At 65.8% G+C, this 55746-nt stretch carries 55 protein-coding genes and 2 tRNA genes (2 of these 57 running past the window's edge); 24 read left to right on the top strand and 33 right to left on the bottom strand.

All coding sequences use genetic code 11. From position 1 onward, the window contains the following. Nucleotides 1–786: the beginning of a fatty acid oxidation complex subunit alpha FadB gene (gene fadB, locus AC3WUF_RS14350; RefSeq protein ID WP_492426715.1), read on the bottom strand. It extends 1365 nt beyond the left edge of the window; 786 of the gene's 2151 nt are visible here — the first part of the coding sequence; its start codon is at nt 784–786; its stop codon lies beyond the left edge, outside the window. 559 nt (nt 787–1345) lie between these two features. Here fadB and AC3WUF_RS14355 point away from each other — a divergent pair. Together AC3WUF_RS14355 and AC3WUF_RS14360 are read left to right on the top strand one after the other, a co-directional pair. Further along, nucleotides 1346–2068, top strand: a complete 723-nt coding sequence (locus tag AC3WUF_RS14355; protein WP_492426717.1) for a hypothetical protein — start codon at nt 1346–1348, stop codon at nt 2066–2068. Nucleotides 2069–2192: 124 nt separating this feature from the next. Continuing rightward, nucleotides 2193–3122, top strand: coding sequence for a metalloregulator ArsR/SmtB family transcription factor (locus AC3WUF_RS14360; RefSeq protein WP_492426719.1), 930 nt, complete (start codon nt 2193–2195; stop codon nt 3120–3122). 97 nt (nt 3123–3219) lie between these two features. On the opposite strand, the gene dnaQ is transcribed toward AC3WUF_RS14360, so the two are convergent. Genes dnaQ through AC3WUF_RS14375 form a run of 3 tightly spaced genes read right to left on the bottom strand, consistent with a single transcriptional unit; the run spans nt 3220 to nt 5201 of the window. Beyond that, on the bottom strand, nt 3220–3930 hold the full coding sequence (gene dnaQ / locus AC3WUF_RS14365; RefSeq protein WP_492426721.1) for a DNA polymerase III subunit epsilon: 711 nt from the start codon (nt 3928–3930) through the stop codon (nt 3220–3222). A gap of 3 nt (nt 3931–3933) precedes the next feature. Beyond that, nucleotides 3934–4380: a ribonuclease HI gene (rnhA, locus tag AC3WUF_RS14370; RefSeq protein ID WP_492426723.1), complete on the bottom strand. Its 447-nt coding sequence runs from the start codon at nt 4378–4380 to the stop codon at nt 3934–3936. A gap of 53 nt (nt 4381–4433) precedes the next feature. Further along, on the bottom strand, nt 4434–5201 hold the full coding sequence (locus AC3WUF_RS14375; RefSeq protein WP_492426725.1) for a class I SAM-dependent methyltransferase: 768 nt from the start codon (nt 5199–5201) through the stop codon (nt 4434–4436). On the opposite strand from AC3WUF_RS14375, the gene gloB reads away from it, so the two are divergent. Both gloB and AC3WUF_RS14385 read left to right on the top strand, forming a co-directional pair. Continuing rightward, complete coding sequence (gene gloB, locus AC3WUF_RS14380) at nt 5184–6035, top strand: hydroxyacylglutathione hydrolase (protein WP_492426727.1); 852 nt, start codon at nt 5184–5186, stop codon at nt 6033–6035. The two genes, AC3WUF_RS14375 and gloB, sit on opposite strands and share 18 nt — an antisense overlap. Nucleotides 6036–6130: 95 nt before the next feature. After that, entirely contained in the window at nt 6131–7144 is a 1014-nt protein-coding gene (locus tag AC3WUF_RS14385) for a transglycosylase SLT domain-containing protein (protein WP_492426729.1), read from the top strand. Nucleotides 7145–7231: 87 nt separating this feature from the next. Here AC3WUF_RS14385 and lon read toward each other — a convergent pair whose 3' ends face one another. Next, nucleotides 7232–9634 carry an endopeptidase La gene (lon, locus tag AC3WUF_RS14390; RefSeq protein WP_492426731.1) on the bottom strand — a complete coding sequence of 801 codons (2403 nt, stop codon included), beginning with the start codon at nt 9632–9634 and terminating at the stop codon, nt 7232–7234. Between the two features lie 148 nt (nt 9635–9782). Beyond that, a complete protein-coding gene (locus AC3WUF_RS14395) occupies nt 9783–11870 on the bottom strand; it encodes a M3 family metallopeptidase (RefSeq protein ID WP_492426733.1) in 2088 nt (695 codons plus the stop codon). A gap of 205 nt (nt 11871–12075) precedes the next feature. On the opposite strand from AC3WUF_RS14395, the gene AC3WUF_RS14400 reads away from it, so the two are divergent. Further along, a complete protein-coding gene (locus AC3WUF_RS14400) occupies nt 12076–13116 on the top strand; it encodes a hypothetical protein (RefSeq protein WP_492426735.1) in 1041 nt (346 codons plus the stop codon). On the opposite strand, the gene AC3WUF_RS14405 is transcribed toward AC3WUF_RS14400, so the two are convergent. Then, nucleotides 13113–13634, bottom strand: coding sequence for a TlpA family protein disulfide reductase (locus tag AC3WUF_RS14405; protein WP_492426737.1), 522 nt, complete (start codon nt 13632–13634; stop codon nt 13113–13115). The two genes, AC3WUF_RS14400 and AC3WUF_RS14405, sit on opposite strands and share 4 nt — an antisense overlap. An 8-nt stretch (nt 13635–13642) precedes the next feature. Here AC3WUF_RS14405 and AC3WUF_RS14410 point away from each other — a divergent pair, with 8 nt between their 5' ends. Together AC3WUF_RS14410 and AC3WUF_RS14415 are read left to right on the top strand one after the other, a co-directional pair. Then, on the top strand, nt 13643–14053 hold the full coding sequence (locus tag AC3WUF_RS14410; RefSeq protein WP_492426739.1) for an RNA-binding S4 domain-containing protein: 411 nt from the start codon (nt 13643–13645) through the stop codon (nt 14051–14053). 94 nt (nt 14054–14147) lie between these two features. Further along, nucleotides 14148–14897 (top strand): phosphoadenylyl-sulfate reductase, encoded by a 750-nt coding sequence (locus AC3WUF_RS14415; RefSeq protein WP_492426741.1) that lies wholly within the window; start codon nt 14148–14150, stop codon nt 14895–14897. A 159-nt stretch (nt 14898–15056) separates the two neighbouring features. Here AC3WUF_RS14415 and AC3WUF_RS14420 read toward each other — a convergent pair whose 3' ends face one another. Beyond that, nucleotides 15057–15710: an MBL fold metallo-hydrolase gene (locus AC3WUF_RS14420; RefSeq protein WP_492426743.1), complete on the bottom strand. Its 654-nt coding sequence runs from the start codon at nt 15708–15710 to the stop codon at nt 15057–15059. Between the two features lie 8 nt (nt 15711–15718). Next, nucleotides 15719–16876: a transaldolase gene (gene tal / locus AC3WUF_RS14425; protein ID WP_492426745.1), complete on the bottom strand. Its 1158-nt coding sequence runs from the start codon at nt 16874–16876 to the stop codon at nt 15719–15721. Between the two features lie 136 nt (nt 16877–17012). Here tal and AC3WUF_RS14430 point away from each other — a divergent pair, with 136 nt between their 5' ends. Then, complete coding sequence (locus tag AC3WUF_RS14430; RefSeq protein WP_492426747.1) at nt 17013–17294, top strand: hypothetical protein; 282 nt, start codon at nt 17013–17015, stop codon at nt 17292–17294. A gap of 108 nt (nt 17295–17402) precedes the next feature. Continuing rightward, complete coding sequence (locus AC3WUF_RS14435) at nt 17403–18752, top strand: MBL fold metallo-hydrolase (RefSeq protein WP_492426749.1); 1350 nt, start codon at nt 17403–17405, stop codon at nt 18750–18752. Nucleotides 18753–18795: 43 nt separating this feature from the next. Here the strand turns inward: AC3WUF_RS14435 and AC3WUF_RS14440 are convergent, their stop codons facing one another. Genes AC3WUF_RS14440 through purM form a run of 3 tightly spaced genes read right to left on the bottom strand, consistent with a single transcriptional unit; the run spans nt 18796 to nt 21220 of the window. Then, complete coding sequence (locus AC3WUF_RS14440) at nt 18796–19509, bottom strand: DUF3108 domain-containing protein (protein ID WP_492426751.1); 714 nt, start codon at nt 19507–19509, stop codon at nt 18796–18798. Beyond that, complete coding sequence (gene purN, locus AC3WUF_RS14445; RefSeq protein ID WP_492426753.1) at nt 19506–20168, bottom strand: phosphoribosylglycinamide formyltransferase; 663 nt, start codon at nt 20166–20168, stop codon at nt 19506–19508. The genes AC3WUF_RS14440 and purN overlap by 4 nt, the downstream gene beginning before the upstream one ends. Nucleotides 20169–20188: 20 nt before the next feature. Further along, nucleotides 20189–21220, bottom strand: a complete 1032-nt coding sequence (gene purM / locus AC3WUF_RS14450; RefSeq protein WP_492426755.1) for a phosphoribosylformylglycinamidine cyclo-ligase — start codon at nt 21218–21220, stop codon at nt 20189–20191. Nucleotides 21221–21342: 122 nt separating this feature from the next. On the opposite strand from purM, the gene AC3WUF_RS14455 reads away from it, so the two are divergent. Genes AC3WUF_RS14455 through hda form a run of 3 tightly spaced genes read left to right on the top strand, consistent with a single transcriptional unit; the run spans nt 21343 to nt 23806 of the window. After that, nucleotides 21343–21990, top strand: a complete 648-nt coding sequence (locus AC3WUF_RS14455; RefSeq protein ID WP_492426757.1) for a DUF8605 domain-containing protein — start codon at nt 21343–21345, stop codon at nt 21988–21990. After that, the gene (locus tag AC3WUF_RS14460) at nt 21987–23117 is read left to right on the top strand and encodes an AI-2E family transporter (RefSeq protein ID WP_492426759.1); all 1131 of its coding nucleotides are present in this window, start codon (nt 21987–21989) and stop codon (nt 23115–23117) included. Before AC3WUF_RS14455 ends, AC3WUF_RS14460 begins: the two co-directional genes overlap by 4 nt. Beyond that, entirely contained in the window at nt 23114–23806 is a 693-nt protein-coding gene (gene hda, locus AC3WUF_RS14465) for a DnaA regulatory inactivator Hda (RefSeq protein WP_492426761.1), read from the top strand. The genes AC3WUF_RS14460 and hda overlap by 4 nt, the downstream gene beginning before the upstream one ends. Here the strand turns inward: hda and AC3WUF_RS14470 are convergent. From AC3WUF_RS14470 to AC3WUF_RS14490, 5 genes are read right to left on the bottom strand one after another with little or no spacing between them, the layout of a single operon-like run. Next, entirely contained in the window at nt 23730–24098 is a 369-nt protein-coding gene (locus AC3WUF_RS14470) for a DUF2069 domain-containing protein (protein ID WP_492426763.1), read from the bottom strand. The two genes, hda and AC3WUF_RS14470, sit on opposite strands and share 77 nt — an antisense overlap. A gap of 8 nt (nt 24099–24106) precedes the next feature. Next, nucleotides 24107–24703: an NAD(P)H:quinone oxidoreductase gene (wrbA, locus tag AC3WUF_RS14475; protein WP_492426765.1), complete on the bottom strand. Its 597-nt coding sequence runs from the start codon at nt 24701–24703 to the stop codon at nt 24107–24109. Nucleotides 24704–24705: 2 nt separating this feature from the next. Then, a complete protein-coding gene (locus tag AC3WUF_RS14480; RefSeq protein ID WP_492426767.1) occupies nt 24706–25251 on the bottom strand; it encodes a lytic transglycosylase domain-containing protein in 546 nt (181 codons plus the stop codon). Nucleotides 25252–25279: 28 nt separating this feature from the next. Beyond that, a complete protein-coding gene (locus AC3WUF_RS14485; protein WP_492426769.1) occupies nt 25280–26980 on the bottom strand; it encodes a proline--tRNA ligase in 1701 nt (566 codons plus the stop codon). A gap of 55 nt (nt 26981–27035) precedes the next feature. Continuing rightward, nucleotides 27036–28583 carry an EAL domain-containing protein gene (locus AC3WUF_RS14490; protein WP_492426771.1) on the bottom strand — a complete coding sequence of 516 codons (1548 nt, stop codon included), beginning with the start codon at nt 28581–28583 and terminating at the stop codon, nt 27036–27038. A gap of 437 nt (nt 28584–29020) precedes the next feature. On the opposite strand from AC3WUF_RS14490, the gene AC3WUF_RS14495 reads away from it, so the two are divergent. Next, nucleotides 29021–31576 (top strand): CehA/McbA family metallohydrolase, encoded by a 2556-nt coding sequence (locus AC3WUF_RS14495; RefSeq protein ID WP_492426773.1) that lies wholly within the window; start codon nt 29021–29023, stop codon nt 31574–31576. 79 nt (nt 31577–31655) lie between these two features. Here AC3WUF_RS14495 and AC3WUF_RS14500 read toward each other — a convergent pair whose 3' ends face one another. From AC3WUF_RS14500 to hemA, 6 genes are all read right to left on the bottom strand, one after another. Further along, nucleotides 31656–32444 carry a crotonase/enoyl-CoA hydratase family protein gene (locus AC3WUF_RS14500; RefSeq protein ID WP_492426775.1) on the bottom strand — a complete coding sequence of 263 codons (789 nt, stop codon included), beginning with the start codon at nt 32442–32444 and terminating at the stop codon, nt 31656–31658. A gap of 37 nt (nt 32445–32481) precedes the next feature. After that, nucleotides 32482–32820: a M67 family metallopeptidase gene (locus tag AC3WUF_RS14505; protein WP_492426777.1), complete on the bottom strand. Its 339-nt coding sequence runs from the start codon at nt 32818–32820 to the stop codon at nt 32482–32484. Continuing rightward, nucleotides 32813–33541 (bottom strand): HesA/MoeB/ThiF family protein, encoded by a 729-nt coding sequence (locus AC3WUF_RS14510; RefSeq protein ID WP_492426779.1) that lies wholly within the window; start codon nt 33539–33541, stop codon nt 32813–32815. The genes AC3WUF_RS14505 and AC3WUF_RS14510 overlap by 8 nt, the downstream gene beginning before the upstream one ends. Further along, nucleotides 33538–34365 (bottom strand): peptide chain release factor N(5)-glutamine methyltransferase, encoded by an 828-nt coding sequence (gene prmC, locus AC3WUF_RS14515; protein ID WP_492426781.1) that lies wholly within the window; start codon nt 34363–34365, stop codon nt 33538–33540. Before prmC ends, AC3WUF_RS14510 begins: the two co-directional genes overlap by 4 nt. Next, nucleotides 34362–35447, bottom strand: a complete 1086-nt coding sequence (prfA, locus tag AC3WUF_RS14520) for a peptide chain release factor 1 (RefSeq protein ID WP_492426782.1) — start codon at nt 35445–35447, stop codon at nt 34362–34364. The genes prmC and prfA overlap by 4 nt, the downstream gene beginning before the upstream one ends. Before the next feature lie 77 nt (nt 35448–35524). Continuing rightward, nucleotides 35525–36781, bottom strand: a complete 1257-nt coding sequence (gene hemA / locus AC3WUF_RS14525) for a glutamyl-tRNA reductase (RefSeq protein ID WP_492426784.1) — start codon at nt 36779–36781, stop codon at nt 35525–35527. Between the two features lie 168 nt (nt 36782–36949). Here hemA and AC3WUF_RS14530 point away from each other — a divergent pair, with 168 nt between their 5' ends. The 9 genes from AC3WUF_RS14530 to AC3WUF_RS14570 all read left to right on the top strand — a co-directional run bounded on the left by AC3WUF_RS14530 (nt 36950) and on the right by AC3WUF_RS14570 (nt 44363). Further along, entirely contained in the window at nt 36950–38731 is a 1782-nt protein-coding gene (locus AC3WUF_RS14530; RefSeq protein ID WP_492426786.1) for a tetratricopeptide repeat protein, read from the top strand. Beyond that, a complete protein-coding gene (gene lolB, locus AC3WUF_RS14535) occupies nt 38728–39354 on the top strand; it encodes a lipoprotein insertase outer membrane protein LolB (RefSeq protein WP_492426788.1) in 627 nt (208 codons plus the stop codon). The genes AC3WUF_RS14530 and lolB overlap by 4 nt, the downstream gene beginning before the upstream one ends. 53 nt (nt 39355–39407) lie before the next feature. Further along, a complete protein-coding gene (ispE, locus tag AC3WUF_RS14540; RefSeq protein WP_492426790.1) occupies nt 39408–40274 on the top strand; it encodes a 4-(cytidine 5'-diphospho)-2-C-methyl-D-erythritol kinase in 867 nt (288 codons plus the stop codon). A 98-nt stretch (nt 40275–40372) separates the two neighbouring features. Further along, nucleotides 40373–40447: transfer RNA gene (locus AC3WUF_RS14545), tRNA-Gln, on the top strand. 99 nt (nt 40448–40546) lie between these two features. Then, nucleotides 40547–41500, top strand: coding sequence for a ribose-phosphate diphosphokinase (locus tag AC3WUF_RS14550; protein WP_492426792.1), 954 nt, complete (start codon nt 40547–40549; stop codon nt 41498–41500). 172 nt (nt 41501–41672) lie between these two features. Beyond that, the gene (locus AC3WUF_RS14555) at nt 41673–42386 is read left to right on the top strand and encodes a 50S ribosomal protein L25/general stress protein Ctc (RefSeq protein ID WP_492426794.1); all 714 of its coding nucleotides are present in this window, start codon (nt 41673–41675) and stop codon (nt 42384–42386) included. Between the two features lie 87 nt (nt 42387–42473). Continuing rightward, nucleotides 42474–43106 (top strand): aminoacyl-tRNA hydrolase, encoded by a 633-nt coding sequence (gene pth / locus AC3WUF_RS14560; protein ID WP_492426796.1) that lies wholly within the window; start codon nt 42474–42476, stop codon nt 43104–43106. An 18-nt stretch (nt 43107–43124) separates the two neighbouring features. After that, the gene (gene ychF / locus AC3WUF_RS14565) at nt 43125–44219 is read left to right on the top strand and encodes a redox-regulated ATPase YchF (RefSeq protein WP_492426798.1); all 1095 of its coding nucleotides are present in this window, start codon (nt 43125–43127) and stop codon (nt 44217–44219) included. A 67-nt stretch (nt 44220–44286) separates the two neighbouring features. Next, nucleotides 44287–44363 (top strand) — tRNA-Met (locus AC3WUF_RS14570). Between the two features lie 74 nt (nt 44364–44437). Here the strand turns inward: AC3WUF_RS14570 and AC3WUF_RS14575 are convergent. Continuing rightward, nucleotides 44438–45934, bottom strand: a complete 1497-nt coding sequence (locus tag AC3WUF_RS14575; RefSeq protein WP_492426800.1) for a sensor histidine kinase — start codon at nt 45932–45934, stop codon at nt 44438–44440. Nucleotides 45935–45984: 50 nt separating this feature from the next. Continuing rightward, on the bottom strand, nt 45985–46677 hold the full coding sequence (locus AC3WUF_RS14580; RefSeq protein ID WP_492426802.1) for a response regulator: 693 nt from the start codon (nt 46675–46677) through the stop codon (nt 45985–45987). 139 nt (nt 46678–46816) lie between these two features. Between AC3WUF_RS14580 and creD the strand changes: the two genes are divergently transcribed. Continuing rightward, nucleotides 46817–48214: a cell envelope integrity protein CreD gene (gene creD / locus AC3WUF_RS14585; protein WP_492426804.1), complete on the top strand. Its 1398-nt coding sequence runs from the start codon at nt 46817–46819 to the stop codon at nt 48212–48214. A gap of 120 nt (nt 48215–48334) precedes the next feature. After that, entirely contained in the window at nt 48335–48670 is a 336-nt protein-coding gene (locus AC3WUF_RS14590; RefSeq protein ID WP_492426806.1) for a hypothetical protein, read from the top strand. 41 nt (nt 48671–48711) lie between these two features. Here AC3WUF_RS14590 and AC3WUF_RS14595 read toward each other — a convergent pair whose 3' ends face one another. From AC3WUF_RS14595 to AC3WUF_RS14630, 8 genes are all read right to left on the bottom strand, one after another. After that, nucleotides 48712–49224 carry a methylated-DNA--[protein]-cysteine S-methyltransferase gene (locus AC3WUF_RS14595; protein ID WP_492426808.1) on the bottom strand — a complete coding sequence of 171 codons (513 nt, stop codon included), beginning with the start codon at nt 49222–49224 and terminating at the stop codon, nt 48712–48714. A 73-nt stretch (nt 49225–49297) separates the two neighbouring features. Next, entirely contained in the window at nt 49298–49936 is a 639-nt protein-coding gene (locus tag AC3WUF_RS14600) for a CoA transferase subunit B (protein ID WP_492426810.1), read from the bottom strand. Between the two features lie 52 nt (nt 49937–49988). After that, complete coding sequence (locus AC3WUF_RS14605) at nt 49989–50684, bottom strand: CoA transferase subunit A (protein WP_492426812.1); 696 nt, start codon at nt 50682–50684, stop codon at nt 49989–49991. Nucleotides 50685–50787: 103 nt separating this feature from the next. Beyond that, complete coding sequence (locus tag AC3WUF_RS14610; protein ID WP_492426814.1) at nt 50788–52167, bottom strand: di-heme oxidoreductase family protein; 1380 nt, start codon at nt 52165–52167, stop codon at nt 50788–50790. Next, nucleotides 52164–53414, bottom strand: coding sequence for an imelysin family protein (locus AC3WUF_RS14615; RefSeq protein ID WP_492426816.1), 1251 nt, complete (start codon nt 53412–53414; stop codon nt 52164–52166). Before AC3WUF_RS14615 ends, AC3WUF_RS14610 begins: the two co-directional genes overlap by 4 nt. A 3-nt stretch (nt 53415–53417) precedes the next feature. Further along, nucleotides 53418–54518 (bottom strand): metallophosphoesterase, encoded by a 1101-nt coding sequence (locus AC3WUF_RS14620; protein ID WP_492426818.1) that lies wholly within the window; start codon nt 54516–54518, stop codon nt 53418–53420. A 97-nt stretch (nt 54519–54615) separates the two neighbouring features. Then, nucleotides 54616–55506 carry an alpha/beta hydrolase gene (locus tag AC3WUF_RS14625; RefSeq protein WP_492426820.1) on the bottom strand — a complete coding sequence of 297 codons (891 nt, stop codon included), beginning with the start codon at nt 55504–55506 and terminating at the stop codon, nt 54616–54618. A gap of 29 nt (nt 55507–55535) precedes the next feature. After that, on the bottom strand, nt 55536–55746 hold the 3' portion of the coding sequence (locus tag AC3WUF_RS14630; protein ID WP_492426822.1) for a TonB-dependent receptor. The gene runs 2123 nt beyond the window's last position; only the last 211 of its 2334 coding nucleotides appear in the window; its start codon lies beyond the right edge, outside the window; it ends in the stop codon at nt 55536–55538.

Below are 55746 nucleotides of genomic sequence, written 5' to 3' on the forward strand. Positions count from 1 at the left end.
CGCACCCTTCTGGATCGCCTTGACCGCTTCGACCGGCGCCGGATAGTTCTTGCCGGCCTGGCCCTGGACGAACGGAATCGCGGTGCCGAACACCATCATCGATTCGATCGCGTCGAGCTTGAGCGGGCCGGTCTTCTGCGCACGGCGCGCCTTCCAGTCGTACTTGCCTTCGAGCGCCTGCTTGACGAGGTTGATCGCCGCCGCCTTGAGCTGATCCGGCACGACCACGGCGTCAACGGCATGGATCTTCAGCGCCGCGTCGGCCTTGAACTGGCCGCCACCGGCAATCCATTCGATCGCATTGTCGGCGCCGGTCAGGCGCGAGAAGCGCACCGTGCCGCCGAAGCCCGGATACAGGCCGAGCTTCACTTCCGGGAAACCGACCTGTGCCGCTGTCGCGATGACGCGATAGTCGGTCGACATCGCCATTTCGAACCCGCCGCCGAGCGCAATGCCGTTGATGGCGGTCACGGTCGGGAACGGCAGGTCTTCGATGCCGTTGAAAGCCTTGTTGGCTTCGAAGGCCCAGGCCGCGATCTCGGCTTCCGGCGCCTGGAAGTTCTTGCCGAACTCGGTGATGTCGGCGCCGACGATGAAGACGTCCTTGGCGCTGGTGACGATCAGGCCCTTGACGCCGCTGGCCTTGGCCAGCGCTTCGCCGGCTTCCTTGAGTTCCTGCACGGTGCGTGCATCGAACTTGTTGATGGCGTCGTTCTGACGGTCGAAACACAGCTCGGCGATGCCGCCGTCGAGCATGCTCACTCGAATGGACTGCCCTTGATACATGGGAGTGTCACCTTGTGGATGAGAATGTGGCTGGATCAAACCAACCGCTCAGGCGCTGCCGTTTAGGCGTCACGCACCCGACCGCTTGGCCTGCACAGTGCGGAGAAAAAGGGCGGCAATCATAGCCTTGCGTGCTGCAGCGCCGCAAACAGCGCCCTCTGCGCAAGACGGCGCCGTCTCAAGCCGCCGCAGCGCAGGCTTTTGCCTCCTCCCGGAAACACGAGAAGCCGCGCCGGGACCGGCCAATCTGGTCATTTTTTTGACAGCTTTGCCGTCCCCACCTACACTCCCGACTACTTTTTGGGGAAAAAGTCAAGGGATCACGGATGGCTGCCAATCCACTGCAGTCCGCGCAACGTACCCGTCGGGCCGGTTCCGGCCCTTGGTTTCCTGCCGCCTGTCGCTACCTTGCCATTCTTGCTCCCCTGCTCGGCAGCCCCCGAGGCCGACGCTCCGAAATAACCCGAAAGCCGGGCAGCCCGGTGGACGCCCTGGCCTCCGCCGCTACCGAATTCGGGATTTCCCTTTTATTCATTCACGCAAGGAGCTCGTCGCGCACATGAAGAAGTCTGCGAAAAAAGGCAGCACAAAGCCTGCCAAGAAAGCTGCGGGGAAGAAGGTCGCCACGAAGAAGCCGGTCGCCAAGAAGGCGGCTGCCAAGAAGCCCGTTGCCAAGAAAGCGGTCGCAAAGAAGGCTCCCGCCAAGAAGGCTCCGGCCAAGAAAGCTGCCAAGCCCGCTGCGAAGAAGGCGGCGGCGAAGAAGCCGGTCGCCAAGCCCGCGCCGAAGGCCAAAGCGCCTTCGAAGCTGAAAACCAAGGCCAAGGATGCGGTGAAGTCGGCCAAGGCCAGCGTCAAGAAGGCCGCCGATTCGGCGAAGTCCGCCGCCTCCAAGGTCAAGGCAGACGCCCGCTCGGAAGTCAGCAAGGTCACGACCAAGGCGCAAACCACCGCGACCAAGGTCAAGGAAAACGCCAAGCAGGACCTCGACAAGGCCAAGGCTGCGGTCAAGAACGATATCGCGCGCGTCGCCGAGGCGGTTCGCTCGGTGCAGCGCAAGGCCAAGGAACAGGCCCTCAAGATGGAACAGCAGGTTTCGGCCGCCGCGGCCGCTGCTGCAGTCGCCATCACGCCGTCTCCGCTGTCGCGCGCTTTCCTCGCGACCTCGGCTGGCAAGAAGGAAGCTGCCGAACTCGGTCTGGCACCCGGCGAACTGCCGGCGGAAGCCCCGACCGATTTCAACAGTACGTCGAACGGTTCGCCGGACGACTCATCGAACAACTAGAACCAGACCCCTGCGCGGCCTGCCAGGGCGCGCAATATTTAACTCCCTGCCCGCCGAAAGGCGGGCTTTTTGTTTGCCGCGCCGCTGGGCACAATGCGCACAGACCCTTCATCCGCCTATCCGCATGAGCCTGTCGCTCGATCAGAGCACTGAAATCTGCACCGTGCTGGCGGATGCCAGCCGCGTGCGCCTGCTGCTGCTGCTCGAGCATTACGAGCTCAGCGTCGCGGAACTGACCCAGGTCACCTCGCTGACACAGAGCCGGGTTTCGACCCACCTCGCCCGTCTCAAGCGGGCCGGCCTGGTGCACGACAAGCGCAGCGGCAATGCCGCGCTCTATTCAATGACAGGCGTCGACAGCGAAGCCGCGAATCTGTGGGCCGCGCTGCGCCCCAGGCTCGACGATGCGCAGCTGCGCGTCGACCGCGAGAGCGCCGAACAGGTCATCGCCGAACGCAAGAGCGGCCAGACCTGGGCGGAATCCGTCGCCGGACGGATGGATCTGCATTACTCGCCCGGCCGCACCTGGGAAGCCACCGCGCGTTCGCTGATCGGCCTGCTGGAGCTGGGCGACGTCGTCGACGTGGCCTGCGGCGATGGCGTGCTGGCGGAATTGATTGCAGAACGCGCGAAATCGGTGACCGCCGTCGACATCAGCGCAACGGTGATCGCCGCCGCGCGCAAACGCCTTTCGGGCCTGAAGAACGTCAGCTTCTGTGAAGCCGACATGCATGCGCTGCCGTTGCAGAGCGGCGTCTACGATCATGTCTTCCTGATGCACGCGCTGTCGTATACGCGCGAACCGCGCAAGGCGCTGCAGGAAGCGCGGCGCCTGCTCAGGCCGGGCGGCCGCCTGATCGTCGCCGCGCTGGCCGAGCATCCTCACGAGCAGACCATGCGCTCGTTCGATCACCTGAACCTCGGCATCGCGCCCGACGCGCTGCGCAAGCTGCTCGCCGGCTGCAAGCTCAGCGTCGAGTATTGCCGCATCAGCTCGCGCGAAACGCGACCGCCGTATTTCGAGGTGATCACGGCGCTGGCTCAGGCCAGTTGAGCCCGAAGCCAGCAGTAGCCCGGGTGAAACCCGGGACTCCGCCCCCTATTGCGCCGAACCCCGGGTTTCACCCGGGCTACGCGACTCAACGACTACATCAGCCCGGCAGATCTTCCGGCCACAGGCACTTGCCCTTCGCGGCGATCTTCTTCAACCGCGCGCGATGCGCTTCCAGCTCTTCATCGCTGGCGGAGATCACCGGCAAGACGCCCTGGCCCGCGCCAAGCAGATCGACGAAGCGCGAACGGCTCACTGCCGCCTGACCCGGGTCGTCGAGCACCAGACGGCTCTGGCCGCCCGTCATCGCCAGATAGACATCGGCCAGCAGCTGCGCGTCGAGCAGGGCGCCATGCAGTTCGCGATGCGAGGTGTCGATCTCGTAGCGCTTGCACAAGGCGTTCAGATTGACGCGCTGGCCCGGATGCAGGCGGCGTGCGAGCGCGACCGTATCGGTGATCGTGCAGATCGCGCTCAGCTTCTGGTCAAGTCCGCAGCGGGCGAATTCGCGATCGAGGAAGCCGACGTCGAAGCTGGCGTTGTGGATGACCAGTTCGGCGCCGCTCAGGTAGTTCCACAGCTTGGGGGCAAGCTCGCGGAATTTCGGCTTGTCGGCGAGGAAGCTCAGCGTGATGCCATGAACTTCGGCCGCGCCGGGATCGATGTCCTTGTCTTCCGGATGAACGTACTCGTGGAAATTGTTGCCGGTGGGCCGGCGGTTGATCATCTCGACGCAGCCGATCTCGATGACGCGATGGCCCAGATCGACTTCGAGGCCGGTGGTTTCGGTATCCAGCACAATCTGCCGCATCGATTACTTTCCCTTTGCCAGCGCCGCAAGCACGCCTTCGTTGGCCAGCCGATCCGCTTCTTCGTTGCCCGGATCACCGCTATGGCCCTTGACCCATTTCCAGTCGACCTGATGCCGTCCGGCCGCAGCGTCGAGCAGCTGCCACAGATCCTGGTTCTTCACCGGCTGCTTGCTCGCGGTGCGCCAGCCGCGCGCCTTCCAGTTCGGCAGCCAGGTCGTCAGGCCCTGCATCACATACGAGGAGTCCGTATAGAGGGTGACGGCGCAGGTTTCCTTGAGCGCGTTGAGCGCGCTGATCGCCGCAGTCAGCTCCATGCGGTTGTTGGTCGTTTCCAGCTCACCGCCGTGCAGGCGCTTCTGCTGTCCGTTGAACTCCAGCAATACGCCCCAGCCGCCAGGGCCCGGATTGCCCTTGCAGGCACCGTCGGTATAGACAATCACTTGTTTCACAACGGCGCGGATCGACTCAAGGGCTGACGCTGCAGTTTACCGGCATCGCGGATTCAGGGCGTCAGGCCGCTGTCGGCATCGCGCTGTGCCACGGGAACCCCGACACCGACCAGCGGGCGCACTTGCGCACGAGCGACGCGGCCGACGAAGTTCATTGGCAACACGCGTTTGCGCGCACAGACGAGATACGCCTCGGCAAACGGCGCCAGCAAGCTGGCCGGCGACCAGCCGTCGCCGACGCTGTGCGGCGAGAGCCAGGGAAAACCGACGCTGAAACGGCGCACCTCGCCCACCTCGAAATCCAGCAGTTCGAGCCAGTCGCTGACACGCCCGGCGCTGTAGAAGCGTGCGCCGGACGGAAACGCCCGATGGCGCAGGCCGAGCGCAGAGCGCCAGGACCACAAACTCCAGGGGTTGAAGCCGAGCACGAACAGCCGGCCGCGATCGTTGAGCACCCGATCGACTTCGCGCAGCACGTTATGCGGCGAGCGCGAAAACTCCAGCGTGTGCGGCAGCACGATTGCATCGACGCTTTTGGCCGGCAGCGGCAGCTGCGTCGGATCGACAACCCCCGCCGCGGCCGGGTCGCCGAGTGCGCCGAGCACGGCGTGATGCATCGTGCCGGCGCTATCGACCAACGCGGCATCGGCCGCCCAGCTGCCGACCTGCAGCACATGCCGGCCGAAGACGTCCGGCAGCAGACGCGCGAGCTCGCGCGCCTCCAGATCGATCAGCTGGCTGCCGCGGGCCGAGCGCCGCCAGATGCCCAGCGATACGCGGTCCAGCGGACGGGAATTGTTGTGATGACGCAGCGGAGTCATGGCGCTACCCTGCAAGGCGTTTTCCTCATGGTAACGACTATGCGGCTGCAGGCAATCCCGATCTTTACCGACAACTATGTCTGGGTGCTGACCGAGGGTCGCGACGCGGTCGTCGTCGACCCGGGCGATGGCGCACCGGTCGCCCAGTTTCTGCAGGAGAACGCGCTGAATCTGGTCGCGATCCTGGTCACCCACCATCACCCGGATCACATCGCCGGCATTCCGACGCTGCTCGCGAAGTGGCCGGTACCGGTTTATGGCCCTGCCGAAGAAGCCAGCAAAATCAAGATCCTGAGTCAGCAGCTGCGCGACGGGGATATCGTCGAACTGCTCGGCCAGCGCCTGCAGGTCATGGCGGTACCCGGCCATACCCTGGGGCACATCACTTATGTGCAGCTTTCGCCGACGGCCGGCGAGCCGCCGTTCGTCCTGTGCGGTGACACCCTGTTCTCCGCGGGCTGCGGCCGCCTGTTCGAAGGCACCGCGGCGCAGATGCACGCCTCATTGCAGCGGCTCAACGCCCTGCCGGCCGGCAGCCGCATGTACTGCACCCACGAGTACACGCTGTCGAATCTGGCTTTCGCACAGGCGGTGGAGCCGGGCAACAGCGACATCCGCGATCGCATCCGCGATGTCCAGCAGCTGCGGGCCGAAGGCCTCGCCAGCGTGCCGACGGAGCTGGCTCTCGAACGCCGCATCAACCCCTTCCTCAGAAGCGCGGTTCCGGCGGTCCGGGCCGCAGCGGAAAATTGGGCATGCAAGAATTTGTTAGACGAATCAGAGGTCTTCGCCGCCCTACGCAAATGGAAAGATGGCTACCGCACCCCCGTATAGGTGGTAGTCAAACCGACACGATGCTGTAAAGTGCCCGGACAAATAACAGACATGGGGGGACCGTGGGGGTCCTTGGGCGTCGCTTTTTCCTGGTTTTGATTGCCGTTTTCTGGCTGACGCCTGCTGCGTCGAAGACGCCGGAAGACTCGATCTGGCCGCGCGTTGTCGCCGGCATGCAGTTGCGTGCCGAAGCGCAGCCGGACGCCGTCAAATGGGCTCAGCACTTCGCCCGTCACCCTGCCGCATTCAAGGCCATGATGGCGCGCGCACAGCCGCATCTGTGGCACATGGTCGAAGCCGCCGAACGCCGCAAACTGCCGCTGGAGCTGGTTCTGCTGCCCGCCGTCGAGTCCGGGTTCAACACCAGCGCGATTTCCAGCCAGCATGCCTATGGGCTGTGGCAGCTGCTGCCGGCCACCGCCAGCAGCTTCGGCCTGACCAGCAGCGCCAGCTACGACCCGCGCGTCGATCCCATTGCCAGCACCCGCGTCGCCCTCGGCCACCTCAACGACATGTATGAGCGCTTCGATGACTGGTGGCTGGCGATTGCCGCCTTCAACATCGGCCGCGGCCGCCTGGCCGAAGTCATGCAGATGCAGCCCAGCGTCAGAAACTTCTGGCAGCTGAAGAATCTGCCGCCGGAAACCTACGAACACGCGCGCAAGCTGGCCGGCATCTGCCTGCTGATCCAGCAGCCGAAACGTTTTGGCGTGACCCTGCCGCGCATTCCGAATGCCGCGCCGACCGAGCTGATCCGCCTGCGTCGCCCGGTCGACCTCGGCCGGCTCGCCAAGGCGGCCAACATCTCCGAGCAGCTGATCCGCGAGCTGAATCCCGGTCTGCGGCAGATGTCGAACACCGGCGACAAGGCCATGCTCGCGTTGCCGCCGGCCGAAGCCCAGCGCTTGCGCGTGGCGATGGCCAATCAGCGCTATGCGGGCAAGCCGCAACAGCCGGCGCTGGTGCATGTGGTGCAGGCCGGCGAGTCGCTGAGCCATATCGCCAGCCGCTATGGCGTCAGCGTCGCGATGCTCGCCTCGCGCAATGAGCTGCCGGCCGGCGCGCCGCTGCGGGCAGGATCGCGGTTGCAGGTGCCGACCAGCCTCTAGGCGCCCCGCTTTCACGGCTTCCAAACAAAAGCGGCGATGGTTTCCCATCGCCGCTTTTTTCATGCCCGAGTTTCAGGCCCTGTCCGCTCAGTGTGCGCGGGCAGCCTCGGCTGCGGCGGCTTCCGCGGTTGCCGCGGCGCCGTCCGGAACGACCCGGGCTTCCGGCATGCGCTCAAGCGCAATCCGCAGCACGTCGTCGACCCAGCGCACCGGCTCGATATTGAGCTTGGACTTCACGGTTTCCGGAATGTCGGCCAGATCCTTGACGTTCTCGTGCGGGATGACGACGGTCTGGATGCCGCCGCGCTGGGCCGCGAGCATCTTTTCCTTCAAACCGCCGATCGGCAGCACTTCGCCGCGCAGGGTGATTTCGCCGGTCATCGCGACGTCCGCACGGACCGGAATGCCGGTCAGCGCCGATACCAGCGCGGTGCACATCGCGATACCCGCCGACGGGCCGTCCTTCGGCGTCGCACCTTCCGGCACGTGCACGTGCAGGTCGTTCTTGGCGTAGAACTCGGCGTCAATTCCGAGCGCCTTCGAGCGCGAACGCACCACCGTTAACGCGGCCTGGATCGACTCCTGCATGACGTTGCCGAGCGAGCCCGTCTGCGTCAGCTTGCCCTTGCCCGGCGCCAGCGCGGCTTCGATCGTCAGCAGCTCGCCGCCGACTTCGGTCCAGGCCAGACCGGTGACCTGGCCGACCTGGTTGTGCTCCTCGGCACGGCCGTAGCGGAACTGTGGCACGCCGAGGAAATCGCTGAGGTTGGACTCCTCGACCTTGAGCGCCAGCAGCTTCGGATCGATCAGCAGGCGCTTGACCGTCTTGCGACAGATCTTGCTGAGCAGGCGCTCGAGGCTGCGCACGCCGGCTTCGCGGGTGTACAGACGAATGACCGCGCGCAGCGCTTCCTCGGTGACTTCCAGCTCGCCGTCCTTGAGGCCGTTGTTCTTCATCTGCTTGGACAGCAGATACTGGCGCGCGATGTTGACCTTCTCGTCCTCGGTGTAGCCGGCGAGACGGATCACTTCCATGCGGTCGAGCAGCGGGCCCGGAATGTTCAGCGTGTTCGCCGTTGCGATGAACATCACGTCGGACAAGTCGTATTCGACTTCCAGATAGTGATCCTGGAACGTCGAGTTCTGCTCGGGATCGAGCACCTCGAGCAGCGCCGACGACGGATCGCCGCGGAAGTCCATCGCCATCTTGTCGATTTCATCGAGCAGGAACAGCGGGTTCTTGACGCCGACCTTCGACATGTTCTGCACGATCTTGCCCGGCATCGAGCCGATGTACGTGCGGCGATGACCGCGGATTTCCGCCTCGTCGCGCACGCCGCCAAGCGACATGCGGACGAACTTGCGGTTGACCGCCTCGGCAATCGAGCGGCCGAGCGAGGTCTTGCCGACGCCCGGAGGGCCGACCAGGCACAGGATCGGACCCTTGAGCTTCTTCATCCGCGACTGCACGGCGAGATGCTCGACGATGCGCTCCTTGACCTTCTCCAGACCGTAGTGGTCTTCGTCCAGCTTGGCCTGGCAGGCTTCCAGATCGATGTGGGTCTTGGTGCGCTTCTTCCAGGGCACCTGGGTCAGCCAGTCGAGATAGTTGCGCACGACGGTGGCTTCCGCCGACATCGGCGGCATCATCTTGAGCTTGTTGAATTCGGCGACGGCCTTGGCCTTCGCCTCCTTGTGCATGCCGGCCTTTTCGATCTTCTGCGCGATCTCTTCCTGCTCGCTCGGGCCTTCCTCGCCCTCGCCGAGCTCCTTCTGAATGGCCTTCATCTGCTCATTCAGGTAGTACTCGCGCTGGTTCTTCTCCATCTGCGTCTTCACGCGCGAACGGATTTTCTTCTCGATCTGCAGGACGTCGATCTCGCCTTCCAGCTCGCTGAGCACATGCTCGAGGCGCGACTTGGCGTCGGCAATCTCCAGCACTTCCTGCTTGTCCTCGAGCTTGAGGTTCAGGTGCGCGGCAATCGTGTCCGCCAGGCGGCCGGCCGAATCCATGCTCGCCAGTGACGGCAGCAGTTCGGCGGGCACCTTCTTGTTGAGCTTGGCGTAGGCCTCGAACTGGGCCAGGATCGAACGCGACAGCGCGTCGATTTCCTTGTCCTCGGTGAGTTCCTGCTTGGCTTCGGGCAGCGGCTGGCAATCGGCGGTGACATAGTCGCCGTCGAAGTCGAGGTTCGAAACCTGGGCGCGCTCCTGGCCTTCGACGAGCACCTTCACAGTGCCATCCGGCAGCTTGAGCATCTGCAGGATCGTCGCCAGCGTGCCGACGCTGTACATGTCGATCTCGCGCGGGTCGTCGGTATCCGCGGTGCGCTGGGCGAGCAGCAGGATGCGCTTGTCGTCCTGCATCGCGGCCGTCAGGGCCTTGATCGATTTCTCGCGACCCACGAACAGCGGAATCGCCATGTGCGGGAACACCACGACATCCCGTAGCGGCAGAACGGGTGCGGTACGGTCTGTGGATGTGGTCACTGGATCTCCGGATTTCGGGGCATTGCCGGCATTATGCCGGATGGGTGTGGCTGATTTAGTCGGTCAATATGGGCAGTGCCCGCAAAATCAAGGATCAGTGCAGGCAAACGACAGCCGCCCGACCGATTGCAAGATTTGCAGGCTCTGATCACTTTTTGCCCGCCTGACTCAGACCGCGGCGCTGCAGCAGCGGTTCGATCTGCGGATCGCGGCCGCGGAAATCCTTGAACTGCGCCATCGGATCGACACTGTTGCCACGCGACAGCAGGGTCTTGCGGAAATGCTCGCCGTTCTCGCGCTTGAGGCCGCCGTTCTGCTTGAACCACTCGACGCTGTCAGCATCGAGCACTTCGCTCCAGATGTAGGCGTAATAGCCCGCCGAGTAACCGCCGGCGAAAATGTGACTGAAGTAGGTGCTGCGATAGCGCGGCAGCACGCTGTCGAGCTTGACCCCGGCATTCTGCAGGGCACTGTCCTCGAAGCGCATGGCGTCGTCGATGACCGTGCCCGGCGCCAGCTGGTGCCAGGCCTGGTCGAGCAGCGTCGCGCCAAGATACTCGGTCGTCGTGAACCCCTGGTTGAACTGCTGCGCGGCCAGCACCTTGTCGGCCAGCGCCTGCGGCATCGCTTCAGCGCTCTGGTAGTGACGGGCGTAGTGCTTCAATACGGTCGGATCGGTCACCCACATCTCGTGGACCTGCGACGGATACTCGACGAAATCCCGCGGCACCGACGTGCCGGAGAAGTACGGGTACTTCACGTTCGAGAACAGGCCGTGCAGCGCGTGGCCGAACTCGTGGAACATCGTGTTGGCTTCGTCGAACGTCAGCAGCACCGGCTCGCCAGCGGGCGGCTTGGCGACGTTGAGATTGTTGACCAGCACCGCACGCGTTCCGAGCAGGCCGTTCTGCTGCACAAAGCTGTTCATCCAGGCACCCCCGCGCTTGCTTGGGCGTGCGAAGTAGTCTGCAAGAAACAGGCCGAGGACACTGCCATCGGCATCCTTGACCTCGAAAACCCGGACGTCTGGGTGGTACACCGGCAGATCCTTGCGCTCGGTGAACGTCAGCCCGTACAGCTGGCCGGCCATGTAGAAGACACCGTCGCGCATCACGCGCTCCATCTCCAGATAGGGCCGCAGTTCGTTGTCGTCGAAGGCGTAGCGCTGCTTGCGCAATTGTTCCGCGTAGAACGCCCAGTCCCACGGCGCGAGCTTGAAGCCGCCCTTCTGCGCGTCGATCAGCTTCTGCAGGTCCGCCGCCTCGCGCTTGACGTTGGCAACCGCCGCCGGGGTCAGCTTGGCCAGCATCTGGTTGACCGCCTGCTTGGTCAGCGCGGTACTTTCCTCAAGCACATACGAGGCGTGATCGGCATAGCCGAGCAGGCCCGCGCGCGCGGCGCGCAACTCGACGATACGCAGCAAGGTCGCTTTGTTGTCGGCCTCGTTGCCGTTGTTGCCGCGCGTGATCGAGGCCTTGTAGACCCGCTCGCGAACCGCGCGGTCGGTCAGCGAAGTCAGCGACGGCTGTACCGTCGGCAGCTGCAGGCCCAATACCCACTTGCCTTCCAGGCCGCGCGCCTTCGCGGCTTCGGCGGCGGCGGCAACCGCGTCTGCAGCCAGGCCATCCAGCTCGGCGGCATTGTCGAGGACAATCGCCGAATCGTTGCTGTCCTTGAGCAGGTTCTGCTGGAACTTGGTCGTCAGGCCCGACAACTCCGCATTGATGCTGCGCATCTGCGTCTGCTTGTCGGCCGCCAGCTGGGCGCCGGCGCGCACGAAGTCACGCCGCAGCAGTTCCAGCAGGCGCAGGGATTCGGCATCCAGGCCCAGGGCGGCCCGGCCGCCGTACAGCGCCTCGACGCGGGCAAACAGCGCAGGGTTGAGCAGGATCGCATCGTTGTGCGCCGCGAGCTTGGGCGCCATTTCGGCCTGGATCGCCTGAATCTGCGGATTGGTGTTGGACGACGCAAGGTTGTAGAACACCGCCGACACGCGATTCAACAGTGCGCCGCTGCGCTCCATGGCGACCACCGTATTGTCGAAGCTGGGCGCCGCCGGGTTCGTCGCAATCGCGTCGATCTCGGTCAGCTGCTCGCGCATGCCGGCCTCGAAGGCCGGCGCGAAGTGTTCGTCGCGAATCAGGTCGAACGGCGGATACTCGAACTGCAGCGTGCTGGCCGTCATCAGGGGATTGGCCGTGCTCGCCTTCGCGGGCGCGTCGGCAGGCCCACCCATGTTGGCGCAACCACATAGCAGAACTCCGGCGGCAGCTGCCGCGCTCACGCTCGAACGCATCTCAAATCCCCTCTTATGATCTCGAAGCAAATGCTGCCTTGCTGGTCGCTGACTTGACCAGAGTGAATACCCACAGCGACAGTACGTCAACGAACTCCAGCCGCAGCGCACGGCCATGGAGTTTCTGCCTGGGAGAGAGCGTTTGATGCAGGAAGCTTCAAACCGCAGCTGGAGCGCTTGGACGGCGTCGAGCCGTGCTGCGTTGCTGCTCGGCGTTGCGCTCCTGACGGCCTGCGCCTCCCGGGGACCGGGCAAGCCCGAACCGAAGAATCCCTGCGACCAGGAAGCGGTCATCACCGGCGATGCGCCGGAGATCGTCGACGACACGCGAGTGATGCTCGAGGAAACCGGTTGCAAGACCGCGCTATGGCTCGACGGCCTGTTTGCGGACGAGGCGGACATCGAATCCGCGCGCAACACCAACGGCTATCTGTCGACCTCGGCCAGCTATTCCGAATTCGAAGGCTTCGAGACCAAGGTCCGTCTGCGGGTCAGGATCAAGCTGCCTTCGTTGAAGGGCAGGACGTCGGCCTTCCTCGGCCGCGAAGACCAGAGCGATTTCATCAGCGACCGCGTCGAGCGCTTCTCGCTCAGCTCGCAGTTGCCGAAGATCGACGATCGCGAGGAATGGCTGGCGGGCCTGGGCTACGCCCTGCCGGGCTCGAAACGCGTCAGCGTCGATTTCCGGGTCGGCGCCTCCGGGCTCAGCGAACCGCGCGTCTTCCTGCGTTCGCGCGTTCACTACACGCTGTACTCGGACGACGAAAGCGTCGCCTATCTCCGCGTCACCCCGTTCTGGCAGACCCGCGACGGCGTCGGCGTGACGGTCGGCGCAAACTACTCGCAGGTGCTGTCGCCGAAGTTGTTGCTACGGCTGTCTTCGGTGGGCACGACGACCGAGGCGGATACCGGCGTCGACTGGTCGAACTCGGTAACGCTCTACCAGAACCTGACGAAGGGCCGCGGCATGGCCTATCAGCTGTTCATCACCGGCGATACCAATGCGCCGGAGCCGCTCTACGAATACGGCACCGCCGCCACGTTCCGCCAGCCGCTGTTCGGCAACAAGCTCTACGGCGAATTCAGCCTCGGCTACACCTGGCCGCGCATCGATCCGGAGCTGCCGCGCGAGGGCTCGTATGAAGTCGGCATCGGCCTTGAACTGCCGTTCGGCAAGGACGACTAGTCCGCCAGCAGGCGATTGATCGCATCGAGCAGCAATTGCGCGTTTTCGGGCGAATACCCACGGCTCTGGTAGGCGATCCGCCCTTCGCGGTCGATCAGGTACAGCTGTGGGATATCGTCGATCTCGTAGGTCCGGCCGATCAGCTTGCCGGCATCGTGGGTCAGGGTCATCTGCACCTCGGTCAGCTGACGGAGCAACTGCCGGTAGCGCTGGCCGTCCTCACCCCAGTTGACCGCGACAACCTCGATCCGCTCGCGGCCCAGCTTCTGCTGCAGGCCTTCGAGCAGCGGCATCTCCTCCAGGCAGGGCGCACACCAGCTGGCCCAGAACGTGACGATGACGAGCTTGCCGGCAAACGCGGAGACCTTGACCGTCTGCCCGCCTGCCGATTTTCCGAGATAATCCGGCGCCGTCACGCCCGTCGCCAAGGCCGCATTGGCCGGTAACGGCAGCGCGGCGGCGAGCAGCAGCAGACCGGCAAGACGCAGCGTCCCGCTTCCGCAACCGACGAACTTCACAAGGCTTCATGGCCACTGAGCATTCGACCGATCTTACTGCAGCCTCCGAGCCGGTGCGGCTCGACAAATGGCTGTGGGCCGCACGCTTCTTCAAGACGCGCACGCTGGCGAAGGACGCCGTCGATAGCGGCCATGTCCGCTATGAGGACGAGCGGACCAAGGTCAGCAAGACGGTGGCGATCGGCGCCCGCCTGCGCATCCGCCAGGGCTGGGATGACATCGAAGTGGTCGTGCTCGGCGTCAGCGACCAGCGGCGCGGTGCCCCCGAAGCACAGCGGCTGTACGCGGAAACGGCGGAAAGCCAGGCCCGCCGCGAGCGCGAACGCCTGCTGCGTCAGGCGGCCGTCGGCCTCGACAGCCCGCAGCGTCCGAGCAAGCAGCAACGCCGCGAAATCCATCGCTTCAAGCGCGGCAACTGACGCTGCCGGAGCGCGCTATATCCTTATTCCATTTGGGGGTTTTGACCGCCAAATCGTTGTACGACAGGGCCCGCGCTCCTAGACTGCGCACCTAATGAACGCAGCCACCGCCACCGTTATTCGTCCGTCCGCCTTTGTCAGTGCACCGGCGCCAGCCGCAGAAGCCGGCCGCCTTGCGCCGATCAATGCCGAGCAGATCGCCGCACTCAACCGCGAATATGCCCCTCTGCACTTCGAGGAGCGCATCCGCCGCCTGTACCAGGATTTCGAGCCCGGTAAGGTGCTTGTCACCTCTTCGTTCGCGGCCACGTCGGCGTACTTCCTGCACATCGTTTCGCGCATCCGTCCGGACCAGCTCGTGCACTTCATCGACACCGGCTATCACTTTCCGGAGACGGTGGCGTACCGCCAGTACCTGATCGATCTGTTCAAGCTCAAGGTCGCCGACCTGCGCGCCGAGGACTGGAAGCATCAGTTCACGACCGAAGAAAAAACCTGGTCGAAGGACCCGGACTTCTGCTGCTCGGTCAACAAGGTCGAGCCGCTCGAAGCGGTCAAGCCGAACTACCACGTGTGGGTGTCGAGCCTGATGCACTGGCAGACCGAACATCGCTCGGACCTCGAGATCTTCGAGGTGCGTCGCAACATCATCAAGTTCAATCCGATGATCGACGTGACGCGCGACGAGCGCGACGCCTACATCCGCGAACACGACCTGCCGTTTCATCCGCTGGTCGCCAAGGGCTATTCGTCGATCGGCTGCTCGCACTGCACCGTCGCCGGCGAAGGCCGCAGCGGCCGCTGGGTCGGCAAGCCGAAGACCGAGTGCGGCCTGCATCTCTGACGCGACGCTGACCTCGTAGCCCGGGTGCAACCCGGGTTTCACCCGGGCTACAACGACTGCAGATGTCGTAGGCTGGGATGAAGCGTCAGCGGAATCCCAGCAGTCCGATCAGAGGCTGCGCAAAGCTGGGATTCGCTACGCTCATCCCAGCCTACTCTGCTACCGGTCCGCCACGTAAGGATTGCTGCGCCGCTCTTCGCCGAACGTCGACAAGGGGCCGTGACCTGGCACGAAGGTGATGTCGTCGCCGAGCGGAAACAGACGCTCCCGAATCGAGCGGATCAGGTCGGCATGATTGCCGCGCGGAAAGTCGGTGCGACCGATCGACCCGCTGAACAGCACGTCCCCGACCATCGCCAGCGCCGAACCGGCGTGATGGAACACGACGTGCCCCGGCGTGTGGCCCGGGCAGTGGATGACATCCAGCTGCAGGTCGCCGACGCTGACCGTGTCGCCGCCGTTCAACCAGCGGTTGGGCGTGAAGCTGCGCGCCGGCGGAAAGCTGTACTGGCGCGCCGCCTCGGGCAGCATCGCGATCCAGAACTCATCGTCCTTGTGCGGACCTTCGATCGGCAGCTGCAGGCGCTCGGCGAGTTCGGCAACGACGCCGATATGGTCGAGATGCCCGTGCGTGACCAGCAGTTTCTCCAGCGTCACCCCGCGCCGCTGCGCGGCATCGATCAGGCGTTGCGGCTCGCCGCCGGCATCGACCAGGGCACCGCGCATCGTGCTGCTGTCCCAGATAAGCGAGCAGTTCTGCTGGAACGCCGTGACCGGCAATACCTCGACGCCGAGGCGCCCTGCCTGAGTCATCGTCTGACCTACTTGAGCAGGGCGTCGCGCTTGCCGGCAACCGCCTTGAGCAGACTGTCGTGCGCGTCAGCGAACAGCTTCAGGCCCTCGACGACGAGACGATCGGTGATCGCATCCAGCGGCAGCTTGAGCTGATCGACCGCCGCGAAGACCGCCTGCGCGGCATCGAGACCTTCCAGCAACCGCGCCTGCGCCACGCCGTGATCGCGGAAGGCATCGAGCGTCGCCGGTGGCACGGTGTTGACCGTCTGCGGACCGAGCAGCGCCTCGACGTAGATCACATCGCGATACGCCGGATTCTTGGTGCCGGTGCTGGCCCACAGCAGACGCTGCGGCTGCGCGCCCTTGGCAGCGAGCGCCTGCCAGCGCGGCTGCGCGATGAAGCGCTGGTAATCGGCATACGCCAGCTTGGCATTGGCGATCGCCACCTGCCCGAGCAGGCCGCTCAGCGTGACGTGCTGCGCGTCGCTGGCCGCGGCCATGCGCTGGTTGATCTCGGCGTCCATCGCGGTGTCGATGCGGCTGACGAAGAAGCTGGCGACGCTGGAGACGCGGGCCGGATCGCCCCCCTTGGCGACCCACTGTTCGAGACCTTCGAGATACGCCTGCGCCACCGCCGCGTAAGCGCTGCGCGCAAACAGCAGCGTGACGTTGACGTTGATGCCGTCGGCCGTCAGCTGGCGCAAGGCAGCGGCGCCGGCCGGCGTGCCGGGCACCTTGATCATCAGGTTCGGCTTGGCGACCGCCTTCCAGAGGCGGCGCGCGGCGGCGACGGTGGCCGCTTCGTCGAGCGCGAGTTGCGGCGACACTTCCAGGCTGACGTAGCCATCCTGCGCCTTGCTCTCGACGTACTTGCCATGCAGCGCATCGGCGGCGGCGCTGATATCGGCGATCGCCAGCGCCTCGAACAGACGCTCCGGATCGTGCTCGCCGGCACTGACCAGCGGCGCGAGCGCCGCGTCGTAATCGCTCGTCGCGGCAATCGCCTTTTCAAAGATCGCCGGGTTCGAAGTGACGCCGTTGACGCCGTCCTCGCGGATCAGGCGATCGAGGCGGCCGCTGGCCAGCAGTTCACGGCTGATGAAGTCGAACCAGAGGGACTGGCCGAGCTGATGGCATTGCTGAAGTGGGTTCACGGGACTGCCGAGCGTGGAGATCAGAGGCACGTATTGTCCACGCTGGCGCGGAAATTGAAACAGCGGTAAGTGAATTGACTCCGGAGTTTCAGCCGCGGCTCAGCTGCAGCCCCTAAGCTGCGGTGCTATAAAACCTGCTCCAAGTTCCCCCAAGAAGGACACCCCGATGACAAATTCCCGCAGTTCCCTGCTGGCCGCCGTGGCCGCGCTGAGCCTGCTTGGCCTGGCCGCCTGCTCCAAGGTCAACCCGGACAACTACGCCAAGGTCAGCGCCGGCATGACGCGTGATGAAATCCATGCCCTGCTTGGCGCCCCCGATGACGCCTCCGGCGGCAGCTTGGGAGACCTCAGCCTGACGACGGAGACCTGGAAAGGCTCCAAGCACATCATCACCGTCACTTTCGCCGGCGAAAAGGCCACGATCAAGACGATCGAACCGGTCGAATAAGCTTCTGCGGATACGCAAAACAGCCGGCACTGCCGGCTGTTTTGTTATGGGCCTGCCCCGTACCGCGAGCGCAGTGGATAATGGGCACCTGCCCCTGTTCCGACTGCCATGTCCAAAATCGTCGATGCCGTCACTGCCGTCCTGATCTGCGACGGCGAACTGCTGATCACGCGACGTCAGCCCTTCATGCGCTCGTTCCCCGGCTACGACAGCTTTCCGGGCGGCAAGGTCGATGCGGAAGATGCCGAGGGCGTCGAGCTGCCCGCTGCCTGGGCAGCGATCGAGCCGCGCCTCGCGCGTGCGCTGCTGCGCGAGATTCGCGAAGAAGTGACGCTCGATCTGGTCGCCGAGTCGCAGCTCGTGCGTAGCGTGCGGCCGATCGGCATTGCGCTGACGCCGCCGCCGGCGCCGGTGCGCTTCAATACGCGCTTCTTCATCATCGAGCTGAGCGAGCGCCCGCCGGTGACGCCGGACCCCAACGAGGTCGACACGGTAGCCTGGGCCAGCGCCGCCGAATGGGTGGCGCGCTACGAGCGCGGGCTGATGCTGACCGCGCCGCCGACGATCGCCGTGCTGCGCGAACTCGCGCGCAATCCGCAGACGACCGATGTCCCCGAGCTGCACTTCGAAGCGCGCACGCAGTACGAACTGCCGGTCATCGAATCGACTCATGGCGTACGGCAGATCCTGGTGCGTTCGCACACGCTGCCGCCGGCAGAACACACCAATTGCTATCTCCTCGGCGACGCGCAGTCGCATCGCGTGCTCGTCGACCCGTCGCCGGCTTCCGACGAAGAGCTGCAGAAGTTGATCAGTGTCGTCGAGCGCTTCGGCATCCACGAGATCTTCCTGACGCATCACCATCCGGATCATCACGAGCGCTCCAACGCCCTCGCCCGTCATCTCAACGTGACGATGGGCATGTCGGAAGACACGCATCACCGCATCTGCCTGAAGAAGGGCAACGATTATTTCGACGGCATCTCGGTGCATCACTACCGGGAAGGCGATGTCATCTGCCGCTGGCTCGGCCAGCCGCTGAAGGTGCTGGAGATTCCGGGCCACGACCAGGGTCAGCTCGCACTGATGCCGGAAGACCGCAGCTGGTGTCTGGTCGGCGATCTGATCCAGGGCCTCGGCACGGTCGTCATCGCCAAGCCGGAAGGTCACATGGGGCGCTACTTCGCGTCGCTGCAGAAGATCATCGCGCTAGCTCCGCGCGCGATCTATCCGTCGCACGGCATGGGGCTCGGCAGCTGCTATCGCCTCAGCGAAACCTTGCTGCACCGCCAGCAGCGCGAACAGCAGGTGCTCGCGATGCATCAGGCGGGCATGGACATGCCGCAGATGCTGGGCAAAATCTACGCCGACGTCGATCCGCGGCTGTTGCCGCTGGCGCAGATGAATATCGAAAGCCACATGGACAAGCTGCGCGAAGAAGGGCTCATCGCTGCTTGAGTTGCCTTCACCAGCCGCAGCCCGGGTTGCACCCGGGCTCGGTTTATTTCACCAGCAGCATGCGCAGCTCGACCTTGCCGTTCTTGAGCTGCTCGATCTTCACCGGCACGTAGTCCAGCGACGGCGCGAGCCAGTAGTGCGACGGCCGCTTGGCGCTGTCGGTGCGATCGACGCGGATCGTGTCGATCTTGCCGGTCGACGTGTCGATGGCTTCCTTGCCGACGACCGCAAAGCGATACGCCTTGATGCGATCGTCGTCGACCATCGTGAACTCGGCTTCGGCCGGTGCGTTGCCGGCCTGTTGTTGAATGACCCACAGGCGCACGGCCTCGCGGATCAGGAAGCGATCGTAGGCCGGCTGCGGAATTTCGCGATCGGTCACGACACCGCCCTTGAGCGTGCGCACCTGCTTCGCAGCCCAGTCGAAGTCCATTCGGAAGCCTTCCTTGCTGCGCTTCTCGATGCTGTACTCGAACTGCTGCGGCAGCAGCTGGCCGTCGCTGATGCAGAAGCGGCTCTGCTCACGTGGCGAGCCGTAGGTCCAGCGAACCAGGGCGATAGGATCGGTGGTCGACGTGAACAGATAGCAGCCGTCGGGTTCGCGCGCGAGGCTGATCGTACCGACGCCAAGGCCGATGCCGTTCCATTCGATCTCGTACTTGTTGCTGCGCTCGGCGAGCTGCGTCACGCCGTCTGCAGCCTGAGTCGCGGTCGCCGTCAGCAACAACGCCGCCCCAATGATGCCTGCGAGTTTCATAGAAAGGCCGGATCCATGGCAGAGAAGCCCAGCGGAGTCGTCAGCGGCTGTCCGCGAAACAACACTACGCCATCGCGCAGCAGCACATCGCCACGCGCCAGCCACGCCAGCGCCTGGGGAAAGATCTTCAGTTCGACGTCTTGCATGACACGATCCGCGAGGGAGTCCGCCGTATCCTCCGCCCGCACGTTTAACTGGCCCTGAATGATGCCGGGCCCACCGTCGAGTTCGGCGGTGACGAAGTGCACGGTGGCGCCATGCTCGCGATCGCCGGCTTCGAGCGCACGCTGATGCGTGTGCAGGCCCGGATGCCGCGGCAGCAGCGACGGATGGATGTTGATCATGCGACCGAGCCATTGCACGACGAAGCCCGGCGTCAGGATGCGCATGAAGCCGGCCAGCACGACGATGTCCGGCGCATCCTGCTGCAGTTGCGCGGAGAGTGCGGCGTCATACAGCGGCCGCTCGGCGAACTGTTTCGATTCGATGACGGCGATGGGCAAGCGCTGTGCCTGCGCGAACGCGAGACCGCCGGCGTCGGCGCGGCTGCTGAGCACACGCACGATCTTTCCGTCGATGCGGCCATCGGCGCAGGCCGCGGCGATCGCTTCGAGATTGCGACCGCGGCCGGAAATCAGGACCGCGATGCGGGCTGTCATCTGCGCGCGTGCCGGCCGGATCAGGCGTAACGGACGCCGGACTTGCCCTTCACCATCTCGCCGAGCATCCAGGGCTTGCCGCCGGCGCGCTTGAGCGTCGCCATCGCGGCATCGGCCTGCAGACGCGGCACGACGATGACAAAACCGACACCGCAGTTGAACACGCGGCGCATCTCCTCGGTCTCGACATTACCCTGCTTCTGCAGCCAGTCGAAGATTTCCGGCTGCTGCCAGCTCTGGCTGTCGACCACCGCGGAAACGCCCTTCGGGAAGCAGCGCGGCAGGTTGCCCGGCAGACCGCCGCCGGTGATGTGCGCCATGCCGCCGACCGCGACGCCGGACTCGAGCAGCTTGAGCACCGGCTTGACGTAGATCGTCGTCGGCGCCATCAGCGCGTCGGCCAGCGTGCCCTTGCCGAAGGCGGCGTCGAGCTTGCTGCGCTTGGCTGCGAGGATGCGACGCACCAGCGAAAAGCCATTGGCATGCGCGCCGCTGGACGGCAGCGCGATCAGCACATCGCCGGCGCGGATCTTCTTGCCGTCGATCAGCTTGTTGCGCTCGGCCACCGCGACGCAGAAGCCGGCGAGATCGAAGTCGCCCGGCGGATACATGCCCGGCATCTCGGCGGTTTCGCCGCCGACCAGCGCGCAGCCGGCCAGCTTGCAACCCTTGGCGATGCCCTTGATGACCTGCCCGGCCACCTTCTTGTCGAGCTTGCCGGTCGCGTAGTAGTCGAGGAAGAACAGCGGCTCGGCGCCGGACACCAGCACGTCGTTGACGCACATGCCGACCAGGTCCTGCCCCAGGCCTTCGATCTGGCCGGTCTTGATGCCGAGCATGAGCTTGGTGCCGACCCCGTCGGTGCCGCTGACCAGCACCGGGTTCTTGTACTTCTTGGGAATGCCGACCAGCGCGCCGAAGCCGCCGACGCCCGCCAGCACTTCCGGCCGCTGCGTCGATTTGACGATCTTCTTGATGTCGTCGACCAGGGCATCGCCCTCGTCGATATCCACCCCAGCGTCGCGGTAGGTCAGGCCGGCCTTCTTGCTCATGCGTTGTTGCCTTTGGATGTGGAGACGGCGCTTGCAGCCGTTCCGGGTATGCGGGCAGCCTTTTCGCCGTTGCGGGCAGGCCTTGCTGTTATTTTAGCTGCCCGCACCGGATAATTTCGCTCATGCGAACAACTAAAGTTGCCCTTGGCCCCGTCCTGGGTCCGATTCTGGCCCTGCTCCTTGCGCTGTTCGGCAACAGCCCGGCGCTGGCGCAACTCGCGGGAACCGCGCAGGCCTACGAGGCGCGCATCCCGGTCGCCGACGAGTCGGACGCCGCGCGCGGCCCTGCGCTGCGCCAGGCCCTGAGCGAGGTCGTTGCGCGGGTCAGCGGCGGCAGCGCACCGATGCAGGCCTCCAGCCTGCTCGATCAGGCCAGCGCGCTGGTGCAGCGCTTCGGCTACCAGAAGGAAGTCGACAACACGCTGGTGCTGGTTGCCGCGTTCGACGGCACGGCGGTGGAGCGCCGGCTCAAGGCGCTCGGCCTGCCGGTCTGGGGCGTCTATGCGGCGAACGTCGAAGAAGTCCAGATGCAGGTCAGCGGCATCCGCTCGGGCGCCGACTATCTGCAGTTGATGACCACCGTGCAGAGCCTGCCCAATGTTCGCGGCGTCGACGCGATCCGCGCCAGCGGCGATCTGGTCGAACTGCGTGTCCGCTCCGAAGGCGGCGCCGGCCGGCTCAGCGGCGCGCTGATGAGCAATGGCCGCCTAGTCCGCGACAACGCCGCGGGCGCCGAACTCGCGTACCGCCTGGTCGGCGGCGCCCAGTGAGCTCGCAAGTGCGCCAGCAGTGGGCCTGGTACGTCGCCGGCATCGGCTTGCTGGCGCTGCTGTGGCTGTTCGCGCCGATCCTGACGCCGTTCGTCATCGGCGCCGGCCTCGCCTATCTCGGCGATCCGCTGGTCGATCGCCTGCAGCGCATGGGTCTGTCGCGCAGCGTCGGCGTCGTCGTCGTCTTCGTCGTCCTGACGCTGATTGGCCTGATTGGCACCGTGCTCGTCGTACCGCTGCTCTACCAGCAGACGGTCGCGCTGATCGGCAAGATTCCCGACCTGCTCAACTGGGTGCAGAACAGCGCGCTGCCGCGGCTGGGCATCGCGCTGCCGGCCGACGTGCATCTCGATCCGCAGGGCCTCAAGCAGATCGTCAGCGAGAACTGGCAAACCTCCGGCGATCTGATTCGCGCGCTGTGGCGCAATCTGTCGAAGTCCGGCGCGCTGTTCGCGACCGTGGTGGCGAATCTGCTGCTGATTCCGGTCGTCAGTTTCTATCTGCTGCGCGACTGGGACAACCTGGTCGCCTGGATCGCGAAGATGATCCCGCCGCGCCATCTGCCGCTGGTGCAGACGCTGGCACACGAAACAGACCTGGTGATGGGCTCCTTCATCCGCGGCCAGCTGTCGGTGATGCTCGCACTGACCGCGCTGTACAGCATCGGCCTGGCGATTGCCGGTCTCAAGCTGGCGCTGGTCATCGGCTTCGTCGCCGGCATGCTGAGCTTCGTGCCGTATCTCGGTTTCGCGGTCGGTTTCATCGCGGCGGCACTGGCGATGTTCGCGCAGGAGCAGGCATTGCTGCCGCTGGTCTGGGTCGCGCTGGTATTCGGCATCGGCCAGGTGCTCGAGAGCATGTGGCTGACGCCGACGCTGGTCGGCGACAAGATCGGCCTGCATCCGGTCGCGGTGATTTTTGCGCTGATGGCCGGCGGTCAGCTGTTCGGCTTCGTCGGTATCCTGATTGCGCTGCCCGGCTCAGCGGCGATTGCGGTGCTGCTGCGGCATTTCAAGAATGAATGGCTGAAGAGCCCGCTGTACACCGCAGGCGCCCCGCTACCGGCGGCAGCACCCGAAGCGGTGCCTGCACCACCGCCAACCGACCCGGGCCCGCCGGCGGCATGAAGGGAGCGCAGTTGCCGCTCGCCGTGCAGTTGCGCGACACGGCGAGCTTCGCGAGCTATTTCGCCGGCAGCAATGCCGAGGCCGTCGCCGCGCTGCGCCAACTGAATCAACCGCTGCTGTTGTGCGGCCCGTTCGGCAGCGGCCGCACGCATCTGCTGCAGGCGGCCTGCCGTGAATTCGGTGGTGCCTATCTGCCGCTGGCGGACCTGCGTGAGCACGGTCCGCAGCTGCTCGAGGGCTACAGCGAAATGGATGCGCTGTGGATCGACGATGTCGACAGCGTCTGCGCCGAAGCAGACTGGTGCGTCGCGCTGCTGCGCCTGCTCGATCAGCTGCGCGGACAGAATCGACGCATCGCGCTCACCGCCTGCACGACCCCCGAGCATCTGCAGGTCGCGCGCCCGGATCTGCGTACGCGCCTGAGCCAGTGCCTGGTACTCGGCCTGAAATCTCTGGACGACGAGCAGCGCGCGGAGTTCCTGCGCCTGCGCGCCAGTCAGCGTGGCCTGACGATCCCCGACGATGTCGTGCGCTGGTTGCTCAACACCCAGGCGCGCGACACAGGCAGCCTGCTGGAGATTCTCGACACGCTCGATCGCGCTTCACTGACCGCTAAGCGGCGTCTGACCCTGCCGCTGGCGCAGGCCGCTCTCGATTCAGCAGGCGAACGTACAAAGCCAGCGCCGTGAACTCCAGCGCCGCAAGCGCTGCCACCGAGAACGCCGTCGCGCTTGTTGCCGGCGCATACCAGCCTTCGGCCAGCCACAGCGCGCAGTAGATCGACAGCAGCATGCAGGTCCACTGATAGGTGTAGCGCCGACGGCGCAGCAGGCCCGGCAGCGAGGGCAGCAGCAACAGCGCCGCGGCGCCGCTCAGCACGCTGCCCTTCATCGCCAGCGCGCCCAGCGCGGCGATCATCAGCAGATGCGCAGCCACCGCGACCGGCCAGGCGTAATCGCTGAGCAGTCGTTGCCTGTTCATCGAAGTATTCATGCGCGCAGCTTGAGGGCGATCTCGGCGACCCGCTGGCCGAGCGCTTCGCACAAGCTTGCTTCCTCGCGACTCAGTACCGTCGCCTGCGCACCGGTGCCGGCGAGATGGCTCGCGCCGTAGGGCGTGCCGCCGCTGCGCGTCGACGACAGTTCCGGCAGCGTGTAAGGCAGGCCGACCATCAGCATGCCGTGATGCATCAGCGGCAGCATCATCGACAGCAGCGTCGACTCCTGACCGCCATGCATCGAGCTGGTCGACGTAAACACACCCGCCGGCTTGTCCTTCAGCGCGCCCGACATCCACAGCGCCGACGTGCCGTCGAGAAAATATTTCATCGGTGCGGCCATGTTGCCGAAGCGGGTCGGACTGCCCATGACGAGGCCCGCGCATTCGCGCAGATCGTCGGCCGTCGCGAACGGCGGGCCGTCGGCCGGAATGTCGGGACCGCGCTCGCCGGCATCGGCACTGACGGCGGGCACCGTGCGCAGACGCGCACTCGCACCCCGCACCGACTCGATGCCGTGCGCCACGCGACGCGCCATCTGCGCGACCGAGCCGTGGCGGGAGTAATAGAGAACCAGGATATCCGTCACGATCAACCTCGATACCAGCGCTTGTTCAGCGCATTGATGACCAGACCGGGATATTCGATCCGTCCCAGGCTGCCGTTGTAGCGCCCCAGCGCGTTGACGAGATTGCCCTGCTCCTTGTCCAGATAGAACTTGAGGATCGTGCAGCCCATCCGCAGATTGGTGCTGATGTCGAACAGATTGTCGTCGGGGCGGCCGATTTCCTTGAGCCAGAACGGCATCACCTGCATCAGTCCCTGCGCACCGGCGGACGACAGCGCGTAGTGATCGAAACGGCTTTCGACTTCGATCAGCGCCAGCACCAGCTCCGGAGATAGCTTCGCGCGACGCGCCTCGCTGTGCACCTTGCGCAGCAGTTCGAGGCGCCGCTGATCATCGCGCACATAGCGCTGCAGACGTCCGGACATGTCGACCAGCCAGACCTCGGCGTCGAAGCGATGCTCGAAGCTGTCGGTCGCGCCGACGGCGCGCACCAGCAGCTGACGCAGCTCCGGATCCGGCGTTGCATTCGGCTGTGGCCCGGCAGCGCTGGCCGCTGCCGAGCACAGCATCAGCAAGGCCAGCGCTACCGTGCGCAGATCAGCGCCCCAGCTGCTTCAGCACGTCGGCGGTCGACGCCGGGATCATCTCGGCCTTCTCGGCGCGGCGATGCTTGTACTCGAACTGCTGCTGGGCGAGGCCCTTGTCGCCGATGACGATGCGGTGCGGAATGCCGATCAGATCGGCATCGGCAAACATCGCACCCGGGCGGTTGCCGCGATCGTCGAGCAGGACGTCGACACCGGCCGCCTGCAGCTCGGCATACAGCGTTTCGACCGCAACCTTCACCATGTCGGACTTGTCGGCACCGATCGGGCACAGGATGACGCTGAACGGGGCGATCGCCTCCGGCCAGATCATGCCGGCCGCGTCGTACGACTGCTCGATCGCCGCCGCTGCCATGCGCGACACGCCGATGCCGTAGCAACCCATTTCCGGCGTCACCGGCTGCTGCTTCTCGTCGAGCACGGTCAGGCCCATCGCCTTCGAGTACTTGGTGCCGAGCTGGAAGATGTGGCCGCCTTCGATGCCGCGGTAGAGCTTGATCGTGCCGACGCCATCCGGCGATGCATCGCCTTCGGCAATCATGCGCAGATCGGCCGTCTCCGGCTCGGCGGCATCGCGGCCCCAGTTGACGCCCTTCAGGTGGTGGTCGTTGAGGTTCGCGCCGCAGACGAAATCGGCGATCTCGGCCGCTGCGTGATCGGCGATCAGGGTCACCGGGCAGTTGACCGGGCCGAGGTAGCCGACTTCGCAGCCGAACGCCTTCTCGACATCCTCCGGCGCCGCCAGCTGCAGCGGGCTCGCAATCTTCGGATGCTTGCTTGCCTTGACCTCGTTGAGCTGGTGATCGCCGCGCAGCGCGATCGCGACGAGACCGCCTTCGCGACCCTTGACGACGAGCAGCTTGACCTTGCCGGTCAGCGCCACGTTGAGGAACTTGCTGACCTGCTCGCAGGTTTTCTGTCCCGGCGTGGAGACTTTCTCCAGCGCGGCGCCCGCCGCCGGACGCGGCTGCGAAGGCTTGCACTCGGCAGCCTCGACGTTCGCCGCATAGGTGCCGCCTTCGGCGACCGCCAGCAGGTCTTCACCCGAACCGGCGAGGATGTGGAACTCCTCGGACAGTGCGCCGCCGATGTTGCCGCTGTCGGCCTTCACCGGGCGGAACTCGACACCGACGCGGGTGAAGATGCGCGTGTAAGCCTCGCGCATGTTGTAGTACTCGCGCGACAGATCCTCGGCGCTCATGTGGAACGAGTACGCGTCCTTCATCAGGAACTCGCGGCCGCGCATCAGGCCGAAGCGCGGACGGCGCTCGTCACGGAACTTGGTCTGGATCTGGTAGAAGTTGACCGGCAGCTGGCGATAGCTGCGGTAGTCCTGGCGGAAGTGGTAGCAGATCACTTCCTCGTGTGTCGGGCCGTAGCAGTAGTCGTTCTTGTGACGGTCCTTGACGCGCAGCATCTCGTCGCCCATCACCTGCCAGCGGCCGGACTCCTGCCACAGCTCGGCCGGCTGGATGCTTGGCATCAGCACTTCCATCGCGCCGGCGCGGTTCATTTCCTCGCGCACGATGCCTTCGATCTTCTGCAACACGCGCAGGCCGATCGGCAGCCAGCTGTACAGACCCGCGCCGAGCTTGCGGATGAAGCCGGCGCGCAGCATCAGCTGATGCGAAACGACTTCCGCATCAGACGGGGTTTCCTTGGTGGTGTGCAGCGGGAATCGGGAGAGACGCATCGGACAGGGCTGGGCCGTTGGGGGAACGGCGCGGATTGTAGCCCGCCAGACCGCGCTACGGCAGCGACCAGGTCTCGGGCCGGTGCAGATAGAAACCCTGGGCGTAGTCGACACCCAGTTCGCCCAGACGCTGCAGCGACGGGCCGTCCTCGACGCACTCCGCGACGGTCGTCAGACCGCGCAGACGGGCAACCTTGACCATGCTCTCGATCGTCGCCGCGTCAACCGCATCATGCGCGACGTTGCGAACGAAGCTGCCGTCGATCTTCAGCGTGTCGACGTTGAGCGTCTTCAGATAGCTGAACGACGACATGCCGGCGCCGAAGTCGTCGAGCGCGACGCGGCAACCCATCGTCTTGAGCGCCTTGACCATCGCGCTGGCCTGTGTGGTGTTGGCGATCGCCGCAGTCTCGGTGATTTCCAGGCACAGGTGACGCGCGTGGACTTCGAAGCGTTCGAGCATGCGCTCGATGTAGGCGACCATGCTCAGATCGCCAAGGCTGTGCGCCGACAGGTTGACCGAAGTCACCGGGCGTTGCTCGACCGGCAGACGCGACAGCTCGCGCAAGACGCGGACGATGATGCGGCGATCCAGCTGCGGCATCAGGCCGTAGCGCTCGGCCGCGGCGACGAACTCCACCGGCGTGGTCCAGCCGGCGGCGGCCGGCAGGCGCAGCAGCACTTCGTAATGCGGGGCGCTGAAACCGGAAATCACCGGGTCGATGCGCTGGCGATACAGCGCGAACGTGCTGTTCTCCAGCGCCGCCAGCACCCGGCCGCCCCACGACTGCTCGCCGCGCATGCGCGAGACTTCGTGATCGGAACTGCGGTACTGCTCGATGCGGTTGCGGCCGCGTTCGCGTGCCGCACGGCAGGCGACTTCAGCCGCCGACATCAGTTCATTGAAATCGAAATACGCGCTTTCGTTGAAAGCCAGGCCGACGCTGATCGTCACGCCGTAGTGATTGCCGCGCCATTCGAAGCCCTGCGCCGCCACCTGCAGGCGCATGCGCTCGGCCAGACGCCAGGCCTCGACCGGATCGGGATGGGTGACCTGGACCAGAAAATCGCCGCTGCCGAGCCAGGTCGCTTCGCCGCTGCCGCGCATCTGGGCGAGGAACAAGGTACCGAGCTGGCCGAGCAGTTCGTTGGCCGCCTGACGCCCGTAAGCATCGTTGATGAGCAGAAACTGATCGACTTCGATCCGCAGCAGCGCACCGGCGGCATGCGCGTTGAGCGCGCCGCGCAAGCGCTTCTCCATGACCTGACGGACCGTGAGGCCGGTCGTCGGGTCACGCGCAATCAAAACTTCAGGGCGCTGGTGATCGGCCATCCAGAGCAGCGCGTCGCGGCCGTCGTACTGGATGGCGTGCGTGTAACCGCTGTCGCTGGTGGCTTCGGAAAACACCTTGGCCAGCGCCTGGAGATTCAGTTCCTTGAGCTGGGCTTCGCCCAACTGCGCGCGTTCGACCAGCGCCTGGTTGACCAGGTGCACGGTGTCCCCGCTGGCGTCGAGCACGGCGATCGGCTGCGGCATCTGCTTGAGCAGGGCGCTGGCCGACATCGCGTCAAAGCGCGGGTCGGAATGGGGGTCCATATTCATGCAGAAATCCAGACTGCGGCGCGGGCTGCGGACTGGGGGGTCACCGACGACGGGCGCGCGTGCTTCGCGTGCGCCACTACTGTACTGAGCTGTATGATTGGGTTCATCGGTGGGCGCGACTCTGCACGGAAAGTTACCGTCAAGTCAATCGACTCGCACGCGGAGTGCCAACCCCCCGGCCTCCCAGCGATCGACCAGCGCCGAACAACCGTCATGCACTCTGCGCGATCATAGGCCGCAGAACCGATTACAGAATCATCCGGGGGGATCGCTTGCACACCGCCACACCGTCTTTTCCAGTTCGGGAAACTGCCCAGAAGGCTGTCCATTGGCTCTCCGTCGCCGCTGCCGCCGCATTCCTTGCGGCCTGTGGTTCATCTACTGAACCACAAGCTGGAGGCCCGGGTCCGGACAGCCAGACAGTCGAGCTGAATGTGTTGACCGACGGCAGCGGCAGCGGGCGCATCCACTCGACCCCGGCCGGACTGGACTGCCGGTCGCCCTGCACTGCCCGCTTCCCGCGCGGCAGTCAGGTCGCGCTGAGCGCGGAAGCGGCCGCCGGCAGCGATTTTGCCGGCTGGGCCGGCGACTGCAGCGGCAGCCAGACCTGCTTTGTGACGCTCGACCAGGCCCGCAGCGTGACGGCCCGCTTCGAGACGCGCGGCGGCGGCGACCGCGCCGGCCTCTGGGTCAAGGGCGACATGCACGTCCACGACGATCACTCCTCGGACGGCAGCCTGCTGCGTCAGCTGGGCGACGACCGCGGCCCCGGCAATGTCTCGATGACCGACCAGATGGGCTGGGCGCGCCTGATGGGCCTGGACTTCCTGCCCCTGACCGATCACCGCACCTACGACCAGCACTATGACCCGACCTGGACTTCGGCCGAGCTGCTGCTGATTCCGGGAGAGGAAGCCAACGGCTCGCCGCATGCGACCGTGCACGGCGCGATCGACACCGTGGTCCAGGGCGCCGACACCGAAGACGAGCTGCGCCGCCTGCAGCAGTCCATCTGGGACGCCCACACCCAAGGCGCGATCTGGGTCACCGCCCATCCCGACGACGGCGAAACCGGCGAAGACGGGCTGCCGAACCGCCGCGGCGATGCGATCGGCATCGATCTGGTCGAAGGCTGGAACCGCGCCAGCGATGTCGAAGGCGAGATCGACTACATCGAGAATCGCTGGAACGCCGGCTACCGCTTCGGCATCGCCGGCGCCAGCGACAACCATTTCCGCGAACTGTGGGTGCTGGCCGGTCCCGGCATGCCGACCACCGAAGTGTTCACCCGCTCGCTGACCGAGCGCGCACTGCTGCAGGCGATCGCCGCCGGCAACACCACGGTCCACGCCGGTCCGGGCGCGCCGATCGTGCGCCTGGAAGCCGATTTCGACGGCGACGGCCTCTTCGAGGCGATGGCTGGCGACGAGGTGATCGTCCCCGCCGGCACGCGCGGCGTGCTGCGCGTCAGCGCCAGCAGCGCGATGGGCAACCGCATCCTCATCTATCAGTCGCCGGGTCGCAGCGCGGAGCCGCTGGCCACGTTCAGCCCGAGCCTGCTGGAACTCGACGCTCAATACACGCAGGAAATCACGGCCACCGAAGGCCCGGTCTGGTATCGCGCCGAGGTTCGCGGTCTTGGCCTGCCGGCCAATCTCGACACCAGCAGCCTGCCGCTGTCGCTGATCCCCAATCCGGTCGAGCTGCCGGACCAGCTGCGCGCACTGACGACGGCGATTTTCGTCTCGCCGGCGCCGGCCGCCGCTCAGCCCAGCGCGGCCATTCCGGCCGACAGCGGCAGCGACGACGGCGCGCAGGCCGTGCTCGGCAGCGCCGGCGAATTCAGCGGCTTTCCGCATCTCGCGGTCAGCGGCAATGTGTCCCATCTCGTCGCCGAACAGCACGTGCCGGGCGGCAGCGTCGTCAGCTATCGCCAGCGCCGCGCCAATGGCAGCTGGTCGAGCGCCAGCGTGCTGAGCAGCGCCCAGAACGCCCGCTTCCCGCGCATCGCCGCGCTCGGCCAGCGCGTCGTCGCGGTCTGGCAGGCCGAAGGGGTCGAGCAGCGCCCGCGGCGCCCCAGCATCGTCCTGCGCGAATCGCTCGATGGCGGCCTGAGCTGGCAAGCCGAGAAGATCCTGCGCGCGCCCGAAGGCCGCGCCGAGCATCCGGATCTCAATCTCAGCGCGGCGCAGGGTCTCGTCGTGGTCTGGCAGGAAATCGGTGAAGGCAGGCCTTTCGACATCTGGCTGCAACGGATCGACAGCGGCGATGACGCGGAGAATCTGTCGAACGCCGGCAAGACGATCATGGCGGCCAACCTGCTCGACACCCGCAGCGCACGCTACCCGGCTTCCGTCTGGCCGCGCCTCGTCAGTGCCGCCGATGGCCGGCTCGCCGTCGGCTGGCAGGACAACCGCAACGACGTCGATCCGCTGTGGACCGGCGTCATCTTCAGCGGTGAAGGCACCGACCCGGACGACTGGCAGATTGCCGTTCGCACGCTGGCTGCGGATGGCGGCGAGTGGAGCGAGCTTCAGCTGGTCGGCAATGCCGACGCCGCCGATCGTCATCCGGCGATCGCCTACGACCGCAACGGCGATCTGCTGCTCGGCTGGGACAGCAAGCCGCTGCAGTCCTCCGGTGCGAATCTGAGCGTGCTGTCTGCGCGCTCCACCGACGGCGTGAGCTTCAGCGCGCCGCTGGCGATTGCGGCGAGTGACATCGGCCATGCGCAGTACCCGCAGTTCGGCGTCGATGCCGATGGCCGCGTTCGCGCGGTCTGGTACGACTCGCGCGCCGAAGACTGGCGCTGGCGCGTCATGACCGCCGTGCTGGGCGATGCCGGCTGGACAGATGCGGCATTGATCCCGTCGCGCGGCAACAACAGCTGGCCGACGACGGCCGGCGGCCAGATTGCGTTTGCCAGCACGCGCAACGCGCAGCGTTTGCAGCGCGACCGGACGCAGGAAATCCTTGTGCTGAAAGCTGACTAGACAACCGTAGGCCGGATGAAATCCGGGGCGGCACTGCCTGAGCATGCAGTGCCGCCCCGGCTTGCAGCCGGGCTACAAACTAGCGCCCCTTGAACTGCGCTTCGCGCCGTTCGACAAACGACTGCACGCCTTCGCGCACGTCATCGCTGCCCATCAGCGGCGCGAGATCCGGCATCAGACGCGACACGGCATGCGCCATGCCCTGCTCGATCAGCAGGCGCGAAGACTTGAGGCTGCCGTAGACGCCGAGCGGCGCCTGGCGCGCGACCTTCTCGGCCATCGCCAGGCCGCGCTCAAACAGCTCGCCGTCCGGCACGATGTCCTGCACGAAGCCCATGCGCTGCGCTTCGGCGGCATTGAACTCGTCGCCGGTCAGCAGATAGCGCTGGGCATTGGCCCAGCCGAACTCCTGCACCATGCGCAGCGTCGCACCGCCGCAGGCGTAGATGCCGCGCTTGACCTCGATCTGACCGAAGCGCACCGTCTCCGAGCACAGGCGGATGTCGCTGGCCAGTGCCAGCTCGATGCCGATCGTGTAGCAGATGCCCTGCATCGCGAACACCAGCGGCTTGGACACGCGCTTGCTCGGAATGAGGCCGAGCGGATCGCGCTGATCGTCGGTCAACGGCGGCCAGGCGCCGGAACCGAAAGTCTCCGTCCACTTCGGCAGGTCGAGACCGGCGGTGAAGTGCTTGCCCTTGGCATAGACGTAACCGCAACGCAGTTCCGGATCGCGGTCGAGCTGTCCGTAAGCCGTGGCCAGTTGATTGAACATCTCCAGATCGAAGCCGTTGTACTTGTCGGGGCGATTGAAGCCGATCAGCAGCACATGGCCGCGCGTTTCAACGGAAATCTTGGTCTCGCTCATTGCCTCACCTTTTGCTCTGAAAGGAAATCGACTCGCGTCACTCGCGAATCTTCAGGATCTGTTCCTGCGCCGCGCCGTCGCGCAGACGCCAGGCGCGCATCTCGAGCACGCCCTTGATGTTCAGCGACACAACCAGGCTCAGCTGATCCGTCGTGAGCTGATCGACGCTCGGCACCGCGGCGGTTGTCGGATGCGACCACAGCACGGCCCACACGACTTCTCCGGCGCGCGCGGCCGTCTCGTTCTGACGAAACGCCGACGGCTCGTCGTTGCGCGCGCAGACTACGCCGCGGATCGACTCCGGCTGCGCGATCTGCGCTTCGTGGAGAATCTGGATCGCCAGGCGGCGGGGAATGATCAATGGATTCTCAGGCATGAGGATTTCCGCATTCTGGACATGAAGGATCGGCGCCGAATTTCAGCGTGCGCCACTGCATCTGCAAGGCATCCCAGCTGTGCAGCCGGCCGGCGCCGGCATCGATGCCGAGCAGAATCTTGAGGGCCGCCAGTGCCTGCAGACTGCCGACCGTGGCGACGACAGGGCCGAGGATGCCGGCATCTTCGCAGCGTTCCGCGGGTTCGCCGACATCGGCAAACAGACAGCGGTAGCACGGGCCGCCACGGCGCAAATCGAACACCGCGAACTGCCCCTCGAAGCGGATCGCCGCGCCGCTGACGAGCGGTTTGCGTGCCCGCACGCAGGCGGCGTTGATCGCATAACGCGCGGGAAAATTGTCGGTGCAATCGAGGACGACATCGGCGCGCGGCACGGCCGCCAGGCCGCCTTCTCCATCGAAAGTCTCGATTTCGATTTGCGGATTCAGCGCGGCAAGCTGCGCGGCCGCGGCGAGCGTCTTCAACTGGCCAACATCGGTCTGCCGGTAAAGCGTCTGGCGCTGCAGATTGCTTTGATCGACGCGGTCCTTGTCGGCGAGCAGCAACTGGCCGATGCCGGCGCCGGCGAGATACTGCGTCGCCGCCGTGCCCAGGCCACCGAGGCCGATGACCAGCACGCTGGAGTCGCGCAGCAGGGCCTGGCCGTTGACGCCGACTTCAGGCAGGACGACCTGGCGGCTGTAGCGCGTGAAATCGGTCATCGCTTCCCTGCCGTCGCGCGTTCCTGGCCGCCATAGTCGCGGCGCGTTTCGATGTCCTGGTATCCGGCGGCTGCAAACAGTTCGCGCACCGCCGCGCCCTGATCGTAACCGTGTTCGACGAGCAGCCAGCCACCGCTGTGCAGATGCGCCGGCGCCGACGCGATGATCTCGCGCAAGGCACTCAGGCCATCGGCGCCGTCGCTGAGCGCAAGCATCGGCTCGTGTTGCAGCGCCTGCAAGTGCTCGTCGTGGGCAGCGATGTACGGCGGATTCGAAACGATCAGATCGCAGCGCTGCCCGCCGAGCGCCGCCAGCCAGCTGCCCTGCTGGAAACGCACGCGCTGCAAGCCGAGGCGCGCTGCGTTCCCGCTTGCGACAACGAGCGCCGCCGCAGAGACATCCGTCGCCAGAACCCCGGCATCGGCGCGCTCGCTCGCCAGCGCGAGTGCCAGCGCACCGCTGCCGGTGCCGAGATCGGCGATCGAGGGATGCTCGCGCTCCGCCATCAGCCGCAAACCCCACTCGACCAGCAACTCGGTTTCCGGACGCGGCACCAATACATCCGGCGAAACCTTGAGATTCAGAGACCAGAAGCCGCGCTCGCCGATCAGATAGGCCAGCGGCTCGCCGCGCTCGCGACGTTCGATCAGATCGAAATAGCGCGTCGACTGCGCCGCATCGAGCGCATCGTCCGCGCGCGCAAGCAACTGAGTGCCGCTAAGCGCGGTGACATGTTCCAGCAACCACTCGGCGTCGAGCCGCGGCGTGTCGGTGACGGCCGCGAGGCGCGCCTGCGCCGTGCCCAAGGCCTGTGAAAGCGTCACGCCTCGCCCATTTCCGCCAGCAACTCGGCCTGGTACTCGGCGAGCAACGGCTGGATCACGGGTTCCAGCGCGCCTTCGATGATGCGGTCGAGCTGGTACAGCGTCAGGTTGATGCGGTGATCGGTGACGCGGCCCTGCGGAAAGTTGTAAGTGCGGATGCGTTCGGAACGATCGCCACTGCCGACCAGCTTCTTGCGGGTGGCCGCGACATCGCCCTGCTGCTTCGCGCGCTCTGCATCGAGCAGGCGCGAAGCGAGCAGCGCCATCGCCTTCGCGCGGTTCTTGTGCTGCGAACGTTCTTCCTGGCACTCGACGACGACGCCGGTCGGAATGTGCGTGATGCGGATCGCCGACTCGGTCTTGTTGACGTGCTGACCGCCGGCGCCGCTGGAGCGGAAGGTGTCGACCTTCAGATCCGCCGGATTGATGTCGATCGCCTGGGTCTCCTCGACCTCCGGCAATACCGCGACCGTTGCCGCCGACGTGTGGATGCGGCCCTGCGCTTCGGTCTCCGGCACGCGCTGCACGCGATGCGCGCCGGACTCGAACTTCAGCTGCGAATACGCGCCATAGCCGATCACGCGCGAGATGACTTCCTTGTAACCACCATGCTCGCCTTCGCTGGTCGAGAGAATCTCGACCTGCCAGCCCTTGGTCTCGGCGTACTTCGAGTACATGCGGAACAGGTTGCCGGCAAAGATCGCCGCCTCGTCACCGCCGGTGCCGGCGCGGATTTCGAGGAAGACATTGCTGCCGTCGAGCGGATCACGCGGCACCAGAAAGCCCTGCAGCTGCTGCTCCAGCGGTTCGATCTTGGCCTTGAGCTGCGGATACTCGCTCGCCGCCATGTCGCGCAGCTCGGGATCCGGATCGCGCTGCATCTGTTCCAGATCGGCGAGATCGCGCACCGCGCTGCGGTAAGCGTCAAACGCTTCGACGACCGGACCGAGCTGGGAATACTCCTGCGACAGGCGGCGAAACTTGTCGCTGTCGCCGATCACGCGCGGATCGCCGAGTTCGTGGGTCAGCTCTTCGCGCCGTTCGACCATCTGCGCGAGTTTTTCGATCAGGGATTCTTTCATGCTGCATCTTCAGTATGCGGACTGCCGGGGACGAGTATTGGCGCGCAGACGGCGCGCCGCGCAGCGCTTGAGCGCCGCTAATCCTCGGGCAGATCGAACAGCCGGCGCGCGGCGTTGAGCAGCAAGGCCTGCTCGACGGCGTCGGCACGCCGCAGCGCCTGCGACGGCGCGTGCAGGATCTTGTTGCTGAGCGTGTCGGCGACGAAACTCAGCACGTCCTCGATCGGCTCGCCATTGGCGATGCGCCGGCGCGCCTTGTCCAGCACCTCGTCGCGGCTCTGCCGTGCATGCGCGCGGATGCTGTGGATCGTCGAGGCGGCGTCGCGGCTTTCCAGCCAGCGCGAGAACTCGGCAGCCTGGTTGCTGACCAGCACTTCGGCCTGGCGCGCGGCTTCTTCGCGGCGCTTGAGGTTCTGCGCCACGACATCGCGCAGATCGTCGATGCTGTACAGATAGATGTCTTCGACATCGCCGATCTTCGGATCGATGTCGCGCGGCACCGCAAGGTCGATCATGAACACCGGCTTGCGGCGGCGCGCCTGCGTCGCGCGCTGCATGGTCTCGCGGTCGATGACGAACCCGCGCGCGGCGGTCGACGAAATCACCAGATCGGCGTCGCCCAGATAGCTCGGCAGGTCGTTGAGGCTGATGGCGTAACCGTGCAGCTCGCGCGCCAGCTTCTCGGCGCGTTCCAGGCTGCGGTTGGCGATGACGATGCGGCCGACGCCGTGCTGCTGCAGATGACGGCCGACCAGCGTGATCATCTCGCCGGCGCCGATCAGCAGCGCGGTCTGGTTGTGCAGGTCGGCGAAAATGCGCCGTGCCATTTGCAATGCGGCGTAGGCGACCGACACCGGATGCGCGCCGACCTCGGTCTGCGAACGCACCAGCTTGGCCACCGCGAACGCATGCTGGAACAGCCGGCCGAGCACCGGACCGAGCGACTTGAGCTCGTTGGCAAGGCCGAAGGACTGCTTCATCTGGCCGAGAATCTGCGGTTCGCCGACGATCAGCGAGTCGAGGCCGGACGCCACCCGCAGGCTGTGCGTGACGCTGCCCAGGTCTCGATGGGTATAGAGGTATTTCTCGATATAGCCGTTCGGCGCTTCGCGTTCGCGGCGCCACCATTCGATCAGGCGCGATTCCTCTTCCAGCGAGGTGACCGCCATGATCTCTGTGCGATTGCAGGTCGACAGGATCGCCGCCTCATCGACGCCCGGCAGTGCGCGCAGGCGTACAAGGGCATCCGGCAGGTCCGAATCGGTAAAAGCCAGGCGTTCGCGCGCCTCGACGGGCGCACGGTGATGGCTGAGACCGAGCGTGATGAGGGCCATAGCTGTCCGTGAAGTCTCCGCCAATTTTACGCTGGTTCCCGGCGGATCCGCAGGATCAATGCAAATCTTGTGCAAAGTCGGGCAGGGAACCCTCGATTCAGGATAATGTCCTTTATGACTGACCCCCAGCAGATTCCGCCCGTGACCTCTTTCCGTCCGCATTCCCACTTGACCGTCCGCCTGGCACTGATCGCCCTGTTCGGCGCGGTGGCGCAGCTGTCGGCCTGCGCGGCGACGCCGGCCGGGGCCGAAACCTCCCCCACCGCCGACCCCGTGCTCGGTGGCGACAATCTCGGCGCGCCGGGCACCGATGCCGCGACGGTCGTCGAAGAAGCGCCGGCCGAAGGCCTCGAATCCGCCCAGGCCCAGGCGCAATACCACGTGCTTGCCGGTGAGATGGCCGCTGGCCGTCAGCAGCCGGAAGTGGCTGCCAGAGAGTTCGTCGCGGCCCTCAAGGTGCTGGACGACGTCGAACTGGCCGAGCGCGCGACGGCGCTGGCCGTCGTCGCCCGCGACGAAGGCCTGGCCCTCGAAGCCGCGCGCCGCTGGCATCAGCTGGCGCCGAACGCCGCCGAGCCGCGCGAAATCCTCATCAGCCTGGGCCTGCAGACCGGCGATCTCAGCGGCACGCTCGAACAGTGCCGCGAGCTGATCCGCGGCAATCCCGGCGGCGTTGCCGACGGCTTCCGCCATGTCGCCCAGCTGATGATGCCGACTTCCAGGGATCGCGCCGACGGCGCGCTGACGATCATGAGCCAGCTGGTCGGCGAATGGCCCAAGGAGGCCGCCGCGCACCATGCCTACGGCGCCGTCGCCCTCGCCCTCAACGAACCGGAAAAAGCCGAAGCCGCCGCGCGCAAGGCGCATGAGCTGGCGCCCAAGGACCGCGACCACGATCTGCTGCTGATCGGCACTTGGGTACGCCAGGGCCGGATCGACGAGTCGGACGCCCGCATCGATGCCCTCGCCAAGGGCGAGAAGAACGCCAGCGCCGCCGAACTGCGATCCGGCTATGCGCGCCTGCTGCTGGAGAACAACCGGCGCGACGCCGCGCGCGCGCAGTTCGGCAAGGTGCTCAAGCTCGACAGCAAGGGCGCCGATGCGCATTACGCGCTGGCCGTCATGGCCTACACCGACAGCGACTACGACGCCGCGACCGAGCATCTGCAGCCCTTGCTGAACGACCCCAAGCGCAAGACCGAGGCGGCGTTGCTGCTCGGCCGCATTGCCGAAGCGCAATCGCGATATCCGCAGGCGCTGGAGTACTACTCGAGCGTGCGCGAAGGCCCGCCGGCGCTGGACGCCGCGTTGCGCAGCGCAATGGTGCTCGGCCGCATGGGCCAGACGGCGAACGCACGCCAGCTGCTGCAAAGCCTGCGCGACCGCTTTCCGCAGCTGGCGACGCGCTTCTACATGGCCGAAGGCGAACTGCTGCTCAATGGCGAGAACAACGACGAAGCGCTGAAGCTCTACGACGAGGCCCTGGCCGACAACGTCGACAACAGCGATCTGCTCTACGGCCGCTCGCTGGCCTACGAGCGTCTCGGCAAGATCGACCTGGCCGAGAAGGATCTGAAGACCAGCATCCAGAGCGACCCCGAGGACGCGCGCGCGCTCAATGCGCTCGGCTACATGCTGGTCGTTCACAGCACGCGTTATGCGGAGGCGGAAGACCTGATCAAGCGTGCGCTGGTGCTGGAACCGGACGATGCGGCGATCATCGACAGTCTTGGCTGGCTGCAATTCAAGCAGGGCCGCAACGAAGAGGCGCTGGCCTCGCTGCAGAAGGCCTACGCGCAGTTTCCCGACCCGGAAGTCGCCGCCCATCTCGGCGAAGTGCTGTGGGCGCTCAATGATCGCGAACAGGCGCAGTCGGTTTGGAAGGAAGCGCTCGACAAGAACCCGGGGCACGACACCCTGATCGAAACGATGAAGCGCCATACGCCATGAGGCGGTTGCTGGTCGCCGCGGCGGCGCTGGTTCTCGCCGGCTGCGCGCAGGTGCAGACGCGTCCGGCAAACACTGAAGCTGCCGAGCTGCGCTGGGCCCAGCGCAGCGAAGCGCTGACCGCCGTGCAGGGTTTCTCGCTGCAGGGCCGCTTCACCCAGATCGGCGGCAGCGGCGGCAACCTGCGCTGGCAGCAACGCGCCAACGACCAGTTCGAACTGCAGCTGAGCGGCCCCTTCGGTGCCGGCGCGATTGCCATGACCGGCACGACCGAGCGGGTCGAAGTCCGCAGCAAGGAAGGCACGCAGATCACGGCCGATCCGCAGCAATGGATGCTCCAGCACCTGGGCTGGACCTTGCCGCTGGACAGCCTGCGCGCCTGGGCGCTGGGCCTGCCGGCCAAAGGCCCGGTCGAGCGCTATGAGCTCGACGACGCCGGCCAGCTTAGCCTGCTTGAACAGGGTGAATGGACCGTGCGCTTCGATCGCTACAAGACGGTCGGCAGCCTCGCCCTGCCCGGCCGCATCGAAGCCGCGCAGGGCGATGTGCAGCTGCGTCTGGTCATCGACCGCTGGGAGGCGCTCGATCTCGCCGCGACCAGGCCTGCCATGCCAGCGCCACGTTGACTCAGGTAAAGTCGCGCGCCGTAGCTGCCGCCGCAGCCTCCTAATTTTTCGATATGCCTCAGAACGACCACGGCGCATTCACTGCCGCCTTCGCCTGGCCCGCTCCGGCCAAACTGAACCTGTTCCTGCACGTGGTCGGACGGCGCGAGGACGGCTATCACGAGCTGCAGACGGTGTTCCAGTTCACCGACTTCTGCGATCGCCTGCACTTCGTCCCGCGCGGCGACACCGAAATCCACCGCCTCGATGGCCCGGCCGGCATTCCGGCCGAACAGGACCTCAGCGTGCGCGCCGCGCGGCTGATCCAGCGTGCCTCCGGCTGCCAACTCGGCGCCGATATCCGCATCGACAAGCACATTCCGCTCGGGGCCGGCCTCGGCGGCGGCTCCAGCAATGCGGCCACGACGCTGGTCGCGCTCAATCGTTTGTGGAATCTCGGTTTCACGATCGACGAACTCGCGACGCTCGGCCTGTCTCTGGGCGCCGACGTACCGGTCTTCGTCCGCGGCCAGGCCGCCTGGGCGGAAGGTGTCGGCGAGCGCCTGACGCCGGTCACGCTTGCCGAACCCTGGTACGTCATCGTGGTTCCCGCCGTGCAGGTCAGCACCGCGGAAATCTTCTCGGCAGCGGCGCTGCAGCGCGACTGCGAGCCGATCGGCTTCGACGATTTCCTTGCCGGCGCCGGCCGCAATGTCTGCGAACCGGTCACCGTCGCGCGTCACCCGGATGTCGGCGCCGCGCTTGCCGCGCTGCGCCAACACGGTGCAGCGCGCATGTCCGGCACCGGCGCCTCAAGCTTCCTCAGCTGCGCGACGCGGGAGGACGCCGAGCGCATCGCCGCGCAGTTGCCCGCACACTGGACCAAGGTCGTTGCGCGCGGCCTGAATGCCTCGCCGCTGCGCGATGCGATGTCTCGTTGAGCGATTCGCCGATGGTGAGCGGGTAGGTCAAAAATTCTGGCGCAGGATTACCGCTCAGCATTTATAATCGCCGCCCTGTGAAGTCTGGGCCCTGCTGTTGGGGCGTCGCCAAGTGGTAAGGCAGCGGGTTTTGATCCCGCCATTCGGTGGTTCGAATCCATCCGCCCCAGCCATTCAGCCGGCCCGACCGCGCATCAGTATTGAAGTTTGGATTCCCGCTGACGCGGGTACGCAGATCACCGACCCGCAGCCATACACGCACAGGCAGGCCCATGTCCGACGCTAAGCTGATGCTGTTCTCCGGCAACGCCAATCCCCGGCTTGCCAGCAACATCGCCGGTTACATGAAAACCTCGATGGGTCAGGCCGTCGTCGGCAAGTTCTCGGACGGCGAGATCCAGATCGAAATCCTTGAAAACGTCCGCGGCAAGGACGTCTTTGTCGTGCAGTCGACCTGCGAGCCGACCAACGACAACCTGATGGAACTGCTGTTGATGCTCGACGCCCTCAAGCGCGCGTCGGCGAGCCGCATCACCGCGGTCATTCCTTATTTCGGTTACGCCCGCCAGGACCGCCGCTCGCGTTCCAGCCGCGTGCCGATCTCGGCCAAGGTCGTCGCCGACATGATCGGTGAATGCGGTGCGGACCGAGTCCTGACGCTGGACCTGCACGCCGATCAGATCCAGGGCTTCTTCGACATTCCGGTCGACAACGTCTACGCCTCGCCGGTGCTGCTCGGCGAAATCTGGCGCCAGAAGTACGAAAACCTGATCGTCGTTGCCCCTGACGTCGGCGGCGTGGTCCGCGCCCGCGCGGTCGCCAAACGCCTCGACGACGCCGAACTGGCGATCATCGACAAGCGTCGTCCGAAGCCGAACGAATCGCGCGTCATGAACATCATCGGTGACGTCTCCGGCCGCACCTGCGTGCTGGTCGACGATCTCGTCGACACCGCCGGCACGCTGTGCAAGGCCGCCGCGGCGCTCAAGGAAGAAGGCGCGATCAAGGTCGTCGCCTACGTCACCCACGCGGTGCTGTCCGGCCCGGCGATCAAGAACATCAGCCAGTCGGTGCTCGACGAGCTGGTCGTCACCGACTCGATCCCGCTGACCGACACCGCCCGCGCCTGCCCGAAGATCCGCCAGCTGTCGATCGGCGGCCTGCTCGCCGAGACGATTCGCCGTATTTCGGCCGAAGAGTCGGTCAGCTCGCTGTACGTCGACTAATTCCGGCGCCGTAGCCCGGACGCAGTCCGGGAAATTGACCCTGCTGCGCGCCGAAAGGCCCGGGTTTCACCCGGGCTGCGGTCGTTTTCCCTCCGCCAGCCGCTCATTTCTGTATAATCCGCGCCCCGTCGTCTGGTCGCGGACGACGGTTTTTCCATTTCTGGAGCATCAAATGAAAGATACTTTTGTGGTTAGCGCCGAGATCCGCGCAGACCAGGGCAAGGGTGCGAGCCGCCGCCTGCGTCGCGATGGCAAGATCCCGGCCATTGTGTACGGTGGCGAAGACGCCCCGATCAACATCGAAGTCTCGGCCAACGAGATGGGCAAGCACCTGAAGGTTGAAGCCTTCTACTCGCATCTGCTCAAGCTCGAAATCGGCGGCAAGGCCCAGACGGTCGTCCTCAAGGACCTGCAGCGTCATCCGGTCACCGGTTACGCCTCGCATGCCGACTTCCAGCGCGTTCTGGCCAACAAGGCCCTGCGCATGCACGTTCCGCTGCACTTCACCGGTTCGGAAGTCGCTCCGGGCGTGAAGACCGGCGGCGGCATCGTCGAGCACCAGCTCAACCAAGTTGAAGTCGAGTGCTTGCCGGCGGACCTGCCGGAATTCATCAACGTCGACCTGTCGAAGATGGAAGTCAACGAGTCGGTCCACCTCTCGCAGCTCGAACTGCCGAAGGGCGTGACGCTGATCCAGCTCAAGCACGGCAACGACCAGTCGGTCGCTTCCGTCCATCTGCCGCGCGCTGCGGTGGCTGAAGAGGAAGAAGTTGCCGCGCCGGCTGAAGGCGCTGCGCCGGCCGCCGATGCGAAGGCTGCCGGTGGCAAGGCTCCGGCGGGCAAGGCTGCTCCGGCAGCTGCCGCCAAGCCGGCTGCGAAGAAGTAAGCTCGGGCCTTTCGCGGTTCAAGCCGCTGAGCCCCGAAGCCCGTCCGAGCGCACTGCCCGGACGGGCTTTTTCTTGGAATCGTTGTCATGCCCGCCACTGACTCTGGGAACGAACTGATTGCGATCGTCGGCCTCGGCAATCCGGGCGACGAGTACGCGCAGACGCGCCACAACACCGGCTTCTGGCTGGTGGACCGTCTGGCCGATCGCGCGCGCGCTACCTTGCGCCGCGAAGCCAAGTTCAGCGGCGACACGGCGAAGATCAAGCTCGGCGACACGCAGGTGCTGCTGCTCAAGCCGCAGACCTTCATGAATCGCAGCGGTCTGGCGATCCAGGCACTGGCGCAGTTCTACAAGCTCAAGCCCGACCAGATTCTCGTCGCGCATGACGAACTGGACCTGCCGGCCGGCACGATGCGCCTCAAGCTCGGCGGCGGTCACGGCGGCCACAATGGCCTGCGCGATACGCATCGCGTGCTGGGCGACGGCTACCGGCGCCTGCGCATCGGCATCGGTCATCCAGGCGACAAGAATCTGGTGCTGAACTATGTGCTGGGCCGGCCGAGCCGCGCCGACGAGCAGCTGATCCTCGACGGCCTCGACGCCTCGATCAGCGCCATCGACACCTGGCTCGCCAAGGGCTGGGAGCGTGGCATCAACCAGCTGCATTCCCCCGCCGACGGCAAGAACGCCGCGCCCGCCGACAAGAAGAACACTTAAGGATTTTCAGGAGCACACATGGCCATCCAATGCGGAATCGTCGGCCTGCCGAACGTCGGCAAGTCCACCCTGTTCAACGCGCTGACCAAGAAGGCGGTCGCGGCGGAGAACTACCCGTTCTGCACGATCGACCCCAACGTCGGCGTCGTGCCGGTGCCGGACAAGCGCCTCGAAGCGCTGGCGGCCATCGTCAAGCCGCAGCGCATCCTGCCGGCCACGGTCGAGTTCGTTGACATCGCCGGCCTCGTCGCCGGTGCCAGCAAGGGTGAGGGCCTGGGCAACCAGTTCCTGTCGCATATCCGCGAGACGGACGCGATCGCCCACGTCACGCGCTGCTTCGACAACGACGACGTCATCCACGTCGCCGGCAAGCCGGACCCGATCCGCGACATCGAGATCATCAACACCGAACTGGCGCTGGCTGATCTCGACAGCGTCACCAAGGCCGTCGACCGCCTCGCCAAGACCGCCAAGGCCGGCATCAAGGACGCCGTCGTCCGCTACGAACTGCTCAAGCGCGTGCAGGCCCATCTCGACGAAGGCAAGCCGGTGCGCTCGCTGGCCTTGGAGCCGGAAGAGAAGGTCCAGCTGCGCGAGTTCTCCTTCATCACCGCCAAGCCGGCGCTGTACATCGCCAACGTCGACGAAGCCGGCCTGCAGAACGGCAACGACTACTTGAAGCGCGTGCAGGCCTACGCCGCCGCCGAGGGCGCTGAAGTGGTGCCGGTCTGCGCCGCCATCGAAGCCGAAATCGCCCTCCTCGACGACACCGACAAGGCCGCCTTCCTCGGCGATCTCGGCCTCGCAGAACCGGGCCTGGACCGCGTCATCCGCGGCGCCTACGCCCTGCTCGGCCTGCAGACCTACTTCACCGCCGGCGTGCAGGAAGTCCGCGCCTGGACCGTCAAGGTCGGCGCCACCGGCCCGCAGGCCGCCGGCGTCATCCACACCGACTTCGAAAAAGGCTTCATCCGCGCCGAAGTCATCGGCTACGCCGACTACATCCAGTACAAGGGCGAACCCGGCGCCAAGGAAGCCGGCAAATGGCGCCTGGAAGGCAAGGAATACATCGTCCACGAGGGCGACGTGATGCACTTCCGATTCAACGTTTAAGGCCCGATTTGCGGGAAACCTCGACGGGGCCGCCGCTTTTCCTTAAACTGCGCGCCCTCGGAAAGTTGGTGATGTAGCTCAGACGGTTAGAGCGCGGCACTCATAATGCTGAGGTCGGTGGTTCGATTCCACTCATCACCACCACCTTTCTGGGAAAAACAGATCACCGCGCCCATGCGCGGTTTTTTGTTGGGCGCAGGCTCTTCGGCCAGAGAACGCTAGGCGCGAACGGCCGGAATCGAGACGACCGCGGCCGTTCCAGACTCCCGGGCCTGCAGACGCACGTCGCCACCATGCGCGCTCAGCAAGGCGCGGACGATCGCCAGGCCGAGCCCGGTGTTGCCGTTATTGCGGGCTGTTGTAAAGAAGGGCTCGAAAACCTGCGCGGCATTGGCCGCCGAAATGCCCGGCCCATTGTCGGCGACGCTCACAGTCACGCCGCGATCCGCCATGGAAAGCTCCACGGTGGCCCGGCTGCCCGGCGCGTGATGGCGAACGTTGTCGAGCAGGTTGTTGAAGACAGCCTCGAGATCTTCGGCGGGGATGCGCGAACGCAGCGTCAGCGGCGGAAGCTGCGCATCGACCGGCAACCCCAGTTCCCGCGCCCTCGCGACACAAGCCTGCAGCACCGCGAGCGGGTCGCAGTCCGCCGCTCCCGGCCGCGCAACGTCGGCACGCGCCAGTTCCAGCAGGCGCCGCACCAGCCGATCCAGCCGATCGGCATCCGTCGCAATGATGTGCTGGAAGCGCTCGCGCTCTTCGCGCGAGAGTTCATCGCTGTGCTCGCCGAGCAGTTCCACCGCGCCGCGGATGCTGGTCAGCGGTGTCTTGAACTCGTGCGAGACCTGCGCGGCGAACTTACGGATGTAGTCGGCGCGCTGCTCCAGGGTGCTGGCCATCGCGGTCAGGGAATCCGACAGCTGGGCGACCTCACGCGTGCCCGCATGACGCAGGGGCTTCACGGCGCCCGACTCGCCTTCTGCCGCGCGCTCGGCCTGCTCGCGCAATTCGCGGATCGGCCGCGCAATGGTTCGGGTCGTGATCCACGAGAGCAGCAGGACAATGGCGAGCAGTACGGCCGTGCCGTAGGCGAGCGGCCGCGTCTTGCCCTTCAGCGTGTCCCACAGGCTTGCCGGCGTGCGCGCCAGCAGCACGGCGCCGAGCACCTCTCCTTCATGAGTCATCGGGATCGCGACGAACACGCGCAGTTTCGTCGCGCGACTCAGGGGCCCGAAGCCAAGCTCGTCGGTGTGCCGCTCGCGCAGCAGGCTGACGGTCTCGCCCGCGAGGGCGCGAGTGATTTCTTCCTGCTGCAACTGCCAGTGGATGTCGCCCGCCGTGCTGGCAACGACGATGCCCTGGCGATCGACGATGCGGATGCCGGCGAGCGTGTGCAGACGGACCTCGCGCAAGACCGCGTTGAACCGCCGCCCGGCTTCGGCGGCGCGCGGCTCCGGTTGCAGCGAGGTCGCGACGGCATCTGCGGGGCGCGGATGGACCCTGTCCACCGAAAGATCCAGGCGCGGCAATCGCGCCTGCCATTCGGGCGCGGGCTCCTGCGCATCGCCGACCTCGTCGGCCATCGCGCCAAGCAGCTCAGCCTTGAAGCTCGCGGCAACAACGGTGCCTTGCGTCAGCAGTTCGCTTTCCGTCTGCCGCACCAACGCGCTCTCATATAGACGCAACCAGACGATGCCGCCAAGCGGCAGCAGCATGACGACCAGATTGATCAGCAGCAGGATCGCGCGTAGCGAGGGCCGCCATTTCACTCGCATGGGCCGAGCCGGTAGCCGATGCCGTGAACGGTCTCGATCACGTCTGCGCCCAGCGCAGCGAGCTTGGCGCGGACGCGGCGCACATGGCTGTCGATCGTGCGATCGGACACGATGCGATGCAGGTCGTAGGCTTGCTCCATCAGCTGATCGCGGCGGCGCACCTGCCCTGGCCGCGTGATCAGGGTGCGCAGGATGCCGAACTCGGTGAGCGTCAGCGGCGCGGCCTTGTCGTCCCAGCAGACCTCATAGCGCACGCCATCGAGGCGCAGGCGCTGGTGGCGCCACTCGCGCGTCTCCACCGCTTCGGCAACCGGCGACGAGCGTCGCAGCAGCGCGCGCACACGGGCGACCAGCTCGCGCGGCGAAAACGGCTTGCTGACGTAGTCGTCGCCGCCGATTTCCAGGCCGATGACGCGATCGATCTCGTCGTCCATCGAGCTGAGGAAAAGAATGGGCAACCTTGCGGTGGAAGCCTGGGCGCGCAGGCGCCGGCAGACCTCGGTACCGTCCATCTCGGGCATCAGGATGTCGAGGATGACGACATCCGGTAGCTGCGCGCTGCAGCGCTCCAGCGCTTCGGCACCGTTGGCCGCCGTCAGCGTCTCGAAGCCCGCCTTGGCCAGCGCAAAGCATACGAGCTCGCGGATATGCGCATCGTCGTCCACCACGAGAATCCTGGCCATGCGGCGAGCTTAGCAGCCGCAAACCTCGCGGCCAGCGCTTGCACAGGATCTGCACAAAGTTCCTCCGGCCTTGCACGCCCGGGCCGCCGGAATTGCGCGGCGGCTGCCGACAATGGGCCGTCATCCACCGGAGCCCCGCATGAGTACCACGACCGCCGCACCCGGCTTTTCCGCCGTCACTTCACCACCCCCACCGCGCGGCTTTGCCGCTACCTTGCAGAGTCCGGTCGCGCGCCTGGTGATGCTGCTTCTGCTCTGGCTGCTGCTGCAGATTCCGCTGTCGATGATCACGGGCCTGGTCCACGAAAGGCAGGCCCGGCGCGACGAGGCGGTCGTCGATGTCACCGGCAAATGGGGCGGCACCCAGCAGCTGATGGGACCGGTCCTGCGCCTGCCGTATATCCAGAACACGATCGGCTCGGACGGCAAGCTGCGCCAGGAGCGCCGTGCCGCGTATCTGCTGCCGGAGAATCTGCTCATCCAGGCCAAGCTCGATACCGAAGAGCGGCGGCGCGGCATCTTCAGCATTCCGGTCTACGGCGCCGGGCTGCAGATCAGCGGCCACTTCCAGCGTCCGGATGTCATCTCGTGGATCGGCGCCGGCAACCAGCCGCTCTGGGAAGAAGCGGAGCTGCAGATCGGCTTGAGCGATGTACGCGCCATCCATGCCGACGGACAGCTCAGCTGGAACGGACAGCCGCATGCACTGGAACCCTCGGCCGGCATCGGCGCGCCGGCAGACGGCGTGCACGTACCGATCGGCAAGACGCTCATCGCGGGCGGCGACGCTTTCGACGGCGATGGTCGCAGCGACTTCGAGTTGAACCTGAAATTCAACGGAAGCGGCGCACTGCATCTGGCGCCGATGGGGCGCAACAGCAAGGCGACCATCGAAGCGGACTGGGGCGATCCGAGTTTCCAGGGCGCCTGGCTGCCGACCGAAAGCCAGGTGCAAGCCGATCGCTTCAGCGCAACCTGGTCGATCTCGTACTTGGGTCGTGGCTATCCGCAGCAATGGACCAGCGATGGCGACCTGGACACCCAGACGCTGAATGCACAGGTCTTCGGCGTTGCGCTGCTGCCACCCATTGACGCCTACCGCATGGCGGAGCGCGTCACCAAGTACGCCGTGCTCGCCGCGTTCTTCACCTTCCTGACGATCTGGCTGACAGAAGTGCTCGGCAGGCGCCCGGTGCATCCGGTGCAGTACCTGTTTCTCGGCGCGGCACTGACGCTGTTTGGCTTGCTGCAGCTGTCCATCGGCGAGCACTTCGGCTTCGAGGCCGGCTTCATCTCCGCAACGGTCGCGGTCACCGGCATGGTCACGGCGTATTCGAGATCGGTGCTCGACAGCTGGCTGCGCGCCTTGCTGGTCGGCGGTTTACTGGGCGGACTGTATGGGTATCTGTATCTGCTGCTCAACGCGGAAGACTACGCGCTGCTCGGCGGCTCGATCGCGCTGTTCGCCGGGTTGGGCATCGTCATGCTGCTGACACGCAGGGTTGACTGGCATCGGCTTGGGGCAGCTGGGAGCTAAGCCTCGCAACCCATCTCCCTCTCCCCGTTCGCGGGGAGAGGGCTGGGGCGAGAGCGTCTTCAATGACCTCGGCGCAAACGCCGCCTTGCGATGCACTCCATTCGGTGGCATTTTCGCGGCATGAATCTCCGCGCCCTTGTCTTCGTCGTTGCTGGCCTGCTGCCTTTCGGCGTGAATGCAGCCAACTACGCCACCTGCATTCTCGATGAGGTTCCCAAGACCCGGACCGATGCGGCGGCGGTGTCGATATCCAACGCCTGCACCAAGCTGTATCCGGGCGGCATGGCGGTGGTCCCGCAGGGCAGTGGGCGTGGCGGCTTGTTTGCATTCGACAACGGGGCCGCATGCGTGAAGAAGAAAACCAAGGACATGCGCAGCGAAAGCGGCGCAACGCTGATCCGGTTCGCCTGCAATCGGCTTTACAACCCGAATGCGTCCGGTTCGGTCCGGCGATAGTCGAGCCTGAAGGCGAGCGGAAGCGACAGGCGCTTCCTCCGCTACTCCGCGACCGGAAGGCCGGTGAACAGCCCGCCGCGCTCCAGATCGAGAAGATAGGCCTTGGCCGCAAGCCCGCCGGCAAAACCCGTCAGCTTGCCGCTCGCACCGATCACACGATGGCAGGGCACAACGATCGACAACGGATTGCGTCCATTGGCCGCACCGACCGCGCGCATCGCGTTCGGATTGCCGAGCACCTCGGCAAGCTCGCCGTAGCTGCGCGTTTCACCATAGGGAATCTGCAGCAGCAGGTTCCAGACCTGGCGCTGGAACGGCGTACCGGCGGGATCGAGCTTCAGATCGAAAGCGGTTCTGCTGCCCGCGAAGTATTCGCGAAGCTGCCGCGCCGCCTCGACAAGGACAGTGTGGCGCGCCTGCTCGGCGCCGATGTCGATTCTCACCCGCTGAGGGTCGTCGTTTTCCCACAGAATCGCCGCCAGGCCTTCGTCGCTGGCAACCAGCGTCAGCCTGCCGACCGGCGTGTCGACGCAGCCATGGCAATAAGCCTTCATCGCCCGTCGCCAGCGGCCGCCAACAAAAAGCCCCTCGCGGGGCTTTCTGATCTGCGGGCGATCGACATCACGCTCACACGCCGTTGACGTCGACCGGCGCGCCGGTCTTCTCCTGCACTTCCTGCGCAGTCACGCCCGGCGCCAGCTCCACCAGCTTCAAACCCAGCGGCGTCACGTCCAGCACGCACAGCTCGGTGATGATGCGGTTGACGACGCCCAAGCCGGTCAGCGGCAGCGTGCACTCCTTGAGGATCTTGTGCTCGCCGCCCTTCGCCGTGTGCTCCATCAGCACGACAACGCGCTTGACGCCGGCCACGAGATCCATCGCGCCGCCCATGCCCTTGACCATCTTGCCGGGGATCATCCAGTTGGCGATGTCGCCCTTGTCGGTGACCTGCATCGCGCCGAGGATCGACAGGTTGATGTGGCCGCCGCGAATCATCGCGAAGGAATCGGCGCTGCTGAAGAACGCGCTGCCGGGGACCGTCGTGATCGTCTGCTTGCCGGCGTTGATCAGGTCGGCGTCGACTTCGCTGTCCTTCGGAAACGGGCCGATGCCGAGCAGGCCGTTCTCGGACTGCAGCCAGACGTCCATGCCCTCGGGAATGAAGTTCGCGACCAGCGTCGGCAAGCCGATGCCAAGGTTCACGTAGAAGCCGTCACGCAGCTCGCCGGCCGCGCGCTTCGCCATCTCGTCTCTGTTCCAGCTCATTTCTTATCTCCGATTCTGGATCCCCGCATCCGCGAGGATGACGCCTGCGGCGTCATTTGCTCACCGTGCGCTGTTCGATGCGCTTCTCTGGAGTGGGGTTGTGCACGATTCGATGCACGAAGATGCCGGGCGTGTGGACCTGATCCGGATCGAGCGCGCCGACTTCGACGATTTCTTCGACTTCGACGATCGTCACGCGGCCGGCGGAGGCCGCCATCGGGTTGAAGTTGCGTGCGGTCTTGCGAAACACGAGGTTGCCGGAAGCGTCCGCCTTCCAGGCCTTGACCAGCGAAACGTCGGCGCGCAGCGAGCGTTCCATCACGTACATCTCGCCGTTGAACTCGCGCGTCTCCTTGCCTTCGGCGACGATCGTGCCGTAGCCGGTCTTAGTGAAGAAGGCCGGGATACCGGCTCCGCCGGCGCGCAGCTTCTCGGCGAGCGTGCCCTGCGGCGTGAACTCAAGCTCGAGTTCGCCGGCGAGGAACTGGCGCTCGAATTCCTTGTTCTCGCCGACGTACGACGAGATCATTTTCTTGATCTGTCGCGTCGTCAGCAGCATACCCAGGCCAAAGCCATCGACGCCGGCGTTGTTGGAGATCACGGTGAGGTTCTTCTTGCCGCTGTCGCGCAGTGCGGCAATCAGCGCCTCGGGGATGCCGCACAGGCCAAAGCCGCCGACCGCCAGCGTCTGGCCGTCCTGTACAACGCCCTCCAGCGCCGCTGCGGCGCTGGGATACAGTTTCTTCATGATGTGGATCCTGGTGGATTCGACTTGTGCCGCAGATTGTACTGCCGCCGGGCCGTCGCGCAGCGGGGGAATGTCCCCAAGACAGCGGCAGGCAAAAGCCGGCTCACAACGAGGCCAGGAAACGGATCAGCTTGCGCCGCTGCTCCTTCGGCAACGCGGCCCAGCGATCGCGCGCGGCCTGCGCCTCGCCGCCATGCCAGAGGATCGCCTCGGGCAGATCGCGTGCACGGCCGTCGTGCAGGTAGCCGGCATCGGCGCCGGACACGGTCTTGAACTGGGCAAGGCCCCACAGCGGCGGCGTACGCCAGTCGGCGCCAGCGGCCTCGAACTCGCGCAGTCCGTCGGCCAGCGCCGGGCCCATGTCGTGTAACAGCAGGTCCGTGTACGGAAAGATGCGCTGCCGGGACAGCTCCGGCAGGCCGGCCACCTCGCCCGTCGTCCACTCCGGCTGATGGCAGCTCGCGCAGCCCAGCGCGTGAAAGAGTTTTTCGCCTTCGATCACCTCGGGCCGCTCGTGATCGCGGCGCGCAGGCACCGCAAGATGGCGCGCATAGAAGACGACGGCATCGGCGATCTGCGGCTCCAGTTCGGGCTGGCCGCCGCTGGCTTGTGCGGCGCATGCAGGCTGCGCCGCCGTGCAAGACTCGCGAGGAAACAGCGCCGAGGTGATGCCGATATCGTTGACGAAGGCGTCCATGACCTGACGCTCGATCGTCGGCTGCGTAGCCTTCCAGCCGAAGCGGCCAATCTGCTTGTCCCGCAGCCGATTCACGCGCCCGCCGTTGCGACCCGCCAGCTGCTCCAGCGCCGCTTGCGGGATCGCTTCAAGCAGGCCGAGGCCGATCATTGATGGCGCGACGCGCGGGCTGATCGTGAAATCTCCCGGCGCACCGTAGTGCCAGGCGTCGACCTGCAGTCGCGGCCGGCGCATCGGCACCTCGGTGCCATCGGGCAGGGTTTCGATGTGCTCGATCCACTCGATCTGCGCGTTCGCTTCCGGCAGCAGTCCAGGCAATGCGGACAGCTGCAGATGGCTGCCGTACAGCGGGTGCAGACCGCCATCGGCGACGCCGATACGCAGGACGGCGGCGCGGAAAGCGTCGCCAGGGCGCTGCGGCAGATGCCCGCGCCCGTCGCGGATGTGGCAGTCCTGACAGCTCGCCGCCATGTACAGCGGCCCCAGTCCATCGCGCGCCGAAACCGAGGCGGGCGCACTGACCCAGGGCGCGGTGAAGAACGAATTGCCGAGCACGAAGCGGCCGCGCTGGCTGGGCGTCAGATTGCTCGCCGGCTGCGAGTAGGCCTCGGCGGAAAGGTGGGTGCCGGGCTTGAGCGAGATGTGCGTCGTGGTGCCGCCCGGCAGCGCTTGCGCGGGCAGGTTCTGCGTCTGCGGCACGGCATAGTGACCCGTGCGTTCCGTCGGCGCTGCAGGTTTCCCGCAAGCCGCGAGCATCAACAGCAACAGTGCCAGACAGGCCCTCATGCGCCCGGGCCCGGATGATGCGGATCAAGGTCGCCCAGACCCAGGCGTTCGCCCAGTGTCTCCAGCAGCGCAGCCTCGGCCTCCAGCGCCGCGATCGCACTTGAGATCAGCAGGGCGCCCCCAGCGTTGTCCGGCGCGATCAGCTGATCGAAGCGCTCACCGCCCTCGCCCGCCATCTGGACCGCATGCAAGGCAGCCCGGCTGCGCTCGAAGGCGCGATCGATCTCGGCAGCCAATGCGGCATCGCGGCTGCGCGCCAGATCCGCGAGGCTGACTTTTGCCTGCGTCGCGCCATAACGCCCGTAGTAGAAGTTCTCGATGCCGACGGCGTTGTAGTACAGCGAGTTGTGGGTATCGTCCGAGAAGCAGTCCTGTTCCTCTTCCGGCGCGCGGGCGAGCAAGGCAACCTGCATGCGTTCGCCGGCCAGTTCGGCGCCCGCCATCGTCGCCAGACCAAACAGCACGCGACGCAGACCCTCGTCGACATCGCCTTTGACGAGCCGATCGCCATAGCTGCCGGGCTGCGGCCCCCAGGTCGGCGCCATCTCGAACAGCGCTAGGCGCAGCAGCTCGACCGCATCGATCAGAAACGCGCGGCGGCGCTCGCAGTGCCGCAGCGGCGCGGCGCGTTCGCCGTCGGTGCATTGCTCGGCCGTCGTCGCGTAATCGCTGGCCGGCCGCTCTCCCGCACCCGCGCCATAGCCATGCCGGTCCTGGCCCCACAGCATGAATTCGATGGCGTGAAAGCCGGTCGCGATATTGGCTTCAACATCGGAACGGCCCTGTGCCGCGACCAGCACCGACGGCTTCAAAGGGTCGGTGCGCAGCGGTGCACCGCCGATCATCAGCACCTCGCTCGCAATCAGATTAGCCCGCGCCAACGCGTTGGTCGGCGAAGCCGCGTAGCTGTCGTCAACGTAATCGAGAAAGCCCTCGTCGATCGGCCAGCTGTTGACGCCCAGCTCCCACTCATCGACAAACCAGTTGCCGAAGCGCAGCGCCTCGGTCTGCGCATACGGTACGCGGGCAGCGCGCCAGGCGGCGCGCGCGGCTTCGAGGGTCTGGTCGCTGGGCCGCTCGACAAAGGCGTTAACGGCGCGCTGAAGTTTTTCCGTCGCGCTCAGCGCGTCGCCGTAGCTCGCGAAAGCGACGGCGCGGTAGCTGTCGAGCACCGCACGAACATCCACCGGCTGTGGCCGGCAAGCGGCGCACAGCAGAACCGCCAGCAGTACGCCGGATCCGCGCACTCCTTACCAGCCCAGCTCCTGGCGGGTCAGCTGGAAGACTTCGATCGGACGCTGCGGATTCAGGCCTTCGGCATTGTCGCCGTACCATTCAACCGTGATGCGATCGCCGAGCAGCGAGGCCCACATGAAGCCGGACGAGCCGCGATAGTCGGAGATGCCGCTGCGACCCTTGCGTTCCTCAAAGCCGAGATTGCTGGCCGGGCGGGTTTCCGTGCGGCCACCGGCGCCGGAGACGATGAACTCGGTGCGACCGCAGCTCTCGACCGGCTTGAGCCAGCGCATGTCGTGCTCGTGGCCCTGGATGTGGAACTGCACGTGATCGCAGATCGCTTCTTCCATCGCCGCCTTGAACGACGGCGAGCCGTCGCCGTAGTTGCCGTTGGAGATGTAGTTGTAATGGCTCATCGACATCTTCCAGCGCGCCGGCGACAGACGCAGCGCTTCGGTGAACCACTGACGCTGGAATGCCGTGTCGTAGGGCAAGTCGACCAGCGACGAATCGCCGTCGATCGTATCGCTGTCGACCGCGAACAGTTCGAACACATTGCCCCAGCGATGCGTGTAGTAGCGCGCCGGCATGTTCCAGTTGTTGCTCGGACGGTTGGCGCGGTAGTGATACGCGACCTGATTGTCGCCGATGCCGGGCGACTGCCCGGTCAGACCGTTGTCGTGATTGCCGAGCACCAGATAGAACGGGATGTTCACCGGCGCATAGATATCTTCGAACGCCGTGTTGAACTGGCGATCGAATGGCGTCAGCGCACCGATCAGGTAGATGTTGTCGCCTGCCGCGACCGCGAAATGGCAGCCGGGATTGTCGGCCGTGGCCTTCTGCGCGCACAGCGCGGCGATCGTCTGGCCGAGTGCAGCCTGCACGCCGTCCTGGGTGCCGGCGTCGCCGATGATGATGAAGTTCAGCGGCTTCGAGGCGTCGTGCGGCGTGAACTCGGTGGTCGGCGGATGCAGGTTCTTGCTGCCGGTACTGGGAGCCACCGGCGCGTCCGCGCCGCTGCCGGGATCGGGCACCGCGCCGGCCGGCGCGGAATTGCCGCAGGCGCTGAGAAAAGCAGCGGCCGCCACGGCCGCGGCAAGATGCCATTTCATCGAATTCGAAATCACGCCAACCCCCGATCGTCCCGCCAGGCTAAAGCTGTCCAGTCTGCCCAGCCGATGTGACAAGAAGGTGATGATTGCACAGGCGCTACATCGCTTGCAGCCAGCTCGCGATCTCGGCGATGGCCTGCTTGTGGGCCGGGGTCGGCATGGTGCCCACAAAGCCGTGCTGCTGGCCGGCATGGCGTTTGACCACGACGGCCACGCCGGCAGCGGTCATGCGCTGTCCGTAGGCCAGGCCCTCGTCGCGCAGCAGATCGTCCTCGGCCAGCACGATCAGCGCCGGCGGCAGGCCCTGCAGGTCCGCCGCGTGCAGCGGCGTCGCCAGTTCGTGGGACGCCGTGTCGCCCGCCCACAGCGGGCTGTCGCGCAAATACAGCGCCCACAGCTCCCTCATCTTCGGATGCGACAGTGCGTATTTGGACGTGCCGTAGGCCTTGTACGACGGCCAGTCCGCGTAGCCGCAGTGATCGGTGACCGGATAGATCAGCACCTGGCCCTTGATCATGCCCGGGTGGCTGCGGCGCGCCTGCTGGGCGCACACTGCGGCGAGATTGCCGCCGGCGCTGTCGCCGCACAGCACGATGCGCGCGGGATCGCCGCCCAGGCGCTGCGCATTGCGCTGCATCCACTCCAGCGACGCCAGGCAATCCTGGATTGGTATTGGAAACGGATGCTCCGGCGCGAGCCGGTAGTCGAAGGCCACGACCAGATGGCCGCTCTGCACGCAGAGATCGCGGCACATGCCGTCATGGGTCTCCAGATCGAAGCCGACCCAGCCGCCGCCGTGGAAGAAATGCAGCACCGGAAACGGGCCCTCGCCGAGCGGGCGATAGACGCGCAGGCCGATCTGCCCGCCGTCGACCGGCATCGTCTCGTCGACGATCTCCAGAATCGTCGCCAGCTTGCCGCGCCACTTGAGGTGTATTGCAATGCGGATCAGCCGGCGCAGCAGATTGAGTTTCAGTCGTTCGAACATGGTGCGATCCGTGGTACGTCGGTGCTGGCTCAGAATGAAACCGCCACGCGCGCGATCAGCGTGCGCGGGCGGATGTAGTTGTGGTCTTTGGCGAACTGCGGATTGTTGACGCCGCTGATGATGCCGCGCTCGTCGGTCGCATTCGCCAGCACCAGCGACAGCTCCGGCTTGCCGTCGATGTAGGGGTTGGCGATGTTGAGCGTGGCGTCGAGCGTCTGGTAACCGAACACCGTATCGAGA

Source organism: Fontimonas sp. FW305-C-3, from assembly GCF_058783185.1.

Coding starts and splice junctions, on each gene's coding strand:
- AC3WUF_RS14480 (WP_492426767.1), bottom strand. CDS start 25,251: ATGCTGTGCTCGGCAGCGGCCAGCGCTGCCGGGCCACAGCCGAATGCA.
- pth (WP_492426796.1), top strand. CDS start 42,474: ATGCCCGCCACTGACTCTGGGAACGAACTGATTGCGATCGTCGGCCTC.
- AC3WUF_RS14505 (WP_492426777.1), bottom strand. CDS start 32,820: ATGCCTGAGAATCCATTGATCATTCCCCGCCGCCTGGCGATCCAGATT.
- AC3WUF_RS14555 (WP_492426794.1), top strand. CDS start 41,673: ATGAAAGATACTTTTGTGGTTAGCGCCGAGATCCGCGCAGACCAGGGC.
- AC3WUF_RS14590 (WP_492426806.1), top strand. CDS start 48,335: ATGAATCTCCGCGCCCTTGTCTTCGTCGTTGCTGGCCTGCTGCCTTTC.
- AC3WUF_RS14575 (WP_492426800.1), bottom strand. CDS start 45,934: ATGCTGCTGCCGCTTGGCGGCATCGTCTGGTTGCGTCTATATGAGAGC.
- AC3WUF_RS14355 (WP_492426717.1), top strand. CDS start 1,346: ATGAAGAAGTCTGCGAAAAAAGGCAGCACAAAGCCTGCCAAGAAAGCT.
- AC3WUF_RS14395 (WP_492426733.1), bottom strand. CDS start 11,870: ATGGGTGGGCCTGCCGACGCGCCCGCGAAGGCGAGCACGGCCAATCCC.
- AC3WUF_RS14415 (WP_492426741.1), top strand. CDS start 14,148: ATGAACGCAGCCACCGCCACCGTTATTCGTCCGTCCGCCTTTGTCAGT.
- AC3WUF_RS14470 (WP_492426763.1), bottom strand. CDS start 24,098: ATGAACAGGCAACGACTGCTCAGCGATTACGCCTGGCCGGTCGCGGTG.
- lolB (WP_492426788.1), top strand. CDS start 38,728: ATGAGGCGGTTGCTGGTCGCCGCGGCGGCGCTGGTTCTCGCCGGCTGC.
- ychF (WP_492426798.1), top strand. CDS start 43,125: ATGGCCATCCAATGCGGAATCGTCGGCCTGCCGAACGTCGGCAAGTCC.
- AC3WUF_RS14610 (WP_492426814.1), bottom strand. CDS start 52,167: ATGAGGGCCTGTCTGGCACTGTTGCTGTTGATGCTCGCGGCTTGCGGG.
- ispE (WP_492426790.1), top strand. CDS start 39,408: ATGCCTCAGAACGACCACGGCGCATTCACTGCCGCCTTCGCCTGGCCC.
- AC3WUF_RS14625 (WP_492426820.1), bottom strand. CDS start 55,506: ATGTTCGAACGACTGAAACTCAATCTGCTGCGCCGGCTGATCCGCATT.
- AC3WUF_RS14485 (WP_492426769.1), bottom strand. CDS start 26,980: ATGCGTCTCTCCCGATTCCCGCTGCACACCACCAAGGAAACCCCGTCT.
- AC3WUF_RS14580 (WP_492426802.1), bottom strand. CDS start 46,677: ATGGCCAGGATTCTCGTGGTGGACGACGATGCGCATATCCGCGAGCTC.
- AC3WUF_RS14410 (WP_492426739.1), top strand. CDS start 13,643: ATGGCCACTGAGCATTCGACCGATCTTACTGCAGCCTCCGAGCCGGTG.
- AC3WUF_RS14500 (WP_492426775.1), bottom strand. CDS start 32,444: ATGAGCGAGACCAAGATTTCCGTTGAAACGCGCGGCCATGTGCTGCTG.
- AC3WUF_RS14430 (WP_492426747.1), top strand. CDS start 17,013: ATGACAAATTCCCGCAGTTCCCTGCTGGCCGCCGTGGCCGCGCTGAGC.
- AC3WUF_RS14440 (WP_492426751.1), bottom strand. CDS start 19,509: ATGAAACTCGCAGGCATCATTGGGGCGGCGTTGTTGCTGACGGCGACC.
- purN (WP_492426753.1), bottom strand. CDS start 20,168: ATGACAGCCCGCATCGCGGTCCTGATTTCCGGCCGCGGTCGCAATCTC.
- creD (WP_492426804.1), top strand. CDS start 46,817: ATGAGTACCACGACCGCCGCACCCGGCTTTTCCGCCGTCACTTCACCA.
- AC3WUF_RS14490 (WP_492426771.1), bottom strand. CDS start 28,583: ATGAATATGGACCCCCATTCCGACCCGCGCTTTGACGCGATGTCGGCC.
- AC3WUF_RS14605 (WP_492426812.1), bottom strand. CDS start 50,684: ATGAAGAAACTGTATCCCAGCGCCGCAGCGGCGCTGGAGGGCGTTGTA.
- AC3WUF_RS14375 (WP_492426725.1), bottom strand. CDS start 5,201: ATGACTCCGCTGCGTCATCACAACAATTCCCGTCCGCTGGACCGCGTA.
- AC3WUF_RS14435 (WP_492426749.1), top strand. CDS start 17,403: ATGTCCAAAATCGTCGATGCCGTCACTGCCGTCCTGATCTGCGACGGC.
- AC3WUF_RS14420 (WP_492426743.1), bottom strand. CDS start 15,710: ATGACTCAGGCAGGGCGCCTCGGCGTCGAGGTATTGCCGGTCACGGCG.
- AC3WUF_RS14595 (WP_492426808.1), bottom strand. CDS start 49,224: ATGAAGGCTTATTGCCATGGCTGCGTCGACACGCCGGTCGGCAGGCTG.
- AC3WUF_RS14600 (WP_492426810.1), bottom strand. CDS start 49,936: ATGAGCTGGAACAGAGACGAGATGGCGAAGCGCGCGGCCGGCGAGCTG.
- AC3WUF_RS14620 (WP_492426818.1), bottom strand. CDS start 54,518: ATGAAATGGCATCTTGCCGCGGCCGTGGCGGCCGCTGCTTTTCTCAGC.
- dnaQ (WP_492426721.1), bottom strand. CDS start 3,930: ATGCGGCAGATTGTGCTGGATACCGAAACCACCGGCCTCGAAGTCGAT.
- hda (WP_492426761.1), top strand. CDS start 23,114: ATGAAGGGAGCGCAGTTGCCGCTCGCCGTGCAGTTGCGCGACACGGCG.
- prfA (WP_492426782.1), bottom strand. CDS start 35,447: ATGAAAGAATCCCTGATCGAAAAACTCGCGCAGATGGTCGAACGGCGC.
- AC3WUF_RS14400 (WP_492426735.1), top strand. CDS start 12,076: ATGCAGGAAGCTTCAAACCGCAGCTGGAGCGCTTGGACGGCGTCGAGC.
- AC3WUF_RS14550 (WP_492426792.1), top strand. CDS start 40,547: ATGTCCGACGCTAAGCTGATGCTGTTCTCCGGCAACGCCAATCCCCGG.
- hemA (WP_492426784.1), bottom strand. CDS start 36,781: ATGGCCCTCATCACGCTCGGTCTCAGCCATCACCGTGCGCCCGTCGAG.
- AC3WUF_RS14360 (WP_492426719.1), top strand. CDS start 2,193: ATGAGCCTGTCGCTCGATCAGAGCACTGAAATCTGCACCGTGCTGGCG.
- purM (WP_492426755.1), bottom strand. CDS start 21,220: ATGAGCAAGAAGGCCGGCCTGACCTACCGCGACGCTGGGGTGGATATC.
- AC3WUF_RS14510 (WP_492426779.1), bottom strand. CDS start 33,541: ATGACCGATTTCACGCGCTACAGCCGCCAGGTCGTCCTGCCTGAAGTC.
- AC3WUF_RS14455 (WP_492426757.1), top strand. CDS start 21,343: ATGCGAACAACTAAAGTTGCCCTTGGCCCCGTCCTGGGTCCGATTCTG.
- gloB (WP_492426727.1), top strand. CDS start 5,184: ATGACGCAGCGGAGTCATGGCGCTACCCTGCAAGGCGTTTTCCTCATG.